This window comes from Streptomyces sp. ActVer (genome assembly GCF_027270795.1).
Lineage (GTDB): Bacteria > Actinomycetota > Actinomycetes > Streptomycetales > Streptomycetaceae > Streptomyces > Streptomyces umbrinus_A.
On the sequence record NZ_JAPWHT010000001.1, the window covers coordinates 1 to 55,569 of the forward strand.

The following is a 55,569-nucleotide window of genomic DNA, read 5'->3' on the forward strand; positions in this document are numbered from 1 at the left end:
GCGGGGCTGTGCCACTTCCTGGAGACCATGTGCGAACTCCAGTCACAGGACCGGGGGTTCAACGACCTGGCCTCCATACGACTGCCGGAGAGCGCCTGCCTGGCGGGCACCCAGACCCGCATCCGCGAACTCGGCGTACACATCGTCGAGCGTGCCCAGGAGCAGGGCAGCCTGCGCCCCGACCTCACCCCCCAGGACCTCGCCTTCGTCATCTGGTCGCACAGCCGCGTCACCGAGGCCACCCACGCCATCGCCCCAAACGCCTGGCGCCGCCACCTCTACCTCCTGCTCGACGGCTTCCGAACCGACCGCGCCCACCCACTGCCGGCACCGCCGCTCACCGGGGAGCAGCTGTACCGCGCCATGATCGGCCTCGGCGGAAACGGGGCCTGCGGCGCCTGACCGTCGGCACGCGTCGTTGCCTCAAGGCGCCGCGGGGAGCCCCTTCCCGGCGACCAGGCCGAGCCGGTACGCGTTCCGTCCCCGCGACGCAGAATTCGCGGAGGCGCTTGGTGACCTCCGCGCGCACCGGCGACACGGCGTGCGTCTCGAAGGCCACCTCGTCGGCGAAGCATTCGCACATCCAGACCACGTCCGGGTCCTCGCTGCCGACATGCATCAGGTAGAGCAGCCACGACGCCACGCTCTCGTGGCGCACCCACCCGCTACGACAAGACCGCCGAGTCCTACCAGGCAGCCGTCACCCTCGCATCGCTCCTGATGCGGGCGTGACATTTGAAGACGACTCCTAGCCGAAACGGCACTCACCAAGCCCCTCCAGACAACCTGCACATCGACGAAGCAGCGGCCCTTCCCTGGCCAGCGGTTGTGTTGTCCGCCGGCTCATAGCGGTACTACGGCCGCCTCCGACGCCCACCCGGCTCGCGCCCACTTCCCGGGGATCACCCGGTTATAGGACGCGCGGCTTCCGGCAGCACCTGTCCGCAGGCCGCCCGGCCGGGGAGGGCCTCCCCAGTTCCCGCTGTCACCGTCGCAACGTTCCATGCTCCATACGCCGGGGAGTCCTTCACGGCTGCATCTCCAGGATATTCGCCGCTTCCATGGCCTTCGCCCTGATTTCGGGGGCTCGGCATTCCCTGTCCCCACCCCAAGGGGGCGGGCCTCTAACGACGCCGCAGACTTCGCGTGATGCTACGGACCGCTGCTTTGCTCCCCCTTACAGGGCTTTCGACACTGGGCTTCGACGCCGGGCGTTTCCCCGACGCCGCCAGTCTGCTACCGGGCCTCCTGGCAGCTACCCGGACCGGACTCCCACCGGCAGGCGACAACGAGCTTACGACTCAAGATCAACTACATCACGAAGACCTCCGAGCCTGCTGGGCGCGCGAAAGATCGAGGCTAGTCACCAGCCGCCGCCTGCCGCTTCGCAGCGGCCAGCCTTGCCCCCCAGCGGTTCATCCCATCTCCGGGGGTATCGATATCGAAGCATCATCGAGCGTTCGCGTGTAGTGAAGTAGGCCGCCGGCGAGGTGCCTCCAAGGAGGTCCTTTTCCGACGGCCCCTTCCCGAACGGTACGTGCGGTTGGGTAGGCCGCCAGCGAGGTGCCTGTGACCAGGCCCTTTTCCAACGGCCCCCCACCGAACCCACCGTGCTAGATTTCCCAATTGTCGCCCAGTACCAGACCGAGTTCCGCGGGATTGCTGGCTACTATCAACTCGCTTTCAACGTTCACCGTTTAGGACGGCTGAAGTACGTGATGCAGCGCTCCCTGGTCAAGACGCTCGCGCGGAAGTATCGCGTCCGCGTCTCCAGGATTCATCAGCGCTACCGGACCGTACTGAAGACCGACCAGGGCCCCCGTCGGGGACTCCAGGTCACCGTCGAACGCGGCGAAGGGCGAAAGCCGTTGGTGGCGCAGTGGGGCGGAGTTTCACTTCGGCACAAGATCAGGATCGGCAGTCTCGACGACCATCCGACGCAGGTGTGGAACAGCGCGCGCAATGAAGTGGTCAAGCGCCTGCTCGCCGACACCTGTGAGATGTGTGGGTCGCATGACGGTGTCGAAGTGCACCACATTCGGCACCTGAAAGACCTGAACGTCCGGGGGCGGGTCGCCAAGCCCGCCTGGGCTCAGATGATGGCCGCGCGCCGTCGAAAGCCCCTGGTCGTCTGTCGCGTCTGCCACGAGGGCATTCACTACGGTGCGAGCCACTCGCGGCAGAACTCATGAGAAGAAAAGGCACTGGAGAGCCCACTGCTGGGAAATCTAGCACGGTGGGTTCGGTGGGGGGCCGTTGGAAAAGGGCCTGGTCACAGGCACCTCGCTGGCGGCCTACCCAACGGCACGGCGGGTTCGGCGAGAGGTCCGGGGATATTTATTAGAAACGGACCGGGAGCAATCCCGGCGCCGCGCCCCGGGCCTGCTCAGCGAACGGTTGCGGCACCTTTAGCGCAGGGTAACTGCCAGTCCTGCGAGTAGCTGGTCCACGGCACTGACGGCTTGATCTCGGGCGGAGACCGGGTTGTCGGCGCTGGCGATGAAGAGCGCTGCTTCGTCAATGGCGGCGAGAAGTATGTGGGCGAGGACATCGAGGGGCTGGTCGGGCAGGGTTCCTTCGGTGACCGCGAGTTCGAGCAGGGCGTGGATCGCGCCGAGTCCGTAGCGTTCCTCGATCGCTCGCCATTCGCGCCAGCCGAGGACGGCGGGTCCGTCGATGAGCAGGATGCGCTGCACTTCGGGTTGCAGGGAGGCGTCGAGGAATCCCAGCAAGCCGTGGCGGAGGCGGGCAAGGGCGTCGTCGCTGCTACTGCTAGTGGTGTCTGCGGCGGCGAGCAGGTCTTCTTCGACCTGCTCGAAGACGGCGAGGAACAGCGCCTTCTTGCCGGCGAAGTGGTGGTAGAGCGCCCCTCGGGTACCGACGCCGGCCGCCGCGACGAGTTCCTCGGTGCTGGTGTCGAAGTAGCCCTTCTCGACGAACAGCCGCCGAGCTGCCGTGACCAGGGCGGAGCGGGTGGTCTCCGCACGTTCAGCTACCCGTGCCGCTCTCACGGTGCTGCGGGTTGCCGATGTCCGTTGACCGCTGTCCACCACCTCAGTATAGTCCACCTACAGGGTGAATGAGAGACATACAGTCTGTATGTGACCGAGAGTGCTGAAGGAGTGACGCCATGAGTGACCCGTCTCGTATCGTCCGTGAGTTCTGCGACCTGATGGCCAAGCGGGACCCGGAGCTATTGCGGCCGTTCCTCGCCGAGGACGCTGTCTACCAGAACACCGGCATGCCCGCGTCGACTGGGGCCGCGGCCGTGCTGGAGAACCTCGCCGGCCAATTCGCGGCGTTCCCCGACTCCTACGAGTACAAGACGATCAACTTGGCGGTCGACGGCGACGTCGTCCTGACCGAGCGCCTCGACATGATCCGAACCCCCGACGGTGTGCGGGGCGTGCCGGTCATGGGCGCCTTCGTTGTCCGCGACGGCATGATCACCCGGTGGACGGACTACTGGGACACCGGGCTGCCCGCGAAGATGATGACTGGTGAGGACACCAGCGTGCTGGTCCCGGCGGCCTACTGACCACTCGTCGGCCGTGGGGTGCGGGCACTGCCGTTCTTCGGGCGCCATTGTCGATCATGTGGTGAGGAGGGCGCGTTTGCGGAGGAGGTCGAAGTTCGCGCGGCCGTACATCTGCCTTTTGATCATTTTGATGCGGTTGACGTGACCTTCGACGGGACCGGACCTGCGGGGCAAGGTCCGGCCGGTGGTGACGGCGTCCACATCGCGTTCGAGGCCGGTCGCGTAGGTGCGTAGCGCGGGGAGGTCGTCGGCGCGGACCGCGGTGATCCAGTCGGTGACCGTGGCATCGGTCGGGCGGGTGAGCAGGTACGCGAACGCGCCGACGTGACGGCTGAGCGCGTCGAGTTCCAGGCAGCACGCACGAACGTCATTGAGCTGGCGCTGTTCGTCGTCGTGGAGCCGGTCGGGACGAGTCAGGATCCAGCGGCTGATCGTCCGGGTCGAGCGGGGTCGGGGTGGCGGGGGCGTGTCACGCGAAGGGCTCTGGCTCACTTTCAGGATGCTGTTGGTGATCTTCGGTTAGTCAGGGTTCGACAGAGTCGCTTGAATCGGCTGGCGGGACGGGGCCGGCGTGGTGGTGAGGTGCCTGGCGGGAAGTGTCCGCTCAGCCGGATGATGTTCGTTCCGGCGGCGGTCAGGACGTGTTGGACGTGCGTCTTGGCCATGCCTCGGTAGCGGCAGTGCCGTAGTCCGTGGGCGTGGACGGTTTCGGAGACGGTGGCTTCGCAGCCGGCCCGGACCGCATAGTGCTGCCGCCACTGGAGGGTGTCTTGTTCGTGTCGGACCCGTGTCTGGATCTCCTGCAGGGGCTGGGGCAGCAAGATGATGTGCCGAGCGCGGTCGTCGGTGGTGCCCAAACCGGCCTGCCGGGCTTCGCAGGCCCGGCAGGCCGGCTTGGGAACAGCACACGGACAGCCGTTCATGCCCGTCACCCCGGGTCACCTTCAGGGATGGCTGGTCACTCCACGGGGGCAGGTGAGGGTGCGGGCGTCCCAGTCGGGGGTGAAGTCTGCCTTGGTGAGGCCGGGGTGCTCACGAGCCCTCGGGTCGGCCCGAACCGGGCCGGTCAGTGCCACCCCGTGGGTGCGGGCGGCCCGGTCGATGGATTCAGGAGTGATGTACCGTGAACCCCTGCCGGACCAGGTCCCGGTGGATCTGTTCGAGGGCGTCGATGTCCTGCTCGGGCGCCGGCCTGGTGGTGACCTGCACAATCACGTGCGGACCATCGCCACAGGTTTCGCTCTGGTGATCGCGATAGCCGATCCACTCCTTCTTTCCCGACGCGGTCAGCTTCTGGCTGTAGTGAGCCTCGACGTCATAGGGAGAGATAATCTCCATGCTGGCCCACGGGACACTGGCCTTCTCCGGGTTGGGCCTTCCCGTGGCCTCGGGCCGCGAAGCGGCTCTGTGTGGCATGTCGCGCCTGTTCAACCGGTCCTTGGTGGACTTCGGTCCCCGCCACCGCTGCCGCCCTGCACTGTCGAACGAGTACTGCTGCACCCACACTCGCCGCAGAATTTCCACCTGCGGCAACGCCCTCAGCCGCGGCGGGACTTCAGCGCTGAAAACAGCCGACAGAAGCCGCATCCCGTCCGCGCCGACCTGCAGCACGTACTCCTCCAGCGCCGCGTTGCCCTTGGGCAGCCGATGGTAGATGGCCGGACGTCCGTACCGGTCCGCCCAATCCGCGGTAACCAATGACGCCAGCCAGACCTCATCCGCCAGAGTCAGCTGCTCCAGAGCGGCATGCAAGGTCTTGGTGACCAACTCCGCCCGGCTCAGCTTCCTAATGGCCGCGAGTACATGAGTGGTATCCGTGCGCACCGCACCACGCCGCTTGACCAGGCCCGCAGCCGCCAGGTGGTCGACCATCACGGCCAGCAGCCGATCCGCCCGGTCAGCCTGGGCCATACGGTCCCGGAACTCGCTGGGCACGCAGTGGTCGAAGCCCGGATCGTCCAGCTCGAGGCCCAGACAGTACCTCCAGTCCATCCGGCAGCGGACCGTCTCGGCGGCCTGCCGGTCCGTGAGGTTCTCCGCGTACTGCAACACCGACACCATCGCCAGCCGAGCCGGCGACAACCCCCTCCGCCCGTCAACCGGATACCAGTCGGCGAAGTGCTCATCGGTGAACAGCTCGTCCAACCGGTCACGCACCCGCATGGCCACTGTGCCCCGTGGATTGCTCGCCCGCGCCATCCGAACCGTCAACGGCGGAATCGTCCGCCCCGGACCTGAACCCATCGACATCGCGGCCACCCCTCCGACCGCTCGAACCACCCCGCCCAGAAGGGCCGGTCGGCGGCGATCCTGTCGATCGGCAGAGGTGTCCCGTCCAGGATCAGGTACGCCTTCATCGACGCGGCCCGTACTGCTTCGGCGAGTGTGGGGGCGAGGGCAGCCAGGAGATCGACGGCCTCTGTGATGTACCGGTAGACGGTGGTCGTGCCGATCCCGAAACCGGCCGCGAGCTGGGCGTAGGGCTGGACGTTGCGGAGATGGGTGAGGGTGAGCAGGGCCTGTCGGCCCGCGCTCAGGCGCCGCCATCGGGTGCCAAGAGCATGACGGTGTGTTCTCAGGCGGGCCGAGAGTAAGCGGAGGGCAGAACTGGACACGTCGACGCCGGACGGGTAAACAAGCATGCGAAGCCTCTGGTGGAGACGGTTCTCTTGGTCGAAAGCCCATCTATCAGGGGCTTCACAGACCAACTGCCCAACCCGCGCAAGAGGTTGGAAAAGGCTCATTGTGTCGCAGCGTCTTGGACGAGTGACCAATATGTGACTGAAGGGTAAGGCGGTCTCGTCGAGGCGGGACTGAAACAGTCCGATGCCGACCCGCCCATGTCGCGCAGCCGTGCTCCCAGCCCATGAGGTCGGTGACCGCGATCAACGCCTTCGGCGGGCGGTTTCCCGCACCCACTCCCCGCCCGTCGAGGGAGGCGTCGACGCGGGTGACGCCGTTCTCGACGGCGACGCCGGTGTTGGTCACGTCCAGGGCGAGGTTGCGGTGGGCCCGGATGCCGAGCTCGGTGGCCGAGTCGGTAGGCGCGGAAGCGGTCGCGCACCCCGTCCATCGTCAGCCGGCCTCCGGAGTCGGTGACCTGCACGCAGTTGCGCCGCAGGACTCCGTCAGCTTGACCGGGCGGGCAAGTTCGGCCGACAGAAGAGGACCAGCTCTGCGGCACCGGTCCAAGGCCGGTATATGTTCGAAGGCGGAGTGGCAGAAGCTCCGGGTCGGCCGTACCCTCCCGTTCCCCGGAAGGAGTCCCCGTGAAGTCACCGTCCGGCGACGCGACGGTCACGGTCGAGCCGGCCAGGACCGGAAGGCCGCGCGTGACCTCGCGGGCCGAGCTGGAGCGGATCGGGTTCGAGCTGTTCGCCCGTCAGGGCTTCGACGACACCACGGTGGACGACATCGCCGCGGCCGCGGGCATCGGCCGCCGTACCTTCTTCCGCTACTTCTCCTCCAAGAACGACCTGGTCTGGGGTGACTTCGAGGAACACCTGCTCAGGCTGCGCGAGCTGCTGGCGGCGACCTCGACGGACGCGCCGCTGGTCGACGCGCTCCGCGAGGCGGTCGTCGAGTTCAACAGCTTCGATCCCGTGGAGGTGCCCTGGCACCGGCAGCGCATGGAGCTCATCCTGCGGGTACCCACGCTGCAGGCGGATTCGACTCTCCGCTATGCCTCGTGGCGGGCCGTCGTCACGGAGTTCGTCGCGACACGCACGGGCCTGCCCCCGACAGACATGGTGCCCCGGCTGGCCGGCTACGCCCTCCTCGCGGCGGCCATGGCGGCGTACGAGCACTGGCTGAGCGAGCCCGGAACCGAACTGTTGTGTCTGCTCGGCCGGACCATCGAGCAGGTGGGCGCGGGCCTCGGCACGGTGCGGACGGCCCCTCCCCCGCCCGGCGACGCCGCCTCCTGATCTCGCCCCCGTCAGTGCGGGCCGTGCCGCATCGCACGGGCCACGAACTCCCCGATGAGGACCGCGGTGGCCGCCGGGCCACGCAGCGGAGCCGTGGGCAGGATCGAGGTGTCCGCCACCCGGAGCCCGCTCAGCCCGTACAGCCTGCCGTAGCCGTCGACGGCCGCTCGGGCGTCGTCCGCCGGGCCCATGGGGACCGTTCCGCACGTGTGCTGAGCCGTGCCGAGCCCGGCCCGGATCCAGCGGTCGAGCCGGCGGTCGTCGTCGAGGGTCGTGGCGTCCGGGTCCGCCAGGCCCGACGCCACCTCGCCGAAGGCCGCGGTGGCGAGGAGGGCCGCGGTGACGCGGACGGCTTCACGCATACGGCGTCGGTCGCCGGCCGTGCGCAGATAGCCGTAGTCGATGTCCAGTGGGTCCGCCGCGTCCGCCGACCTCGTTCGCAGGCGGCCGCTCGTGCGGGGCGTCTGTACGGAGACCAGGAACGCCAGCGGGGCACCTGCCACGCTCGTGCGTCCGGTGGTCAGGCCGGCCATCGGGACGAGTGACTGCAGGATCTCCAGGTCGCCCGGGTGCGCGCCGTCGGACGAGGACACGTGCAGGGCGCCTCCGAGCCAGGATCCCACGGGTTCGGCCATGTCACCGTGGGGCGCCCACTCCAGCACCACCTGGGGGTGATCGCTGAACCGCGCTCCGACCGCGGGGGCGTCCAGCACGACGGGGATGCCCGCCCGCGTCAACACCGCACCCGGGCCGATTCCCGACCGGTGCAGCAGGTGCGCGGAGGCGAAGGCTCCCGCGCAGAGCACGACCTCGCCGGCCTCCAGTACCTCGAACCCACCGTCGTGTTCGACGACGACTCCGCTCGCCCGGCCCTCGCGGACGACGACCCGGTGAACCGGACAGTCGCCCGTCACCGTGAGGTTGGGCCGGCCGAGGGCGCCCAGGAGATGGCTGATGCCGGTGTTGACCCGCAGACCGTCCACCGTGTTCGTCGGAACCGGGCCGAAGCCCGGAACGTCCTGCGCATTCTTGTCGGGCTCGTGCGGCAGGCCCAGTTCGCGGGCGGCGTCACCGAACGCCGCGGCGGCCGGATGCCTCAGGTCCGTGCGCCGGATCCGTACCGGCCCCCGGTCTCCGTGCACGGCGTCGGCGCCGTGGTCCAGGTCGGTCTCCAGGCCGCGAAGCAACGGCAGCATGCGGTCGTACGACCAGTCCGCCCCGCCCGCGGCCGACCAGCGGGCGAAGTCCTCGCGCCGGGCCCGTACGAAGTAGCCTCCGTTCACGGTGGTGGAACCGCCGAGCACCCGCCCCCGCGGTACCGAGTATGGCCGGTCCGGGGTGAGGCGGACCGGGTGGTGCGAGACCGCGGCGCACTGCGCCTGCGCACCGGGGACGAGCCGGGCGTCCAGCAACTGCGGTGGGAAGTCAGACAGTTGACGCGGCACCGGTCCGGCCTCCAGCAGCAGGACCAAGCGGCCGGGGTCCTCGCTCAGCCGCGCCGCCAGCGCGGCACCGCTGGCACCGGCCCCCACCACGACGACATCGGGGCGCCGACCAGGGCCGTTCCTCGGCATGGCGCACGACCCTTCCGTTTTGACACCGAGTGCCATTAGCCTCACGGTACAGGAACCCGCGGCACCGGGACCGTCCGGTCGACCGGATCGCCGCGGCCGTCGAGGAGGTTCGCATGAGCCCGCTCCACTCCCTGCCCCCGCAGCCCGCCCCCGTCGCCGACGCCGAGTCCGGCGCCGGGGACGTTTTGGCCCCCGAGTCGCTGATCGAGGAGGACGACCTCATCGAGGAGGTCTCGATCGACGGCATGTGCGGCGTCTACTAGGCGAGCGGGGACCAACGTGCCCACCGTGAACACCGACATGGACATCGACCGGCCCTGGGACCTGCATCCGCAGGTCTCGGTGCGGCCGGAACCCTTCGGCGCGTTGCTGTACCACTTCGGCACCCGCCGGCTGTCGTTCGTCAAGGACCTCCGCCTGCTCGCCGTCCTGCGGGCTCTGCCTCACGTGCCCACCGCCCGGGCCGCCTGCGCGCAAGCCGGTGTCGGCGCCGCCGAACTCCCCCGCTTCACCACGGCCCTGACCGCCCTGGCCCGGTCGTCCATGGTCGTCGAAAGGACCGCCCCATGACCTCACCGGCACTGACCGCCCACGGCACACGGCGACTGGTCGACCTGTTCGAGTACGGCCTCGACGCGCCGATCTGCCTGACCTGGGAACTCACCTACGCCTGCAACCTGTCCTGCGCGCACTGCCTGTCCAGCTCCGGACGGCGCGACCCGCGCGAGCTGAGCACGAGCGAGGCGAAGGCCGTCATCGACGAGCTGGAGGCCATGCAGGTCTTCTACGTCAACATCGGCGGCGGCGAACCCACCGTCCGCCCCGACTTCTGGGACCTCCTGGACTACGCCACCAGCCACCACGTCGGCGTGAAGTTCTCCACCAACGGCGTCCGCATCACCCCCGAGGCGGCCCGCCGGCTGGCCCGCAACGACTACGTCGACGTACAGATCTCCCTCGACGGGGCGACCCCGGAGGTCAACGACGCGGTGCGCGGGGCCGGTTCGTACGCCACCGCGCTTCGGGCCATGGAGAACCTCGCCGCGGCCGGGATGAAGAACTTCAAGCTCTCCGTCGTGTGCACCCGGCACAACATCCCCCAGCTAAACGCCTTCAAGGCACTCGCCGACCGCTACGGCGCCCAGCTGCGGCTCACCCGGCTGCGCCCGTCCGGCCGCGGCGCCGATGTCTGGGACGACCTGCGCCCGTCCCGGGAGCAGCAGCGCCTGCTGTACGACTGGCTGCTGGCACACGGCGAGTCGGTGCTGACCGGTGACTCGTTCTTCCACCTGTCCGCCTACGGTCAGGCGCTGCCCGGCCTCAACCTGTGCGGCGCCGGCCGGGTGGTGTGCCTGGTCGACCCGGTCGGGGACGTGTACGCGTGCCCCTTCGCGATCCACGACGAGTTCCTCGCCGGGAACGTGCGCGATCCCGGCGGCTTCACCGGGGTGTGGCGGGAGTCCGCGCTGTTCCGCGACCTGCGTTCGCCTCAGACCGGCGGAGCCTGCGCCTCCTGCGGGTTCTACGACACGTGCAAGGGCGGCTGCATGGCCGCCAAGTTCTTCACCGGGCTGCCGCTGGACGGCCCCGACCCCGAATGCGTCCAGGGCTACGGCGAGGATCTGCTGGCCGAACGCCCGGCGGACCGGGCCCTCCTGCCGCGCCCCTCCCAGGACCACTCCCGGCGACGGCCGGTCGACCTGCCGCTGCCGGCCCTCCGCGCGGACCTGGAACGCCCTCCCGTCAGCGATTGCGCCCAGGACCCCTTGGCCGGGCTGCGGCTCGCCCAGGCTCCATCATCCCAGCACGAGAAGAGTTGACGAATGCCCCAGAACCCCTGGTTCGAGACGGTCGCCGAGGCCCAGCGCCGGGCGAAAAAACGTCTGCCCAGCAGCGTCTACGGAGCACTCGTCGCCGGCTCCGAGAGCGGCCGTACGATCGACGACAACGCCGCGGCCTTCGTCGATCTCGGCTTCGCCCCTCACGTCGTGGGCCATCACGCCGAACGCAACCTGACCACGACCGTCCTCGGCGTCGAGACGGCGTTCCCCGTGCTGATCTCTCCCACCGGTGTGCAGGCCGTCCACCCGGAAGGAGAGGTCGCCGTGGCACGGGCCGCGGCGAACCGGGGCGTCATCATGGGGCTGAGCTCCTTCGCGAGCAAACCGGTGGAGGAGGTCGTCGCGGCCAACACCGACACCTTCTTCCAGCTGTACTGGAGCGGCACCCGGGACAGCATGGTGCAGCGTATGGACAGGGCCAGGTCCGCCGGCGCCAAAGCGCTCATCGCCACCCTCGACTGGTCCTTCTCCCACGGCCGCGACTGGGGAAGCCCGCAGATCCCCGACAAGCTCGACGTGAGGACCATGGCGAAGTTCGCTCCCGACGTACTGCCCCACCCCCGGTGGCTGTGGACGTACCTGCGCTCCGGCCGGCTTCCCGACCTCACGGTCCCCAACCTCCGCCCCCCGCGCGGCGAAGCACCCACCTTCTTCGGCGCCTACGGCGAGTGGATGCAGACCACCCCGCCCACCTGGGAGGACGTCGCCTGGCTCCGCAAGGAATGGGGCGGGCCCTTCCTGCTCAAGGGCGTGACCCGGGTGGACGACGCCAAACGGGCCGTCGACGCCGGGGTGGCGGCGATCTCGGTGTCCAACCACGGCGGCAACAACCTGGACACCACCCCCGCCACCGTCCGGGTGCTCCCCTCCGTCGTGGACGCCGTCGGCAATGACATCGAAGTCCTGCTCGACGGCGGCGTCCGGCGCGGCAGCGACGTGGCCAAGGCGCTGGCGCTCGGCGCCCGGGCCGTCCTGATCGGGCGCGCGTACCTGTGGGGCCTGGCGGCGAACGGCCAGGCCGGTGTCGAGAACGTGCTGGACATCCTGCGCGGCGGCCTCGACTCCGCGGTGCTGGGTCTGGGCCGCTCGTCCGTCCACGAGCTGTCCCCCGACGACCTTGCGATTCCTCCCGGGTTCGCCCTGACCCTCGGCGGCACGAGTGCCCCCGCCCCGGTCGCCGGATGACGACGGCACGGCACAACCGGCTCGCGCACCGGGCCTGGACCACCGTTTCCGCCAAGAGCCTGGTCCTGGTTCCGATCGGCTCGACCGAGCAGCACGGGCCGCATCTGCCACTGAACACCGACAGCGTCATCGCCGAGTCCGTAGCCGGCCGTGTCGCCGAGGAACTCTCCGCCCGTCTCACCCCACCGCCCCTGGTGGCGCCCACGCTCGCCTACGGCGCCAGCGGCGAGCACGCCAGCTTCCCCGGCACCGTCTCCATCGGACATGAGGCCCTGCACGCCGTGATCGTCGAAACCGTGCGCTCACTGTCGCTTTGGGCCGGGCGCGTCGTCTTCGTCAACGGCCACGGCGGCAACACCGCCACCCTGGACGCGGCCCTCGGCGCCATGCACGCCGAGGGGCACGCCGTCGCCTGGGCCGGGTGCGGTATCACGGGAGGCGACGCCCACGCCGGCCGGACCGAGACCTCGCTCATGCTGTATCTCGCCCCTGAGGAGGTACGGATCCGCGAAGCCGTCGCCGGCGACACCCGCCCGCTGGATGTCCTGATGCCTCTGCTGACGGCCCATGGCGTCAAAGCCGTCTCGCCGTCGGGCGTGCTCGGCGACCCGGCCGGCGCATCGGCCGACGAGGGCCGCCGGCATGTGCGGACCATGGTGTCCCGGCTCGTCGGCCAGATCACCGCCGCAACGACGGACGAGCGTGGCCGCCTCCTGGACCTTGCGGCCCGCGACCGACCTGGCACGAAGGCGGCGGGGAGATGACGCTGCCTCTCGGATTCGTCGTGGCGCTCGATCGTGACACCCGCGTCCTGGACGGCGGCCGCACCCTCCTCGGTGGTTCCCCTCTGCGGCTGCTGCGCCTGACCCGGCGGGCACGTCCACTGCTGACCGGTCGTACGGTCCACGTCCGGGACCGGGCGGGCGCCCTCCTGGCGGACCGGCTCCTGGAGGCGGGTCTCGCGCACCCGGTCGTCCGCGCCCTGCCCCTGCCCGACGACCCCCGGTACACGGTCGTCGTCCCCGTCCGCGACCGCCCGCGCGAGCTCGACCGCCTGCTGGCGAGCATCGGGCCGGACACCCCAGTGATCGTGGTCGACGACGCGTCGACTCACCGCGCTCCGGTCGAGGCGGCCGCCGCACGGCATGGCGCGCGCTTCGTCCCCCTGAGGGTCAACGTCGGTCCCGCCGGAGCCCGTAACGCGGGCCTTCGCCTGGTCGGCACACCGTATGTGGTCTTCGTCGACTCCGACGTCGTCCTGCCCAAGGACACGGTCCCGACACTGCTGCGGCACTTCTGCGACCCGCGGGTCGCCCTGGCCGTCCCCCGCGTCACCGCTCTCGAAACGCCCGGCTCCTCGACCTGGATCGGACGGTACGAGCGCACACGCTCCTCACTCGACCTGGGCAGCCGCCCCGCCCTGGTACGCCCCGGGACACCCGTCTCCTGGGCCTCCACGGCCTGCGCCGTCGCACGCGTCGACGCCCTGGACGAAGGGTTCGACGAGCGGCTGAGAATCGGCGAGGACGTCGACATCTGCTGGCGCGCCATCAAGAGCGGCCGGCGGGTGCGCTACGACCCCTCGGTCCACGCCGCCCACGAGCACCGCGGCCGCCTCGGGGACTGGTTTCGACGCAAGGCCGCCTACGGGACGGGAGCGCACCCGCTCGCCGAACGACACCCGGAGTTCATCGCGCCCGCGGTCCTCGCCCCCTGGAGCGGCGCCGTCGTCCTCGCCCTTGTCGCCCAGCGCCGTTGGTCGCTCCCGGTGGCCGGCGCCGTCGGCGCGACGACCGTCCTGCGGGTCTGCCGGAAACTGGACGGCACGGAGCACCCGGTACGGCTGGCCTGCTCACTGACGGCCATGGGCGCGCTCGGCGCGCTCACTCAGACGTCCGCGCTGCTGACCCGGCACTGGTGGCCCCTCACGGTGGCCGGCTGCGCGATCTCCCGCCGGGCACGCCGGGCCACCGCGCTGGCCGCGGTGACCGACGTCGCTCTGGAATACCTGCACCAGGGCGCCGCTCTGGATCCACTGAGGTACGGCGTCGCACGCCGCCTCGACGACCTCGCCTACGGCGCCGGTGTGTGGTGGTCCGCCATCAAGGGACGCTCCACTGCGGCTCTGCGGCCTCGGCTGCGGCAGCCGCGGTGACCGCCACCGTTCCCGCCCGGCGAAACATCGACCACCCCATTGTGACCGACGACTGGAGTCGTTACCGTAAGCATCACGGGACTTGCAACAGTAAAAGCGTTGCACGGATGCGGGAGCGCAAAGGAGCGACATGGCGCAGACGGAGCAGACCAAGAGCGATGCGGATGAGCGGGATGCGCTGATCGCACAGCGATGCCCCCACAGTGACCTGGTGATGCAGGGCGGCAGGCGCGAACCGCTCGCCGGTTACGCGGAACTGGACTCCCTGCGGGACGCCGGACCGGCACACACGCTCGGCACCGGCCAGATCATCTACACCACCTACGACCTGGTGCAGGAGGTCGCCCAGCGCGCCGACGTGTTCCACAGCAAGTTCTACGATCCGGTGACCGGCAAGGAGGCGGCATTCACCCTCGTGCCGCATCAGATCGACGGCCCGGTCCACGTGAAGTGGCGAAGGCTGCTCGCCTCGTCCTTCTCACCCGGCACCGTCGCCGGCCTGGAAGGCTCCCTCCGCGCGCGCGTCAACGAAATCATCGACGGGTTCATCGACCGCGGTCACTGCGATTTCGCCAAGGAATTCGCGCTCAGGTTCCCGACCAGCATCTTCCTTGAGCACATCATCGGCCTGCCGGTCGAAGAACTGGACAAGTTCATCGCGTGGGAGACCGACATCCTGCACCCGGAGTCGACGGATCGGGCCGAAGCGTACCGGACCTCGGTCCGGGCCCAGACCGAGGTCACCGCATACCTGTCGCAGATCCTGGAGGAGCGCAGGAAGACGCCGGCCGAGGAGCGCGGCTCCGACCTCATCTCGCGCGCCATGGACTGGCAGATCGACGGTGAGCCGATCCCGCACCAGGAGCTGCTCTCCTTCTATCTCCTGCTGTTCCAGGCCGGTCTGGACACCGTCACCGCCTCGCTCGGCTACGGCTTCCACCATCTGGCGAGCCATCCGGCCGACCGGGAGCGGATCGCGGCCGACCCGTCGGTGATTCCCAACGCGATCGAGGAGTTCCTCCGCGTCTACTCGGTCGTGAACATCGTGCGGACGGCGATGACCGACACCGAAGTGGACGGCTGCCCGGTGAAGAAGGGCCAGCGGTTCATCCTCAGCCTGCCGTCCGGGAACCGCGACGAGCAGCACTTCCCGGACGCCACGACGGTCGACTTCGACCGCACCGACATCTCGCATCTGGCGTTCGGTGCGGGGCCCCACCGGTGCCTCGGGTCTCACCTCGCGCGACAGGAGCTGGTGATCGCCTACGAGGAGTGGCACAAGCGCATTCCGGTGTACGAGATCGATCCGGACATCTCGTTCGACGAATCGCGCAGCATGCTGCTGGGGCTGAACAGCCTCCCCCTGCGGTGGGACCCTGCCGCCGTCCGCAGGTAGCGGCCGGCGAGCCGAACCGCGAGGGTCCCGGTTCCCGTCCAGGCAGGGCCCGGTTGCGTCACGAGCACACTGGGGCCCGGCGGCAGGCTCGTCGCCGCCGGGCGTCGCACCACGCTGGTGACCGCGCCCGGCGAGCGGCTCTGAACCTGCCCGGCCGACACGGCGCCCAAGGCTCCGGCCCAGCCCTTGGCGACATGCATCCCACGAGGACGCGAAGGGCCTGATGCGCCTGGGAGACTGTCGGCCGAGCCCTGCGGGAACCGGCCTCGACACGGCCGAACCGGCCCGGTGTCGCAGCGATCCCCGGAAGCCGTCAGGATCCGGCTTTTTTGCGAGCAGGGGCCTTACGGGCGGTCGTCGTGCTCCGCGCGGCCGTCGATCCGCGTGACGTCCTGCGAGGCCCCTGGCTCTGCTCGCTGTGGAGTACCTCGAACCCGCACATCAGGCGCGCAACGCCGAACTCGAAGTCCTCGTCGCTCGTCCCGGAGATCGGATGGCGGTCGATCAAGCCGTCCAGGACGGGAAAGTGGAACCAGTCCGTGATGCGACGCTGGCGGGCGGGGTCGGTCATCGGCGCGTTGGCCAGCCGAAGGATGCGCTCGTGGATGATCGAACCGCGGGTGTACACACCGATGGCGTTGCACACCATCATCGCGTTGTCGGGCGTGAAACCGTCCGCGACCAGCTTCGCCACCACGGACTCGAGCAGTTCCATGATGCGGCGGGTCGCCTCACGACTGTATGTGGAGGTGCGGATCAACAGCAGATCGGAGAGGACCGCATCCTCGCGGTGGATCTCGCGCTGCACGCGGAAGTGCGAGGACAGCATGTTCTGCCAGGTGTCATCCGCCCGGACCTCCGGCATCAGCCGCAGGTACTTGTCGACGGCGATGTCCGTCATCGCATTGAGCAGCTCTTCCTTCTTCCGGAAGTACCAGTAGATGCTGGTGACGCCGACACCCAGATGCTCGGCGAGGATCGGCATGCTCAGCTGGTCGAGCGAGGTGCCCCGCGCGACCTCGAAGGCACCCCCGAGGATCTCCTCGGCGTTGATCGAGTTACGCTGACGACGCTTACGCGTCCCGGCGGAATCGGCCTTGGTCACGCTGCTTCTCCTCCTTGTCACCACCCCACCGGCCCGGCCCGAGCGTAGGCCGAGCCCGCGCTCCGAACTGACTGACACGGTACCAGCCAATGCCTCCCGGCATGGCATACGGTAAGGGATTACCGTAACGCTGCCGCGACGGCTGGTCGACCGCCCCGGACCACGTCGCCGCCTGCTGGTTCTCAGCGCGGTTCTGGTGAACCGGGTCGGAACGGGCACCTCACCCGCGATCCGTTCCGCCACGCGGCGGACGCTCGACGAGTCGTCGGCGATTCCTGTGAGCAGCCGTCACCGCACCGCCTCGGCACCGGCCTTCCGCCCGGGGAACGAACAGCATCAGCCTGACCCGCGCCCGACCGACGATCTCGAGCAGCACCACGATGGTGTCGGCCCCGCGTCACGGCCCCTCCGACAGCTGCACCGCGCCGTTGTCCCTCCGATCAGCCGGTGGTAGCTTACCGAAATCATTCCCGGAACCTTTACCGGATAGAATACCGGTAGAGCACGCGCCTGGCCGCCGCAGTCCCGCAACCGACTGTATGCCGGCGCCACACCACCGGCGGAAGACGGTCGGGCCGCCGGGCCGGACACCCTTCAGCGAAACACCCACCAAAAGGCGGTCGAGATGGATCTGCTCCGACGTCGTGAAGGCTCTGCCGAGGTCATCACACTCAACCGCCCCGACCAGCGCAACGCCCTCAGCCCCGGCCTGATCGCCGAACTCTCGCGGGCGCTGCGTGACTGCCTGGACGACGACGCGGTACGCGCGGTGGTGCTGACCGGTGCCGGCGACCGGGCGTTCTGCGCCGGCATGGACCTCAAAGCGTTCGCCTCCGGTTCCGATTCCTCCGGGCCGGAGTCCGACAACACGCATTTCACGATGTTCAGCCGAGGCGAGTACCCCAAGCCCGTCATCGGTGCCGCCAACGCCACCGCCGTCGCCGGAGGGTTCGAGCTCCTGCTCAACTGCGACATCGTCGTCGCCTCCGACAAGGCCAGGTTCGGCATCCCGGAGGTCAAGCGCGGCCTGTTCGCCGCCGGCGGCGGAACCACGCTGCCCGGCCGCATCCCCCTCGCGATCGCTCTCGAACTCGGGCTGACCGGAGATCTGATCGACGCCGAGCGCGCGTGTGCGCTGGGGCTGGTCAACTGTGTCGTTCCAGCCGGAGACGTGGTCGGCGCCGCGTTGGAGTTCGCCCGCCGTATCGGCGAGAACGGCCCGCTCGGCGTCCTCGCGACGAAGAAGCTCATGCGCGTGACGCTCACCGAAGGCGTCGCCGCGGCGCGCGCGGCGCAGGAAGCCGAAAACTCCAAGGTGTTCAAGAGCGAGGACGCGCTCGAAGGGGCTCGCGCCTTCGCGGAGAAGCGCGCACCGCAGTGGAAGGGCCGGTGAGTCACCCCCGGCGGGGGTGACCCACCGCAGGACCGGACGGGTCACGGAGGCCCAGGACCCGTTGGGTCTGCGCGGTCACACGGTGCCGAGGAATCGCCCTACCTGGTCGATGAACGCGTCGTTGTCGTCGCCGGCCACCATATGGCCGGTGCCGGCGACGTCGACCGCGCGCGAGCCGGACACGAGCGACAGGAGCCCGCGCACCCCCTCCTCACTGAGCACGTCCGACTGGGCACCGCGGACCAGGAGGGTGGGAACGCCGATGGCGCGGGCCGCCTCGCGCAGCCGCTCCGGGTCGGGCTGCCGCCTGGGCCCGTCGGCGTCCCGCCGCACCAGCGCCGGGTCCCAGTGCCAGTACCAGCGGCCGTCTTCGGCCAGGCGCACGTTCTTGCGCAACCCGTCCGGACTTCTCGGACGCCGACGCTGCGGGTTGTACTCGGACACCGCGGCGGCGACGTCCTCCAGGGTGGCGAAGCCGTCGACGTGGCGGCGCATGAACCCGGAGACCCGTTCGGCGCCGTCCCGTGCCATGCGAGGGGCGACATCGACGAGCACGAGCGCGCGGGCGTCCACCAGCCCTTCCCCGACGGCCAGCAGCGAGGTCAGGCCGCCCATCGACGCGCCGATCAGCGCGGGAGGACGCGGATCGCCCTCACCGACCCGGGCTGCCACGGCGACGAGATCGGCCACGAGGACGTCCATCGAGTAGTCCCCGTCCGGCGCCCACCCACTGTCGCCGTGACCGCGGGTGTCGAGCGAGAAGGTGCGCCAGCCGCTCCTGGCAAGCGTCAGGGCCGCGCCCTTCCACGAATGGCGGGTCTGGCCCCCGCCGTGCAGGAACAGCGCGGTGCCCTTCGGCGCGTCCACCGGATATTCCTCGGCGGCCAGTTCCACGCCGGCGGCGGGGATCCGCCTGATGAGTGGCTCGGTCCAGGTCATGCGGTTGCACCCTCCCATCTCTCGGGTCACTTCCTCCGCCCGCACGTCGCCGGTCAGCGCACGCGGCACCTCTCGGCGCAGCGTGCAGTGAGGAGTTGCGCGGTCGCGCAGCCGACAAGCCTGCTTGCACGGGGATCTTCCTGACGCCGGCACCGGTCCCGCCTCCCGCGGAGGCTCCGCCGGCACCTGCCGTACGTGTGCGACTTCAGTACGCGGCGGGAACCAGGGGCGAGACGTCCTCGCCCTGGATCATCTCCCCGGCAGACTCGTGTCCCAGTAGTCGGCCCGGCGCGCGATCCGACCGTCGCACCCCTCGCACCTATTGACCCCTGTACTATATACCTTACGGTATGGGTGATGCGGCATCCCTTCCAGACGGCCCCGGCCGCTCTGCGGGACGGACGGCATCAGCAGTGCCCAAGCAATGCCCGTCGCCGAGGAGGACGATATGAGTTTGCAGGTCGGCAACCGGCTGCGCGGACAGAACTCGACGTGCGAAGTCATCGTCGTCAAGGGTTCCGCCAGCCCCGCGGTATTGATGTGCGCCGGCGCGGAGATGCGCACGACGGCCCCCGATCCCCCCGCCCCACAGGTGAGCGACGGCCCACCGATCCAGCTCGGCAAGCGGTACACGGACGACGCCAGCGGCATCGAGGTGCTGTGCACCAAGGCCGGAATCGGCCCTTTGACCTTCGGCGACAGCCAACTCACGCAGAAGGCAGCCAAGGCGCTGCCGGCGTCCGACTGAACGGACCGCACCCGCGATGAACCTCACGATGCTCCTCGACATGGTGGTCGAGGGGATGCCCGACCGGATCCTCATCGGTGACCGCACGGACGGCCTCACCGCCCGCGAACTCGCCCGACGGGCGCGCTCGGGCGCGGATCTCGTCCGGGCCGCCGATGCCGGCACCGTCGTCTACCTCGGCGGCAACGGTCCCGCGTTTCCGGTCGCCCTGTTCGCCGCGGCCTCCGCCGGCGTGCCGTTCCTGCCGGTCAACTACCGGCTGAGCGACGAGCAGCTGGACGACGTCCTCGGCCGCCAGGCCAGGCCGCTCGTGATAACCGACTCACCCGAGCGGGTCCGGGGCATGGCGGCCGTGACGCTGGAGGAGTTCGCCGGACCGACGGCCGTTGCCGCCGATCACGAAACCGAGCCCGCCGACCCGGACCCCGACTCGATCGCCGTGCTGCTGATGACGAGCGGGACGACCGCCGCCCCGAAGAGCGCGGTACTGCGGCACCGGCACCTGACGTCCTACATCTTCGGCTCCGTCGAGTTCGCGTCGGCCGAGCAGAGCGACGCGACCATCGTCAGCGTGCCGCCCTACCACATCGCCGCCGTCGCGAACCTGCTCTCCAACCTGTACGCCGGTCGCCGGATCGTGTATCTCGACCACTTCAGCGCCGCCGACTGGCTGCATCGCGTCCGGACCCAGGCCGTCACGCACGCGATGGTGGTGCCGACGATGCTCGTGCGCATCGTCAGCGAACTCGTCCACTCCGGCGTGCGGGGCCCTTCGACGCTGCGGTCGATGTCGTACGGCGGCGCGAAGATCGCCGTACCCGTGCTCGTGGAGGCGCTGCGGCTCTTTCCCGGCACCGGTTTCGTCAACGCCTACGGCCTCACCGAGACCGCCTCCTCCATCGCGGTGCTGGGACCGGACGACCACCGTACGGCCGCCGCGAGCGACGATCCCGCCGTGCGCGCGAGACTGGGGTCGGTGGGCCGTGCGCTGCCCAGCGTGGAGATCGAGGTCCATGCCCCGGACGGGCTGCCGTGCCCTCCCGGCGTGGTGGGAGACATCGTCGTACGCGGCCCGCAGGTCGCCGGTGAATACCTGGAGGCCGGCAGTCGGCTGGACAGCGCCGGCTGGTTCCCCACCCGTGACCGCGGCCATATCGACGAGGACGGCTTCATCTTCGTCGAGGGCCGGTCCGACGACACCATCATCCGCGGCGGCGAGAACATCGCCCCATCGGAGATCGAGAGCGTGCTCACCGAGCACGAATGGGTGGCGGACGTGGCCGTGGCCGGCATCCCGGACGACGAATGGGGGCAGCGCATCGGCGCGTTCGTCGTCGTCCAGCCCGGCGTGCGGCCGGACGCCGACGTCCTGCGCGAGTTCGTCCGCGGCCGACTGCGCAGCTCGAAGACCCCCGACGACATCGTCTTCCTGCCGGAACTCCCGACCACGCCGACGGGCAAGGTACTGCGCCGCAAGCTGGTCGCGGACATCGACAAGGACACCGGGGCCTCCGAGTCCACCAGGACACCCGTGCTCTAGCAGCACCCGAAGACAAGGAGTGCGCGTGGAGTTCAAGACACTCGCGATAGTCGGCCTCGGCACCATGGGGGCCGGTATCGCGCAGACGGCCGTTTCCCTCGGCTTCGACGTGGTCGGCGTCGAGCGGGACGAGCAGGCCGTAGTGGCAGGTCGGGCACGGGTCGCCGCCGGGCTGGCGAAGTTCGTCGAGAAGGGGAAGTTCACCGGGGAACAGGCAGCCCAGGCACTGGCCCGCCTGCGCACCTCCACGGACCGGGCGGACATCGCCGGAGCCGACATCGTGATCGACGCGGCGTTCGAGGACGTCGACCTCAAGCGTGAGCTCTTCCGCGACTTCGAGCGCCACGCCTCTGCCACCGCGGTCCTCGCCTCGAACACCTCGACGATCCCGCTCGTGATCATGGCGGCCGAGACGTGCGCCCCCGAGCGGGTCGTCGGCCTGCACTTCTTCAACCCGGTCCCCCTCATGGACCTGGTGGAGGTCATCCGCACCCCGGCGACGAGCGAGGAGACCGTCCGGGCCGCCGTCGATCTGTCGAAGGCCCTCGGAAAGTCCCCGGTCATCATCAAGGACGTGCCCGGCTTCATCGGCAACCTGCTCGTCGTGCCGTTCCTCCTGGACGCCATCCGCGCCTTCGAGCGCGGCGTGGCCTCGATGGAGGACATCGACTCGGTCCTCAGGCTCGGCTTCAACCACCCGATGGGACCCTTCAGGCTCAGCGACCTGATCGGCCTGGACATCGTCCAGGACATGGCCGAGCGCATGTACGAGGAGTACCGCGATCCCAAATACTGGCCCCCGCCGCTGCTCAAGCAGTACGTACGGATGGGTTGGCTGGGCCGGAAGACCAAGCGCGGTTTCTACACGTACGACTGACGGCTGACGAGGGCCGTCCGGCCGGTCTTCCCCGGCCCGCGGGGTGGCTCGGTGAGCACGGGTTCCTGCCCGGCCGGCCTGGTCAGGCACGGATCGGTGCCGGCAGCACGGGCGGCCCACTCGACGAGCGCGGACGGTGGGGTCTCGTCACGCACGAGGTAGTCGGTGAGAGGGCCTGTGCCCAAGCCGGTGCGTTCGGCCCCGTTGAGCAGCCCGGCAAGGTGGAAGGCCGTCCCCTCCGCCGACGTCACCCCGTGGCGGTGCACCAGGTGCAGCGCGGCCTGCGCCTACAGGCGCCCCATGAAGACCCTGGGTCTTCCGCGAACCATCGCCCGCAGCAGTCCGGCGGGAGCCGCCGCGCAGCCGGGCGGCAACGTGTTCTGCTCGCGGACGGCCGGCTGAACGAATTCTGGCTGTTCGTGCGAAGCACGCCCGCACCGGTGAACCGGGAACCGCGCGCGGAGTTCGTTTCTGCGCTGGGGCCGCGAGCTCTACCACGCCGACTTCAGACCCAGCGTCGCTTGGGAGCTGAACTACACAAGTGCCGACTGGGGCCGGATTCTCGGCAAACGGCAACGGCTCCTCTATGCGGCCGTCCGGCATGCCGTCGACCATCCCGACCTCGATGTCGAAGACCGCCCGCGCCTGCTGCGCCTGCTGCGGCGGTGTGCGGGATTCGACGAGTACACCATCGCCCGACACGCCCGTGTTCGACTCAACGTGACGGCTGCGGACCGTCCGTGACCCGTTCCCATGTTCGGGGGCGTGGTGGGTGTCGCGGCGTTGGCGAAGGCGGCCGGGCTGACGCATGTGAACCTCGACGGAACTGTCATCCGCACCGACCACGCCGCCGCTCCGGGCCCCAACGGCGCAGACCTCTGGGGGTCCGGAAAACGCAGCACCATGGTGGAAACGCACAGGTCATCTCCACCCTGGACGGCCGGCCGAGCTGGACATGCCGACCCTGGTCGACCTCGGCTACGAAAACACCGGCGGCAGTTTCCCTCACCCCGTCAAGAAACCCGCCAGAGCGCGCTGACCGCAGAGCAACAGGCGTACAACACGGTCATCTGCGGCATCCACGGCGTCTGTGAGCGTGCCAACTCCCTGCTCAAGACGACCTTCAAGGCCCTGCGCATGGTCAGCCTCGACCCCAGCCGCATCACACAGATCGCCGCCGCAGCTCTCGTCCTGCTCCAACTCGAGCACAACCTCACCACCTGATCGCACAACGTCATGATCTGTTACTGGGAAAGGCTCAATGAGGTCTTCTCGGCAACGTGACGGTTGCGGTGTGTGACGGGGTGCGGGTGTCCGCTCGCGGCCTAGTTCTGCGGTGCCAGGGTGCGTACGACGTCGAACTAGTTGCCCTCGGGATCGGCCATGACCACCCAGTTTCGGTCTGACCCCTGGCCCACATCCGTCTTGGTGGCGCCGAGGCCGAGCAATCTGGTCACCTCATCCTCGGTGCTGCCGTCGATCGGGCTGACGTCGAGGTGAAGCCGGTTCTTCACGGTCTTGCCCTCAGGTACCTGGATGAACAGCAGGGTGGGCGGCATCTGGCGGGCCCGAACATCCTCGATGGTCGGCATCCAGGAGCCGATCTCGACCTTGCCCTCGCTCCGGTCGATCACCTTGAAGTCCAGGACCTCGCACCAGAAGGCCGCGAGCCTCTCCGGATCGTGGCAGTCAACGGCCAACTCGGTGAACCTACTTGTCATGACTCTCCCCAGGTAGTGCGGATGGGGCTCAGAGTATTGGCCACGCCGCCCGTCCGACAGATCCGCGATCTTCCTGGCTGACCAGGGCCATCAGACGGGCCTGACCCGGCATCAGATACGCGAGAAGCCCCTGGTAGGAACAGGTCTGCGAAGATCACGTTCCGGAACCCAGAGGCTTCACGCGTTGACCAGTATCACCTACACCGCAACACTCGACGTCGGCAGGGAGACCGCCGAGACTCTCGCCCAGCTCTTGCGCAAGCACCGGGAACGGCTCGGCACCCGCAGGGGGACCCGCGCTCTGGGCGTCTAGCAGGGTGTCCTGGTGCTGCGGTGGTTCGTCGATGGGACCCGGCTGGCCCAACTCGCCCGGGACAACGGGGTCTCGGTGCCCACCGCGTACCGCTACGTGCACGAAGGGCTGACCGTGCTCGCCGACCACGCCCCGGATCTGTGCACCGCGCTGGAACGGGCGGCGGCCGCCGGCTACACCCATCTCAACCTGGACGGCACCGTCACCCGTACTGACCGCGCCGCCGCCCCCGGCCCCAAAGGCGCCGACCTCTGGTGGTCCGGGAAGCACAAGCACCACGGCGGCAACGTCCAGGTTGTCTCCGCCCCCGACGGCTGGCCGATCTGGGTCTCCCCGGTCCGCCCCGGCCGCGAGCATGACACCACCTGCGCCCGCACCCACGGCCTGGTCGACGCCCTCAACCGGCTCGCCTCCACCCTGGACATTCCCACCCTGACAGACCTCGGCTACGAGAACGCCGGCGACGGCTTCCGCCACCCGGTCAAGAGGCCCAACGGCAGCGAACTCGACGACGAGCAGCAGGCATTCAACTCGGTCATCCGAGGCGTCCATGCGGTCGCCGAGCGGGCCAACGCCCTGCTCAAGGTCACCTTCAAGGCCCTGCGCCGGGCCAGCCTCGACCCCAGCGGCATCACCCGGATCGCCCGAGCCGCCCTCGTCCTGCTCCAGCTGGAACACGGCCGCACCGCCTGACGAAGATCACGAACCGTCACGAGACGTTACCGAGAAGGGTTCAATGAGCCGACGGGAACCAAGGTGCACCGACAACCCACTGGCGCCGACACCAACACCGTTCCACAACAACTCATCAGCAAGAAGAGATTCGCAAAGTGAGCGGATGTTGCGTTGAAGGCTCGTCAGCTCTGATCGCCCCGATCCTCGGCCTTCGAGTCTGCTTCGCGGATGAAGAACGCTCTAAGCTTGTGCTCTTGGCGGCGGTGGCGGGCCCGCGAACCGGACGACTTCGCTATCCAGGGTGCATTGGAATCGGTAAGTCGCGCCTGAAGGAATCATGACGCCGCCCCCCGGTCCGAGGTCGGCGACTAGCCTGGACTTTTCGGCGTAGAACTGCACAGAGCCCGCCAGTACCAGCCAGATTGAGTCGCCGGGGTGAGAGTGCAACCCGTTCTCGCCGCCTCCCGCCCGGTAGCGCGCCCGGTACAGACCCACTTCCGGCGTTCGGACAAGGGCCTCGACCCTCCTAGCCTCGGGTGCGCGCCCACCTGTGAACACCTGAAAGTCGAGATCGGTGCTGACGTCGCCGCCCAGAGCGATATCCCAGGCCTTCCGATCGGGAATGTGCCCATAGTGCTTTTCAGTGTCATCGCTCGGTTCCGGAGCAGGGGTATCTCCGGCTGTGGTGTCCATCATTACTCATAGACCCTCTCGTGGTTTGGGGCCCGGGCGGCAGCGGGCGGGGACTTCTGCAGCGGAGGCGACCTGGCCGAGTCCGACACCGGGCCCGACCCGGTCCGCTCGCATGCGATGAGTACCGCCGGAAGCACCGCCGCACTCCTGGCCCGGTTGTCCGGACGTTCATCGGCGCGGGGATCGCAGTGCCGTCCTTCGCCTCCCTGGTCCCGGCCGATCCCGACATCCGCGTCCGGCTGCCCGAGATCGCGATGGGGCTGATCCCCGGCGCGGGCGGCACGGTCCGGCTCGTGGCCGGGCCGGGCGGTGCCGCACCGCGTTCCTGGACCGTGCCCGACGCGCCCTGGAGTGGGGCCCGGTGGACGAGATCAGGCTCCACACGGGTAGCGCGCTCATCCGGCCGGCAGGGCCCGCCGGTCGATCCACTCCAGCGGCAGGCCGAGCGTGCTCGCGGGATCCGTCCACGCCTGAGGCCCCGCACGCTCGACGACCGTCACGCCCTCGTCCTCCAACTGTCCCAGTGCGGTGTCGAGTTCGTCCACCACGAGGCACACGCCGTGCAGCCGCTCGCCGTGCCGCTCCAGGGCCTCGGCGTACCGACTGCGGCCGCTGAGGGGTGACACGAGGCGTACCGTCACGCCGCCGACGCGTAGATCGACGGAGTCCTCGTGTTGCCCGACCGGGTGTCCCGGAGCCGGTGCCATCTCCATGAGCGAGGCGAGCAGCTCCGCGCTCTTTCGGGCGTCGCGCACGGTCACCGTCAGCCAGGCGACACCCCGTACGTCGACGAGTCCCGGCCGGCCGTCGACCGTCGGCTCGCCGCCGCGTGAGTCGTCGACGAACTCGCTGTCCGTCCACTCGACCAACAGCCCCGATGTGTCCGCCGGATGCATGAAGAAATGCCGCCCCGGCACATCGGCCCCGGTGATCCGTACGTTCCTGCGCCGCAGCAGCGTCTCCGCCGCCCACAGGTCGTCGATCGTCCAGGCGACCGAGTGCAGCCCGGGACCGTAGCGCGCTACGTAGCGCCCCAGCGGCCCCGAGGCGGCCGTCGCCGTGAACAGCGCGACGGGGTCCTGGCCGAGCCGCAGGAGCTGGATGTCGACACCCGACTCCTGCCAGTGGTTGCCGTCCTGGGTGCCTATCGGGAGGCCGTGCACCTGACGCGTCCGTACCTGGAGCGGCCGGGCCCCGAGCACGCGGCGCAGCCACGCGTCCATGTGCTGGCGGGGCTCGCATGCGATGCCCAGTCGATGGAAGTGCCCGGGGCGTACCACCGGAGTTCCCACGATCGGTGCAGCGTTCATCGGCCTCTCCTTGAAGCGCTGGGATCGGTTGCTGACATAGGGCGTTGATGTGACGCACGGCGGCTGTCATCATCAATCAATTACCATACCGTATTGCTTACGGTATGTTGTCCTGCAAGGATGCGGACAGCCAGCGCGAGCTCGAATGAAGCGTGGTGACAGGACAGCGATGGAGGCGACGCCACCCAGGCTGCTCCGGGGAAGCCTCATCAGGCTTTCTTGCGGTGCTGTGCTTCTTCTTCGCTCGCGGAATGGACCGACCGCACGGCACGGATCTCGCCGTCGGGATTGTCGGAGGCGTCATGGCCATGGCATCAATCGCCATCCGCCCGTTCGTGCCCCGGCGCACCCTGTTCGTCGACGACCTGCGCGCGTCGGGCACGCAGCGACTCTTCCTGTTTCTACGCGGTGGTCGTCCTCCTGGTGTGCATCGGCGGCGGCAACGTCCCGGACCGTATGGGACCGGCCAGGACCGGATGGACGGCGACGGTGCTGATCTGCCTCGGCGTCACCGGTTCCGCCGCCACTGCGGCGGTCTGGGGCATCTGCGTGAGCCTCGTGCCGCTGGGCATCGGTATCGCGTTCCAGTGCCCGGGGCTGCCGGCCCTGACGCTCAACCGTGTCTCCGACGACGAACGTCCGCGCGCCCCTTCACGTTCACGATGGTCTTCGACATCGCGACCGGATCCGGCGGGCAGTTCGTCGGAGGCATCGCCGCCGCTGTCGGCGGCTACCGGTCCGCTTTCGCGGCGGCTGCCATGTGCTCTCTGGTGACCCTGCTGATCCTGCGGTTCCTCGTGCTCGTCAGTCCGGTGGAGGAGACCCTGCCGGACCCGGAGGTCGTCGTCCTCAGAGAGGAGTTGTCGGAGAAATGAGCCGCACCATGGACCTGTCGGTGACCCTGGACTACACACAGGACGTCGTAGCCCTGCTGCCCGAGATCCGCGCGCTGGAGTCAGCGGGCGTCGACGGCCTGTGGATCCAGGAGGGTTACAGTTTCGACGCCGTGTCCGCGATCGGGTTCCTCGCCGCGCACACTGGGGGTATCCGGCTCGGTACGGCGATTCTCAACGTGTTCAGCCGCAGCCCCGCCCTGCTCGCGATGACGGCCGCGGGCTGCGACCAGCTCAGCGGGGGGCGGTTCTCGCTCGGCCTCGGCTCGTCCGGACCGCAGGTCGTCGAGGGCTTCCACGGGGTCGGCTACGACCGGCCGGTCACCCGGATCCGCGAGACCATCGACGTCTGCCGCATGGTGTGGCGGCGCGAGCCTCTGCGCTATGAGGGCCGCACCGTCACCGTCCTGCTGACCGAGCGCGGCAGACCGCTGAAGATCGTCAACCAGCCGGTCGGTCCCGCGGTCCCGGTGTACTGGGCGGCGCTCGGCGACCGGTCGGTCACCGCGGCCGCCGAGACGGCCGACGGCTGGCTGCCCTTCTTCATTCGTGCCCGCGCGCGCCGACCGGGCCTTCGGCGACGCGCTGAGGGACGGTGCCAAACGCAGGGATCCCGTACTCGGTGCACTGGACGTGGTGGCACACGTCGACGTGGCCGTCGGCGAGGGCCTCGACGCCGACCGGCTCCTGGCCCCCGCCCGCTCCCGGATCGCGCTGTACGCGGGCGGAATGGGCTCACGGCAGTCGAACTACTACAACGCACTGGCCCGCCGCATGGGCTGGGAGCGCGAGGCCGCCGAGATCCAGGACCACTTCCTGGCCGGGCGACGCGCCGAGGCCGCTGCCGCCGTGCCCGCTGAGTGGCTGTCCCTCGGCAACCTCGTCGGCCCCGAGTCCTGGATCGCCGAGCGGCTGGCGGCCTTCGCCGAGTCGGGAGTCAGCACGCTCGACATCACGGTGATCGGCGGCGCCGGACCGGCCGAAACGGTCGAGATCCTGCGCCGTCTGATGTGAACGGCCGCAGCCGTACTGGAAGTTCCATACAGAAGGTGATGAATCCATGGTGCAGCTGACCGCGGGCAGTACGCCGCCCGCCCTGCTCGGGGTCGCCGCGCGGCTGCCCGCACGTCGGCCGTCGTCGGCGCGGCGCACGTCCGACCTCCAGGTGACCCCACATCCGACCTGGGACCACGACCTCCTCGTGCGGGCTGCCGCGCGCGACGCCGTCGTGGATGGACACGGCCGCCTCACGGAAACGGCGTCCGCGCGCCTGAGCGCCGTACTCGACAACGGGTCCGTGCTCTCCCGGCTGACGGCGCCGCTTCCGCGATCCGTCTTCGAAGCCGTGACCGGCCACCCCGCCGTCAGCGGTTTCCGCGCCAGGCTCCGGGCGCTCGCGGACGCGGGGCTGCCGCCCGAATCGCTCGACGCAGCCCTCCTCGACGACCTGCCGACGGTGCGACTGGTCTCGGGCTACGGCAGGATCGCGGAGCTGGGCGAACCACCCCGTCCGCGGCCCACGCCCCTGGTCGGCGTCTGCACGGGCTGGGCCGCGGACGGCACCGCGCACCGCCTGTCACAGGCCGGCGGCCACCTCCTGAGCCGGACGCCCGAGGCCCCCGACTTCCCCGCGATGCTCGACCACCCCGCCGACTTCCATCTCGAACACCCCTCACGGTCCAGCTCCATGCACAGGCGCCGCATCCTCGAAGTCACCGCGCAAGGACAGGAGTTGGCTATCTACGAGTACTTCAGGGACAGCCACGTGGATCGTGACGGGCGCGAGGGCTCCCTGCACGAGTACGAGCTGCACGCCGTGGCCGACCGGGACTCGCTCGTGCTCTCGGCGATCACCGTGACCCCGCGGGCCCTGCCGTTCCCGGAGTGCCCGCTCGCGTCGGGCAACGTCCATGCCCTGCTGGGCACGTCCCTGCGTGCCGCGGACAGCGAGGTCAAGGCACGCCTGCCCGGCACCCTCGGCTGCACCCACCTGTCGGACGTCCTGCGCTTCCTCAGGTTCGTGGAACCGCTCGGCGCCCGTATCGCGGGAGGAGGAGACTGATGGAGCAACTGCTTCAAGAACTCAGGTCGTTCCTGGACGCGGAGGTGCCGCGGTTCCGCGAGAAGTGGGGCGACGATGCCGGCTCCTGGGAGGCACGCTGCGCCTGGCAGCGCACCACGGCGGGCGGCAAGTGGCCCGCCCCCGCGTGGAGCGAGGAGCACGGCGGCCGCGGCGCCTGCGTCGCCACGCTCGCGTCGGACGACGTGCACGGCGCTCGGACGACCGTCTCGGACGACGCCGCCGGAGGGCGGCTGAGCGGGGCGAACACGCATGTGCTGGACGCGCACATCGCTGATGTCCTGCTCGTGACGGCCGTGCGGGGCGAGAGGGTCCAGCTGTTCGCCGTGGACCCCCGCGCGGAGGGCGTCGAGCTGCGTCCGCTCACCGTGCTGGACCATACGCGCAGGCAGTTCCGGGGCGAACTGACCGATGTGAAAGGTCAGTTGCTGGACGAGGACTTCGGAGCCGGGCTCTCGCTCACGCTGTACGTTGCCGCGGTCCGGTTTCCGGGAGGCCTCGGCCACGGTCCTGAGCGAGGCGGAGCTGACCGCCGACGACGTCGACCATTCATGGTCTACGACGCCTACGCGCGCATCCACCTCTACGGGGTGGAGGACCTCGGATGCGTCGGACGGGGCGAGGCCGTCGTCTTCATCGAGAGCGGGGCCACCCGCCCCGGCGGCTCCCTGCCGATGAACACCAACGGCGGCGGACTGCTGTACACGCACGCCGGCATGTACGGCATGTTCGCCATCCAGGGCAGTGCGTCAGTTGCGCGGGGATGCCGCCGTACCCGTCGAGGGCTTGCGTACCAGTCTCGTCCAGGGCATCCGGGGCCTGTTCAGCGCCGCCGGCACCCTCGTCCCGTCCCAGTTCTGAACCATCGCACCCACTACCGGATTGGCGGTACACCATGCTCGACGAATTCTCCGAGGCCGGACTGGAGTTCAAGGTCGCGGACGGCATCGCCTGGATCACGCTGAACCGCCCGCACCTGCGCAATGCCGTGCACAAATCGCTGCGTAGCGCGCTCATCGCCGCGATCGCGGAGGTGCGCGACGACCCCTCCATCCGCGCGGCGGTGGTCACCGGCACGGGCCGGGCCTTCTGCTCGGGCGCCGACCTCAGCGAGGCGGACCACATCGAGATCAGGCCCGAGAGGCGGCGTGGCGCCCAGGCCAACATCGCCCGCGAGGACGGCCGTCGGTACGGCTGGTGGCGGCTGATCCGCGACGTCTGGGAGAACGAGAAGCCCTTCGTCGCCGCCGTGAACGGCGCGGCCTACGGCTTCGGCTGCAACTTCGCGCTCGCCTGCGACCTGGTCATAGCCGCCGAGTCGGCGAGCTTCTGCGAGGTGTTCGTGACGCGCGGGCTGCCCGTCGAGGCCGGTGGCGCGTATCTGCTCGCGCGTTCACTGAGCCCGGTCCGCGCGAAGGAGATCGCCCTGCTCGGCGAGCCGGTGAGCGGGCGGCAGGCGGAGCAGTGGGGCCTCGCCAACCGGTGCGTCCCGGACGACCAACTGCTCAGCGCCGCGGCGGACTTCGCCCACCGACTGGCCGCAGGACCGACGATCGGCCTGGGACACGTCAAGGGCCAGATCAACGACGCCTATGACTCGTCGTTCGACCAGGTCTGGAAGAACGAGGTGACCCTCCTGGGCCTGGGCATCGGGGAGGACGCCCAGGAGGCCGGGCGGGCCTTCGAGGAGCGCAGGGCACCCGTGTTCCGGGGCCGCTGAAAATACAGTAAACAGTACGGTAATTAGTACCGTATAGAAAGGGCCGGTGCCGCGCTCCGCGACTACGCAACAGAGGAAGCGTCGCGATGGCAGGACTCGCAGTGGGAACGCATCTGCACCGCCGGGTCGGCGCGGTCGAGATCGCGAGGCTCTCAGCAGCCCCGACGTCGAGGTCCGGGCCCGGCTGACATCAGCCGGACGCCCGTTGCCGTCGGTCAGCGTCGAGATCCGAGACGCGGACGGCTGGCCCTGCCCGCCCTGCACCGTCGGAACGATTCACGTCAGGGGTCCCCGGTCGCGGGGGAGTGCCGCGGGAGCGGCCCGGTCACCGACGCCGACGGCTGGTTCGCCACCCGCGACGAGGACATCTCGACACGGACGGCTATCTGTTCGCCCGGGGCCGTGCCGACGACACCATCATCCGGGGTGGCGAGAACATCGCCCCGGCCGAGATCGAAGCCGCGCTCCAGCGTCACCCGGACGTCCATGACGCTGCCGTCCTCGGCATACCCGACGACGAATGGGGTTAGCGGATCAGCTGCAGCTCGGCGGTGATCACGCGGTGCCCGGCGCCCAGAGCGCCGGCGATCAGTGCCGGGCCGATGACGTCGGTGGCGTACCCGCTGCGTGGCGCGCAGACGGCTGGGAGCAGCACGTGCGTGACCTGGCAGCCGCGGCAGCGCACGCGGGTGGGCCGGACCACCAGCCCCGCACCGTCGGCCTGGTGGATGGTGCGGGGCCGGGCGAAGCCCCACGGGGCTTACGGTCATCCGCACGCACAGGCCAGCCGGCCCGCGGCCACATCCGCGCGGGCCTGTGCCACGTCCAGCACTATGATCACGGCACGGTCCTGGGCTCATCCAGGCAGCATCCCCGGCCGCGCCGCCACCGGGCAGGGGGAGTTGGTGTTGCAGTCTGCCGCCTGCACAGATCACCAGGGCCGGAACTCTCAATCTGGGGCAGCGGCGACACCGTGAACACCAAGTGGACCATCCACGGTGCGGTGGCCAGCGGCGTGGTGTCGGCGTTCACGCTGTCGTCGCACACCAACGACTGTCACTCGCCGCAGCCGATCTCCCTGGTCCCCACCGGGAATGACGCCAAGACCGGCCCTCAGCTCCATCCAGAATGGCGCTCAACAGTCTGACCCGCCACCAGCACGACCCCGACGTGCGGGATGCCCCCCTACGGTTTGCCGGCGTCCTCCGTGTCCGCGAACAAGGCGTCCGCGGCCACGGCGAGCTCTTCGACATCGGCCGACACGGGGCTCACCAGCACAGGAGGCGAGTGCCTTGTCGGCTTGCGGGATTGACTCACAGTGGTACGGTAGTGCCGTAATGCTTACGGTAATACTTACTGAAAAACTTACTGCAAACGCTCGGGGCGGGTAGCCACACAAGGTCTTGGTCGTGGAGCGGACTGCCGAGCTACCCGCCTCCGCGGGGCGAATCCCGTGGGCAGTCGCACTCGCCGGCACTCGGGGGCTCCCACGTCGCGTCACAAGTCGGTGTTACTGAGAGGAAGAACTAATGGCCACACCCACATCGGGCCGGCTCGATGTTCATCATCACGTGATTCCCCCCGCTTTCGAACGTTTCGCGGGCCCGTCTACGCAGTGGTCGGCCGCGTCCACGCTGTCGTGGATGGACGATCACCGTGTCGCCGCAGCGGTGATGTCAGTGTCGGCGCCAGGTCTCCCGTCCGCTGCCGACGAAGGCGGTCCCCGACTGACCCGGGAAATCAACGAGTTCACCGCAGAACTGGTCAAGAACCGCCCGGACCGGTTCGGACATTTCGCCAGCCTGCCCATGGCTGATCACGATCCCGCCAGCGTGCTCGATGAGGTCGGCTACGCCTTCGACACCCTGCAGGCAGACGGGGTGGTGCTGATGTCCAACGCCGTCGGCATATACCTCGGCGACCGGCTGTGGGAACCGGTTTGGGAAGAACTCGATCGTCGCCAGGCCGTGGTCTTCATCCACCCCACGGCCACCGGACTCCGACCCCTCCACGGCCTTAGCCCAGCGGTGGTCGATTTCCCGTTCGACACTGCTCGTACCGCCGTCGACCTTGTGGTTTCCGGAGTGATGCACCGCCATCGGCACGTCAAGGTCATCCTGTCCCATGCGGGCGGATTCCTGCCCTACGCGGCACAGCGCTTCGCCGGAATCATCCCGGTTCTCAGCTCGCCGAAGTCCACTCCGACGACCCCCGACGCCATCCTGGCCGGCCTCAAACGCTTTTACTTCGACACCGCCTTGTCGACCGGCCACGACGCCCTGAAATTGCTGGCCTCGTTCGCTGAACCCGGCCACGTGCTCTACGGCAGCGACTGGCCCTACGCCGGCACTGCAGGAACCGCATACTTCAATCATCTCCTGGACACCGCCGACCTCACCCAATCCGACCGCGAGGCGATCGAACACCGCAACGCCGAACTCCTCTTCCCTCGATTCGCCACCTGACCGGAGCAGCCCAGCCCGCGGGGCTGCTCCGGTAATGGCCGGGAGCCTGGCACGCGGCGGACAACTGACTCAGGTCGGCCGTGAACGGCGGGACCGGTGTTTGAGCACGGCCGAGACATACGGCGGCATCATGGTGCCCCCAGTTGTCACAGCGCGCTCGGCCCAGTCCTGGCTAACCTTCGCCGTGATTGCGTTCGGAACGGGGCACGAGTGGCCCGTCCCCGGGCGCGAGCCCTCATTCGCGAGGCCCGGGCGAGTGCCTGGCTTCATCGGTGAACCCGAGGATCGCCCGGTCCAGCAGGTCAGCGATAAGGGTCTCCAGATATTCGGGCGACGGGTCGGTGTAATGGAGCACCAATGTGTCGGGAAATTGATCGAAGACACCGCCGACAAAGATTCGGCTGGCGCTCAGGTGCATGGGATGGCCTCGCCGTGATCGGCTGAGTGCCAGAAAGAGCGCTCGCCGAATGGACGTGGCCACATGCGCGCGCATGCCTTCCATGGCAGTGGTTGCCGGCCTCCGCTCCCGCCAGGCGCGAATCACCCCACGATATTCGCTGCTCGCCTTCAGTGTGGTGCGCACCCACTCCTTGAAGTCGTTCGTATAGTCATTCTCGTTGACACGTTCGAGGCGAAGCGCACCAGCGATCAGGTCGCGGGCACACATCTCGGCCAAGGCTTCCAGTAGCTCAACCTTGGTGTCGAAGTACTTGTAGAAGGTCCCTCGCGCGAACCCGGCCGTACGAACGATGTCGTCGATGTTGGTCTTCTGGTATCCAAACTCGGCGAAGCATTCCCCACCTGCGCGCATCAGGATGTTCACCGTTTGGACGGCTCGAGCGGTCAGGCCGGCGACCCGGTCTGAGTATGGGGTGGGCATCGGCCCCAGATCACGGGAGGCAAGTTTGCCGGTGATACGGTGGTTCTTCCATGCCCGTGGCACGGTACGATCCCCGCGTGTCACGTCCACTGGAGTCTCCGGAAAAAGCATGAGCTGCAGTGATACGGAGAAGTAGTAACGCAGCTCCTCACTCGGCAGCCGGGTACCGCTGCCGGATTCCTTGCTCGCATGGTCCGCATAGTTGAGATAAATGATCAGACTCGTCAACATGTTGGCGGCATCACGGGGATCGACTCCCTTGACGCCGCTACTCGAAAGCCAATCCGCTATCCGCGTGTTGTACGTTTCATTGAATTTTGCTACCAGGGGCCGTACCGGCGCTCCCGGAGTGTCGATATTCGACCATTCGCGGAACAAAATCTCGTACCGCTCGTATACCTCAGCCCATCGGTCGAGCCACCATCGAAGGTTGCTGAAGCCTCGCTCCGTGGCGCTGAGCGGTTCTAGGTGGCGAGCAAGGTCCAGCAGTGACGCCCCGCATTCTTCCAGAAGTTCGATGAAGATTCTTTCTTTGCTCTCGAAGTATTGGTAGAGCGTAGCGCGAGACATCCCGGCTTGGTCGGCGATATCCTGGATCGTCGTATTGTGGAATCCCTTTTCACCAAAGAGCGCCAGTGCGGTCTGCAGGACGTTTCCGACCGTGGTTGCACCGCGGTCCCCGATAGTGATGCTGTTCGGACCGTAACTAGGACGCCGTTCCATTGTCTGATTCCTTTCCGCTGAGCGACTGTCGAGCGGACCGAGAGCCTTCGCCCTGAAGTGTATAGGGTGTCAGACCGTGGAAGTGGTAAGCGGCAAGCCAGGGCACCGCTAGGCCGGACAGACTCGACGCCACTCATGCTCGAACAGGAACGGAGTCCATCTACACAAACAGGTGTCGCTTTCATCCGGCTGGCAGTTCCGTCATGGCGTCCTCGTCAGTCGGCTCCCAGGATCATGGTGCCGCTCGAGCAGAACCATCCTCCTGTACCGCTTACGCAGGCCAATCGGGCATCCGCTACCTGGCGAGCACCGGCTTGCCCCCTGAGTTGGCGCACCGCTTCAACCATCAGGAAGAGCCCACGCTGACCCGGATGCATTGCGGAGAGGCCACCTCCATCGGTGTTCGTCGGCAGCGCCCCGCCGACGCGCAGCCGGCCGTCCTGGACGAAGTCCCCGCCCTCGCCCTTCTTGCAGAAGCCCAGGTCTTCGAGATTCACCAGGAGCATGGAGGTGAAGGCGTCGTAGATCTCGCACACATCGATTTCCTGCGGCGTGACGCCGGCTCGTTCGAATGCAAGAGTGCCCGAGATCTTCGCGGGTCCGACCGTCACGTCCTCCCATTGGCTCGTCGACATATGGGAGATGGCCTCCCCCGTCCCGAGTATCCACACCGGCAGACCAGGTAGATCCTGCATGCGGTCCTCAGCCACCAGGACCAACGCGGCGCCTCCGTCGGAACGGATGCAGCACTGCAGTTTTGTGAACGGGTCCGCGATGACTCTGCCGGCGAGCACCTCCTCCACCGTCAAGGGAACGCGGAACGTCGCGTCCGGATTGAGCGAGGCGTTGTAACGGGCCGAGACCGCGATCTCGGCCAGCTGCTCCGCAGTGGTGCCGTACTCGTACATATGTCGTCGCGCGGCCATGGCGTACTTACTGATGACGGTGTGGCCATACGGCGCTTCCCACTGCAACGGGCCTCGCGACCCCCAGTCCAAGGTGGCCGTGCGCAGACCGTTCTTGATGTCCGAACGGGAGGAGGAGCCGTAGGCGAGCAGGACCACGTCGGCCCTGCCCAGGGAAATCGCGTCCGCAGCGTGCGCGGCCATCACCTCCCAGGCCGCACCACCCACCGCGGTCGAGTCGATCCACGTCGGCCGGATACCGAGATGCTCCGCAACATCGACCGGAGGAAGGGCGCCCAGACCCGTCGATGCGAACCCGTCGATCTCGTTCGGAGCCAGTCCGGCCTCCTCGACAGCTCGTCGTGCGGCCTCGCTGATGAGCGCGTACGGGTTGGTCAGCTGGTCGTCTCCCACGCCCGAAAGACCTACTCCCGCGATCGCTACCCGTCGAGTCACGCGTCCTCCATTTCCAGCACTCGGGACAAGTGCAGGTCTCTGCTGCCCAGCTGGAGCGCCAGGACAGTTGCTCGTTTCGCGGCAAGGTGGAGGTCGTGCTCCCAGGTGTAGCCGTTTCCTCCATGCAGCTGGATCGCCATTCGCGCGTTGTCACTCGCCGCCCGTGCAGCTATCACGCGGGCGACGGAGGCCTGATAGGCGACGCCCCCGTGTCCGGCTCGGAACTCGGCGGCGGCATACAGGAGCTGGGACCTGCTCACCTCGCCGTGCATCGCCGTATCGGCGCACGCGTGCTTCGGCCTGGTAGGCACCGGTCGGCAAGACGAAGCACATTGCGCCGTTCCGGACGGTTCAGCATCAGACGACGACCTGACGCCTTGGCCGACGGCGTAGGTCGTGTGCAGCAGGTTCGTTGGCACGCTCATGGTCTGCGGCCCGCCGCGTGAAGACCGGTCGACGGTGCCCAGGCACAGTTGACTCCCCGGCCACTTCCCTTCGATTTGATATACATACTGTCAGATCCGCGTTTGCGTCACAACCATACGGCTGGCGACTCATCTCGCCATCGAGACGCCCAGCTCCCCCACGGCCGCCGCCCTGGGCGCCCATTCGTCGCACGCCACAAGTAGAAGACAAATCTGACAACAGTGTCTACGATATTCCAAGTGGGCGAGCGATGCCCCGTCTGTTCACACCGGGCGGACCGCCTATCTGGTTCGGCGGCAACGGCCGCAGCACGGAGACGTGCGTCGGAACTCGGCGAGGGCTGGATGCCCTTGCCGCAAAGCCCGGAACCGGCCGCAGTCACCAGCTCGCCGACTCTCGACCCCCTCTCGGTCCTCGCGGAGCAAGTGGCAGAGATCAACGTGGTCTGTGCCGCCGCTGGTTAGCGCCCGGCCGAGGTGATGACTCGACTCGCCGAGTACGGCGGCGCAGGGTTCACACGTGGTTGCTGATCGAGCCGGTGAGCCGCTCGGTCGCCGGCTTCGAACGTGACCTGACCACCATCGCCTCCCAAGGAGCCGGACGTCCCGGGAGGCCACCACATCGGTTCCAAGATCTGACATCCTATCTACTGCACTGGAGTTACTTCCCCACGACACTGCCGGATGACATTCGAAAGGCCGACGCAGACATGAGGGCAGGGCGTTCAGCAGGAACTCAGACGCAGGGAACATCCGAAGCTCTGCCGGCGACGGACGGACAATGGTCGCCGACGCTGTGGGAGTCACTCGTCCACCGTGCGGATCTTGATCCAGGCTCAACACTCGTGTCGGATGAGCACGGCAGGACCCTCAGCGCCGGGGCTTTCGCCGACGAGGCCGAACGCGTCGCAGCCTGGCTGTACGCACGAGGTGTTCGCGAGGGCAGCGTCGTCTCGTGGCAACTACCGACCACGATCAACGCACTCCTGGTCTCGGTAGCACTCTCGCGCCTCGGTGCCGTCCAAAACCCGCTGGTCACAACGCTGCGCGAACCGGACGTCGAGTTCATGGTTCGGCAGGCGGGTTCTGCCCTCCTTCTGGTGCCAGAGAGCCAGCCACGGTACGACCATGCGTCGATGGCACGTCGGCTCGAGGGCAGGGTGCCGGGTCTCCAAGCGCTGGTACTCGAATCAGCGCTTCCCCATGGCTCCTCCGCCCCGCTTCCCCGCGCCCGCGGGGCGGCTCCTGACGACGTGCGCTGGCTCTACTACACGTCAGGCACCACGGCGGTCCCGAAGGGAGCCCGCCACCGCGACAGCGACCTCGTCGCCGCCGCGCGAACGTTCTGCGCAGCCGTGTCGCCTGGTCCGAACGACGTCATCTCCTCCATCGCACCGGTCGCCCACATCGGGGGATTGGTGTTCTTCCTCGGCGCGGTACGGTCGGGGGCTCACCTGGTGGTCACCGAGAGCTTCGCGCCCCTCGAGACCGCTCGGCATCTTACGGCCGCCGGTACCACTCTGTGCTGTTCCGGTCTTCCATTCGTCCAGGGCTTCCTGGAGGTCCAGCGGCAGAATTCAGAGACCCGCTTCTTCCCCGACCTGAGGGCTTTCCTGATCGGAGGCGCCCCCCGCGCCAAGGCCCTGCACGAGCAGGTGATGGAGACGTTCGGAGCCAAGATCGTCTCTGGCTATGGCATGACCGAGATGCCCTTGATCAGCATGGCAACCCTCGACGACAGCCTCGCGCACCTTACGGTCGCTGACGGCCGACCCAGTGGCGTCTGTCTCAAGATCACCACGCCAGACGGCGCCCCCGTGCCACCAGGAGAGTCGGGCGAGGTCCGCGTTCGCGGAAACTCGCTGATGGCTGGCTACGTCGACGCGAACCTCGATTCGGAGGCCTTCGACGAGGATGGCTACTTCCGCACCGGCGACCTGGCACGCATCGACGACGAAGGCTTCCTCATCGTCACCGGACGTCTCAAGGACATCATCATCAGGAACATGGAGAACATCTCGGCGCGCGAACTCGAGCTGGCCCTCACCGAGCACCCTGCCGTCCGGGAGGTCGCCGTCATCGGCCTCCCGGACGACAAGACCGGCGAACGCGTCTGCGCGGTCATCGTACCGACCGGCGAGCCGCCCTCCCTCCAGTCGCTGTGCGACTTCCTGGACGGGCGCGGCGTGAACCGGCGGAAGTTCCCGGTCCAGCTCGAGACGGCCGCCGAACTACCGGTGAACTCCCTTGGAAAGCTGATGAAGAAGGAGATCAAAGACGCAGTGCTCCACCGCACCGAGGCAATCCCGCAAGCAGGAACTGTCTGATGCGATACGAGACCATGCTGTTCGAAGTTGCCGCGAGCGTCGCCACGATCACGCCAGGGCGGTTGCAAGTTCCGGGGTCGTGCGGCTGATCGGGTTGTGACCGGTTGGGGCGCATAGCAGAGCAGGCACGGGCTTCGTGATCATTGTGGTGTCTAAGCCCGATGATCATGAGGTGGCCCGTGCCTGCTGCTGCATCCTCTCCCATCCCTGCCGTGCTGGTGAAACTGGGGCCGCTGGACACCGGCCGGATTGCCGACCTGCGCCCGTACTTCGATTCCGTGCCCGACCCGCGCGCCCGCCGGGGCCGGTGGTACTCATTCACAGCGATCCTGCTGGTGTGTGCGTGCGCGGCCGTCTCGGGAGCGAGGAGCATCGATGAACTCGCCGAGTGGGGCCAGCGTGCTTCGAACGCAGTCCTGACAGTGATCGGGATCCGCCGCCACCTGCTCAGATGGCGGCGCGCTCCGGCGTCGGCCACGATCGGCCGTGTGCTGGGGGCTGTTGACGGTGACGCCCTGGACCGGGCGGTCGGCGCCTGCCTGGCCGACCGGCACCGGGCCGCCACCCAACCCGCCCAGGCGGCGTCGCCCTCCGCGTCCGGGCGCTCGCGCGCGATCGCCGTCGACGCAAAGCACTCAAGGGATCAGCCCGTCTCACCGCGACGCGCCGGCATCTGCTCTCCGCGGTCACCCACGGCACCCTCGTGCCCCTCGCCCAGGTGGAGGTCGGCGCGAAGACGAACGAAACCACGCACTTCCGGCCGCTGCTGGCACCGCTGGACCTGACCGGCACCGTCGTCACCTTCGACGCCCTGCACTCGGTCAAGGCGAACATCTCCTGGCTGGTGGAAACCAAGAAGGCCCGCTACATCACCGTGATCAAGACCAACCAGCCCACCGCCTACACCCAACTCGCCGCTCTGCCCTGGCAGTCCATCGCAGTCCAGCACACCGCCTCCGGGACCGGACACGGACGCCGCGAGTCCCGCTCGGTCAAGACCTGCGGTATCGCCGACGAACTCGGCGGAATCGCCTTTCCCCACGCCCGCCTGGCCATCCGCGACCACCGCCGCCGCAAGCCCACCGGCAAGCGCGAGACCCGTGAGAGTGTCTACGCCGTCACCAGCGAACTCCTCGCACCACATCAGGGACGTCACCTTCGCCGAGGAGGCCTCCACCGTCCACGCCGGGACCGCACCACGGGCCCTGGCGACCCTCCGCAACCTCTCCATCGGCGTGCTGAAAACCCTCGGCGCCGACAACATCGCCAAGACCACCCGGGCGATACGCGACGAGCCCCACCAAGCACTCCCCATCCTGGGCATCACCAACGATCCGGACAGCTACGGAGCTTGATCAAGCCCTGCGATCACGCTCAACCGGCTCGAACGGCTTAACCGGCAGATGACCTTGGACATGACCGCTGCCTGGGCGGAGGTCCGAGGAGACAAAGACATCCACGCGGTCGTGCCGGGCGGCTGGCGGCCGAGCGTTCTGCACCGGTCTCGACCCCGATGAAGGACCGAGGTGGTTGGAGGAGCCGATCTTCAACCAGATGGACCCGGGTCAGTGGCTCGGGCCACGCGCCCAACGTCTGGAAGCGTGTTGTTGTCGCCTTTCAGGGCATGGCCGCAGGCGGCCGGATGTACTTCATCAATGAGTCCGACATCGTCATCGCCTCGGAGGGGCGACCTTCTTCGACCCGCATGCCGGCGTCGGCATCGTCTCGGCACCGGAGCCGATCGGCAGGCTGCATCGCGCCCGCCGGGCGACGTGCTGCGCTGCGCCCCCGTCGGCAACGACGAACGGATCAGGGCCAGAACGGCCATGGGTCTGGGACTGGTCAGCGAGGTGGCCGCCCGTGAGGGACCTCTGGTCCATGCCGAGACGCTGGCAGGGACAATCGCCACACGCCGGTCGGACGCGGTGCAGGGAACCATCAAGGCGATCTGGGAAGCGCTCGACGTGCCTGCCGGCGTGGCCAAGCAGCACGGCATGACGTATGTCCAGCTTGGCAATGGGACCGAGCCGCCTGGTACGGCTGCAGGCCGGGCACCGTCACAGACGCTGCGCTTGGGCGAGCGAGGCGGGGGACGCGGCGCCGCCCGGTCCGGATGGCGCCGCGTCCGCCGTAGGTCAGCTTGTGGACGCCGCGGACTCCGGCACGAACAGGTCCGCGGAGCCTTCGAGAGCTGTCTCGCCCGACTGACGACGAAGCCGAAGCTCAACGGTAACGGCGCTACCTCCCTCGACCGCGGCGACCGCGACGACCTCCCCCGAGCATTCCAGGAGATCACCAGGCCAGACCAACTCTCGGAACCGGACCCCGAATCGCCGAATCCAGGCCGGCTCGAACCAATCAGAGAGGAAGGAGCCCAGGAGCGCGGCGGAGTTCATGCCCTGCGAGAACACGGTCGGGTAGCCGGCCTGCTGGGCGAAATCCTTGTCGTAGTGCATCGGATTGAGGTCTCCTGATGCTGCCGAGTAGCGCACGATCGTCTCTGACGTGATGGGGCCGTAGGTACGTGGCTCGGCACGCTGACCGACTTCCGGTGTGGCGACGTTCATGCGTGCTCCCCCTTCGGCGCTGTACCGATGTAGGTCGCGCTCATCTCCGCGACAAGCCTTCCCGACTGGTCGTGGAACTCGGTCGTCACGGTGACGAACTCCATCGTGCCGCCGCGGCGGCCCTGCTTCTGGTAACGCTCGGTGAGCTGCTCCCGGGCGGTGAGGGTGTGGCCGACCCGGGGAGGTTCCCCGTGGAAACGGAACTCCTGCCCGCCGTGCAGGAGCCGGGCCCTCGGGATGCCATGGTCGATCCGGTTCTCCTTCGTGGACCAACGGTGCGACGTCACCAGGAAGGTCGGCGGAACGACCGGGGCAGCTCCCGCGAAAGCGGGGTTTCCCGACTCCATGGCCTGGACGAACGCTCGCACCGCCCCGAGCTCTATAGGGAACTCAAATGACGGTGGCGTCAGATGTGGGGCCTCAGTCACGCGGTTTCTCCCTCATTGGTTGCCTAGTAAGTGACGATGATGCCAGAATAGCTGACATGAACGACGACCAGGCAGTGGACACCCAGGCCGATGTGGTTGACGAAGAGGCAGCGCACGCTTCGATCCGTTCGGAGCTGTCGGATGGGATCCTGACCATCACCCTCGACCGGGCCGCCAAGGGCAACGCGTTGCGACCGTCGGACCGGCAGCAGGTCATCGCGCTACTCCAGAGCGCACACGAGACCGCCGCCGTGCGGTGCGTCGTCCTGCGTGCCGCGGGGCGGCACTTCTGCACCGGTGCGGACGTCACCGGCCTCCGCCGAACAGACGCCGAGACGGTTGTCGGGGAGGTCAGCAGGCGAATCATGGGCGGCGCCCAGCAGCTGATCGCTGCCGTCTTGGACTGCGACAAGCCAGTGATCGCTGTCGTCCAGGGTGCGGCGGCGGGGATGGGAGCTCACCTGGCCCTCGCGGCGGATTTCGTGATCGCCACGGAGGAAGCGGTCTTCATCGAGTCGTTCGTTCTGCGCGGCATCACGGTCGACGCGGCCGGCGCCTACCTGCTCACTCGTCACCTCGGCATGCGCAAGGCCAAGGAACTGGCCCTGCTCGGCGACCGTCTTCCGGCCGAGGACGCGTTGCGGCTCGGACTAGTCAATTGGGTCGTGTCCGGTGACGATTTGGCATCCACGGTCTCCGCACTGGCCACCAGGTTGGCCGCGGCCCCCACCACCGCACTCGCGCTGACCAAACGCCTCTTCAACGTCGCCCTCGATCAGGATCGAGCGTCCTCCTTCGCCTTCGAGGGTCTGATGCAGGAGGCACAGAGCCACTCCATCGACTCCACGGAGGGCGTGGCCGCATTTCTGGAGAATCGCGCGCCCGTTTTCCGTGGCGTGTGAGAAAGGATCTCTCGTGACTCGTGCCGACCGCCGGGACCTGCCCACCGTAGAGCCGGACACACAGCCATACTGGGACGCGATCCGCGATCGTGGCGTCCTACTCATCGCCCACTGCACGGACTGCGACCGGGTGCACCACTACCCGCGTCCCTTCTGCCCGTTTTGCTGGAGCTGCGCCGTCGAGCCCCGTCCTGCCAGTGGCCGCGCCTCGCTTTACACGTTCTCCACGGTCTATGTCAACGACTTGCCGCCGTTCGCCGATCGCGTCCCGTACGTAGCCGCCCTCGTCGAGCTCGAGGAGGGGCCCCGGTTGATGACCACCATCGTGGACTGCGTTCCAGAGGACCTCCACATCGGGATGGCTCTGACCGTCCGGGCCGAGCCGCTCGACGAAACATTGTCGGCTCCGGTCTTCGTACCTGCCTGAGTCCGCGCTGTCCTCACCGCATCACCGGCACGCTGGCGACCACACCGGCCGTGTCACCACAAGGTGACAAGACAAGAAGGAGAATCACCACCTCATGCCTGGACTGTTGGATGGCAAGGTCGCCATCGTCACGGGAGCCGCGCACGGTATCGGCCGGGGTCATGCCCTGGAACTGGCCAAGCAAGGAGCGGCCGTCGTCGTCAACGACCTCGGGACGACGATCTCCGGCGACGGATCCGGCCGCGACGCCGACGTTGTCGTCGACATCATCCGGTCACGCGGTGGACGAGCCATCGCGGACTACGGCGATGTCGGCGACGAGGACCAGGTCGAGGCATTGGTCGATCGGGCTTGGACGGAGTACGGGCGCGTGGACATCCTCGTGAACAACGCCGGCATCGTGCGGGATCGAGCCATCTGGAACATGCCGGTCGCCGATTTCGACCTGGTGATGCGCGTGCACGTCCGCGGAACGTGGCTGGCGTGCCGTTCGGTCGCCCGCCGATGGCGCACGAACGCCAAAGCCTCCACGGGTACGACGTACGGCCGCATCATCAACACGGTCTCCGGTGCCGGGCTCCTGGGTCACTTCGGCCAGTCGAACTACGCGACCGCCAAGTCGGCGATCGCAGGCCTGACGCTGACCCTCAGTCTGGAACTGGCAAGCATCGGAGTGACCGTCAATGCGATCGGGCCCGGTGGCCTTACCCGTCTCTCCGCGTCCGGCAAGGATGACGTCGTCCCCGAGCCGGACGAACGTCCCGAGGACTCCTTCGATCCCCTGGACGCCTCCCTTTGCTCCCCTGTCGTCGCGTGGCTCGCGAGCGAACAGGCCAGCCAGATCTCCGGACAGGTCATCCGAGCAATCGGCGACAAGATCTATCTCATGGGCGGATGGACCGAGGACGCGGTCGCCTGCAGCAACGAGCGGCGCTGGGATGCCACCAGACTCGGTGAGGTATTCGGCACCGAGATCTTCGGGACACGAGCGCGTGGACTCCGGCTGGGCGGCTGACCGCGCGGTGGGAGAAGGTCCGTGACCGGAGGTGGCGCAGCCTGCTGACCACCGGTCGGTAAGACACGGCTCGTTCTCCCCCGACGGAGGTCCGGTCGACGAATTCGCTCAACCGTGGGCTTCCATGGAACAGGGCGGACAAACTGCCTACGCAGCATCAACTTCACCGATTGGAAGGCCGCTTGCTGCGACCTCGCACCCGATCCCGGCTGCGGTCAGGTGCCGGTACAGGTACGAAGCCGGTCGGCCGGTCTCGTAGGCCACCACCACCGCGCCTGGCAGGTCGCTGACCCAGTAACTCAGCTGCGAGAACGCCACGCCGGAGCGGATGTGGTCGCCGCCGGCCGCATGATGCAGGCGTCGCTGGAGCAGGTCGCCAACTGTGCCTGGTGCAGGAGGTCTTCGCTGGCGCAAGCTCGCGATCTGGGTCGCCGCCGCGGAACAGGCCCTGAGCATGGACGACGTGTGGGAAGGGCTGTGCCTGTTCCTGGAAACCATGTGCGAACTCCAGGCCCGCGACCGGGGCCTCAACGACTTCGCCTCGATCCGGCTGCCTGAGAACGTCTGCCTGGCCAGCCAGCAGACCCGGATCCATGACCCGGCGTGCGCATCGTCGAACGCGCGCGAGAGCAGGGCCGCCTACGACCCGACCTGGTACCCGTGGACCTCGCCTTCGTCATCTGGTCCCACAGCCGGATCATCGAGGCGCCCGACGGGATCGCCCGCACGCATGGCGCCGCCACCTGTACCTGATGCTCGACGGCTTCCGCGCCGAGCGCGCCCACCGACGCCGCACCCGAGACGTGGCGTCGGCTCGTCGCCTGCCTCATCCATCGCCTGGTAGGTGAATTGGTCGAAGAGCGCGTCGTAGGCCATCGTGTCGACCACCATTGTGTAGCAGTACTTGAAGCGGGTCCCGGACTTCGACAGCAGGTGCGGGGCCTGGCTCATCGACTGCATGCCGCCGACAGCGACGACATCATGCTCCCGGACACGGATCATCTGGTCGGCGGTGGCGATCGCCTTCACCCTGGCCACGCAACCTTGATGAGTGTCACCGCCGGCATCATCATCGCGTTACCGCCCTTGACGGCGACCGTCGAGCGGTGTTCTGCCCGCATCCGGCCTGGATGACGTGCCGACGACGCCGTAGTCGACCTGGTCCCCGCCTATCCTGGCCTTCTCCCGCCGGTTCGCGATTCCACCCAGATCGGTGGCGGGCTCTAGCCGGACAGACCGCGGAGCAGCCGGCCCGTCGCGTGCGGGCATCCGCGACGATGACCGCTGTGGGTGCTTCGACTCTTACTACTTGCTCCTCCTGTCGATCAGCGGCCCACGCCGGCGGCAGATGCCGGGGCGGTCTCGGTGGTCACGGAGGCCTTCGCCAACTCGCGCAGCGCGCTCCGATTGATCTTGTGCATCGCGTTCGCCGGCAGCTCCTGGATAACATGCAGAACGTCCGGCGCCTTGTAGTCGGCCAGGTTTCGTCGTACGAACTCCCGCAACTCATCCAAGGTGACCGTCTCACCGGGTACCGGCACCACGAAGGCAACACCAATCTCACCGATAGTCGGCGCCGGAGCAGCGACGATGCTGACATCGGCGACTTTCGGGTGGGTGACCAACAGGCTCTCCACCTCGGCGGGATAGACGTTGTAGCCGCCGCGGATGTACATGTCGCTGGAGCGGCCGGTGAGCACGAGGTTGCCGTCGGCATCGAGATAGCCGAGATCGCCCGTCAGCAGCCAGCCCTCGGAGTCGAATGCCTTCGCCGTCCGTGCCGGGTCGTTCCAGTAGCCGCGCATCACGCAGGCCCCACGGATGCGGACCATGCCGACTTCCCCCTCGTCGGCCAGCACGGAAACCTCCATGCCGACTTGGGGGCGGCCCACGGTGCGGAATTGCACCTCCGGCGGGTCCTCAGGTCGGGTGCCGGCGATGCTCGGGCTCTCCGTCATCGCATAGCGGACCACGAGCGGGCAGCCGAGGACCTCCTTGACCCGCTCCACCAACTCGGGTCGTGCGGGAGCGGTCGCGCTGAGCCCCACGCGGACGGAGCCGAGGTCGAGCTCGTCGATGCCGGGAAACTGAACAAGCTTCTCCCACTGGGTCGGTACGGCGCCGATCACCGTGACTCTCTCCTCGACGATCTGCCGCAGCATGGAGTCCACCGACCATGGCATCACGCCAATGATCACGGTCGTCAGGTGGTGGATCTGGTCCCACAGGCGCGCCATGTAGCCGGCGTGCGGGAATGGTGTGGGAACCAGTCTGCGGTCACCGGGTGTGCTCATCGGTCCGGCAGCGTCGGAGACGGCCTTGAGGTTGCGGTGGTCAAGGTAGGGGCCCTTGGGGTTCCCGGTCGTACCACTGGTCCACATGATCACGACCGGGTCGGCGGGGTTGCACTGGCCACGCGGCGGGTCGACCGCCACGCGAGCGTAGATCCCCGCCAGCTCGGAGCGAAGGAGGGACCGCGGCTCGCCGGGCAGCGGCGGGGTGGCCAGCGTGCCATCACGCACCACCAGCCGTGGCAAGCATGTCTGGGCGATCGCCTCCATCTCCTGGGGCCCGAGCCGAGTGTTGAGTGCGGTGGTGACAGCACCGAGCTTCGCGATCGCCGCGAACACGACGGCGAAGTCACACGAGTTGGGCATCACGAGCGCCACGACGTCGCCCCGGCCGACACCGCGTCGGCGGAGCTCCTCCGCCACCAGGTCGGAGCGGAGATGCCACTCTGCAAAGCTCATCCGATCGTCGGGACCGACGTACGCGTCGCGCTCCCCCTGTTGGGCGGCCGCCGCCGCCAACAGATGGTCGACGGTGTCGAACTCGCCGCTCACCACGAGGGTTTCATGCTGCATGAACTTCCTCTCCGAACGAAGTTATCGAGCCGCGCTCCTCCCCTCGGCACTGTAGGACGGGCGCCCGGGCGCGAGAAGCCTCGCCAGCAGTTCGGCATCCCCCCTACATGTACGAAGAATGCCGGTCGGTGCTCAACCCACATACCGAGACCCCGGTTGCTCAGACCACCGGCTCAGCCGGTCGTCTCCGACCTGCAGATCCTTGTACACGCTGTCAGATATGGCCATACTGGCTATGGCGCACGCCACTCACCGTCGAGTTCGCGGAGGCTTCAGTGCACAACGACCGGCGTACCAATCCGCGCCCTGCGCCCCCGCTAGGCCCGACCGTGCCCACTAGATCGTCCGCGCCAAATGGCGGCCACCGCGGAACGGCCCTCGTGGTCGCGGACACAGAGCTCGGCGCCGCGGCCACATCCAGCGCCTTGGCTGCCATCGGCTGGAAGTGCGTGTGCACCACCGACCTGGACCGGGCATCGTGGCTGGTCTTGGTGCGCAACTTCGGACTCCTCTTCGTCGCCGGCACCTCGGATCCGTGGGCGATCGGCACCGTGTCGCTTCTGAGGCCGCTCTCCCGGGCTCCCATGGTCGCGCTGTCGTCGCCTGGCACGCAGTCCGAGCCCACTTTGCTCAACGCCGGAGCAGACCTGGTGTTGGAGCAGGGCTACTCCGGCGATCTGTTGCGAGCCGGCACCGACGCGCTCCTGCGCCGAGCCATCCCGAACCAGGCCGAGCTGCGGTTCCTGGAGAGCCCGGGCCTCCGGGTCGACCTGCTGGCTCGCAGAGTCACGGTTGACGGCCAGCAGGTCAGCCTTACCCCCACCGAGTTCGACCTGCTTCGCGTGCTGATGGGCCAGCCCTTCGTCGCGATCCGGCACCACGAGATCCTCAAGGAGGTCTGGGACTGGAAGCACACAGACGACCGCAACGCCCTGCGCCTGCAGATCAACCGACTGCGCAAGAAGCTGGAGGCCTCCGGTGAGCGTCGCTACATCCGCGCGGCGCGCGGCATCGGGTACAGCTTCGACCAGCCCGTCACGGAACTGGCCGCCCATCAGAAGAAGGGCACCGGTGTGGAGGACAGCAACTACGTGGCGACCTGGGAAGATCGTCTGAGCACGCTCATCCAGTCGCTCTTCGCCACCCACAGCCGGCTTGAGGCATGCCGGGCCCTCGTTGACCTCGCGGCCGACGACAGCCTGTGTGACGGTGCGGCCGTGTTCGCCCGGCGCCCGGGCTCGAACTTGCTGGATCTGGTCGCGCAGGCCGGGATGCCGGAGGAGTGGCAGACCTCGGTAGCGGCAGGCGTGCCGCTAGACGGCGGATACCTCTCGGCCGACACCTTCAACACCCGGGCGATCCGGCGAGTCGTCGACATCACAAAGTTCAAGCGCCGTTATCCGGCGACGGTAAAGCTGACGCGCTTGGCCGAAACCGAAGTACCCTCGATCCTCTCGATTCCCCTGGCCGATGCCCATGGCACCTGGGGCCAGGTCGGCTTCGTCAGACGCTCCGACAGCCCCTTCACGCCTTTGCAGTGCATAGTGCTGGAGGCAGCCGGAGCCGTTCTCAGCGGCCTGTTTCCACGCCACCTGGGCGAGCCGGACGGCACGCTCGCCGCCATCTGACGCTGTCACCGGGATCATTGGACCCAGTGATCCACGGGTCACGCCAGGAAGAAGTCGGCAGTCCCGGTGATCACGACTCGCCGGTGTGCTGCCTCGCTGCAGTTCTACGGTGGCCAGGCCGCCCTCGGCCCCTCCTCGACGGCAACGACGGTTCCCGAGCAGTTGAGGGTGTCGCCGTAGAAGACCTGAGAGCGGAACCGAACGCCGAAGCGGTGCACGGTCGCGGCACCGAGTAGGCCGGTTGCGTAAGTCGCCGGCAAGGCGCCTGGAGCATCCCGTGGGCGATCACCGTCGGATACCCGGCGCTGCGGGCGAAGTCCTTGTGGTGTAGAGATCCAGACCTGAGCGGACGAGGGCGTCCACAGCAGCGCGACGATGCCTTGGACATGATCGACGCCTTCGTCCACTGGGGCGTACTGATCCTCAGGCATGGCCGGTGACCGTCAGCAGCAGGTCGCGGGGGTCGGGCAACTCGTCGCCGCGCCAGGTCACCATGCCGTCGGGGCGCACCAGCACCCACGGTCGATCGTAGGCTGCGGCGACGGCCGGCTCACTGACTCGGACGACCGTGAGCGGAACGCCGAGACCCGCTGCGGCTGCCTCCGCGCGACCGATGTCGGCCGACGCGGGCTCGTCGCCGAGAACGAGCAACGTGAAGGCGTCACGGTCGAGCAGGTCGATGGTGGCGGTGCCATCGGCGAACCGCACGAACGGGGCACGGTGCCCCGGGCGAGCGGTCTGCACGTAGACGCTGGCATCGTCCGGAGTCGGAGGCGTCCCGTCACCGACGACGATCGGCGACTCGTCGTACCGATAGCCCATCGCCACCCCGAAGGAGTGCCACTCGGGCTGCAGGCGGGCGTTCATCTGGTCCCCCAGCGCCCGGCGCTGCTTCTCCCCCTCGGGCGAGTCCTCGAAGAGCCGGTCCCACTTGGCTTCCTCGACCCACGCGCCGTAGTTGCGACTGGAGAAGTTGCCGTTGCGGATCGCCACCGGCCGACGCTCGGCGTTGTAGGCGTCGATCAGCGATCTGCCACCCCAGCCCTCGATGAGCGCCTGGAGCATCCACGCCAGGTCGCTGACGTCGCCGAGACCGGTATTGAGGCCGTGTCCGCCGGTGGGCGAAGTGGTATGGGCGGCGTCACCGGCAAGGAACAGCCGTCCTTGCGCGAAGCGCTCGGCCGTGTAGTGGCTGCGGCGCCACGGCATCACGCGGTGCAGAATCCAGTCGCCCTCGTCGGTGCCAAGGGCACGGCGCATGGCTGCGTCGTAGTCGTTGCTGTCGGGCTGCTGGCGCTCGGTGAAGCCGACGAGCGTCATCCGCCATAGCTTCCGGCCGTCGACCGATGTGATGTTGGCCCAGGTCTTCCCGTCCTCGCCGACAAACATGAAGCGCTCGGCCCGGCCGTGAGGGTGCAGGTCCTCGAGCGCCTCGAACTCGATCATCGCGCTCACCGAGTAGTCGAGATCGTTGCCCTCGAAGGCGATGCCCGCTGCGCGGCGGACGGTGCTGCCGGCGCCGTCGCATCCGACGATGTACTTCGAGCGGACCGTTAGGTGCTCGCCGTCGGGGCCCTCGACGACCGACGTGACGCCCTCGGCGTCCTCGGACATCGAGCGCCAGACAGCGCCGTAGAGGACCTGCGTCATGCCGAGTTCGAGGACCTTGCCGGCCATCAGCGGGTCGAAAACGTACTGCGGGCAGCGCGCGGGGATCTCCCTCGTCTCGGGAAACGGTATGCGATCCTTCGCCGAGGGCAGCGGGTCGCGGCCGAGCACGAAGCCGTTGAGCGAGGTGACGTAGAGCGTGTCCCGAGGGTAGTCGAGCGGGAACCCGGCGTTGATGATGTCGTCGGCGACGCCCATCTTCCGGAAGTACTCGACGGTCCGCTCGTTGAAGGTCCCTGCCTTGGCGAGTAGCTCGAGTCCGGTCCCGGCGTCGGCCTCGACGAGGACGCACGGGACGCCCCGGAGCCCGAGGTCGTAGGCGAGGGTGAGGCCGACGGGCCCCCCGCCGACGATTATCACGGCGGTGTCGATGCGCTTGCTCATGACGGCTCCTCGCTAGATGATCGCGTCGGTCCGCAGCGCCTCGACCTCGTCGTCGCTGAGGCCCAGCAGGTCGCGGTAGACGGCGGTGTTGTGTTCGCCGAGCTCCGGACCGAGGGCCCGGACGCATCGGGAATTCGCCGAGCACTTCGTGTTTGAGCCGGACGATCGACTCACGTGCCTTGAAGTGCGGGTCCTCCAGCATGTCCTTGGCGCGGTAGATGAGTCCGGCGGGGACACCAGCCTCGTGGAGCGCGTCGAGGAGGTGACCGGATTCCTGCGGACTGCTCCAAGCGGAGATGATCCGGTCCAGCTCCTCGGAGTTGGCACCGCGCGCGTCATGGGTGGCGAACCTCGGGTCCGCGGCAAGCTCGGGCTGGCCCATCACCTCGGTAAGCCGCTGAAAGACCGTGTCGCGGTTGCCGGCCAGCACCGACCCTTCGAGCGCCGGGTACACGTTGCTCGGCGCGACGCCCGGGAGGATCGAGCCAGTCCGCTCGCGCTGGTAGCCGCCGACCTCCCAGTCGGGAACGAGCGCCTCCATCATCGCAAACACGGACTCGTAGAGGGATGCGTCGACGACCTGCCCGCGGCCGGTGTTCTGCCGGTGGTGGAGCGCGACGAGCGTGCCAAGGGCCGCGAAGGTGCCAGCGAGTTCGTCCCCGATCGAGACGCTCACTCGGGCCGGTGGCGTCACCGGGTCGCCGGTCACGTACCGGAATCCGCCCATTGCCTCGCCAACGACGCCGAAGCCGGCGCGGGGTGCGTAGGGGCCCGTTTGGCCGTATCCCGTCACGCGGGTGACGACGAGGCCACGGTTGACCTTCCAGAGCTCCTCGGGGCTCAGGCCCCACCGCTCCAGGGTGCCGGGCCGGAAGTTCTCGACGAGCACATCCGCCTGCGCGACGAGTTTGCGCACGATCTCCTGGCCTTGGGCGCTGCGCAGGTTGAGCGTGATGGACTTCTTGTTGCGCCCGATGATCGGCCAGTGCAGCGACAAGCCCTGAGGCTTGACCCGACCCCAGCCGCGCATCGCGTCGCCCTCGCCAGGTGCCTCGACTTTGATCACCTCGGCACCGAAGTCGCCAAGGAGCGCGGACCTGGGCCGGTACGCCGACTCCGATCGATTCGGCCAGGGAGATCTCCACCGCGCCGCCGTCGTACGCCTCTCCCGCGAGGCGGGCGACCAGCTCGGGGTCGGCCTCGCCCTCGAAAGGGCAGCCGAACGCGGCTGCGATCGCGACGGAAAGCGGAACGGCGCCGTTGGCCTCGGCGACGATCTGGCGCCAGCGCCCGACCATCTGCCCGATGGTGGCGCCCTGGTTGCGCTGGCTGAGGGTCTCGCTCGCGACAAGAACGACGTTCACCTCGTCCATTCCGGTCTCGATGGCGCGCGTGAGTCCACGGGGGTTGAGGACCAGGCCGCTGTAACTAACACCGGGCACCCGCTCAGTTCGCGCCATGGCCTCCTCGGCGGCCGCCATCTGCGGAACTGCCTTGGAGCTGACGAAGCTCACCGACTCGACCCGGCGAAGACCCGCCGCGGTGCTGCGGCGAATCAACTCGGCCTTGTCCTCCGGTGACAGCGGCGCCTTCTCGTTCTGGAGCCCATCGCGAGGTCCGACCTCGACGATCTCGACGCGCATCCCCCGCCCCTCTCGCTGTGTCACCGACGGTTCGCGTGCGGCCATGTCTCGAACCTGTAATCGTCAAGCCGTGACGTCGATGACGACGCGACCCTGGACCTGGCCCTGCAGGATCTGCGGCGCCAGTGACGGAAGCGCCGACATCGGCTCAACCCGGGACAACGATGCGAGCACATCGGGCTTGAGGTCGCGCGCCAAACGGCTCCAAGCAGCCTTACGCTTCGCCTGGGGGGCCATCACGGAGTCGACGCCGAGCAGCGCAACCCCGCGCAAGATGTGGGGCAGCACGGTCGCGCCGACTAGGTCACTGCCACCGGCCAGCCCGCAGGCGGCAGCGGCGCCGCCGTAAACGGTCTGCGACAGCGCGTTGACGAGGGTGACACCGCCGACGGTGTCGACTACCCCGGACCAGCACTCCTTCTGCAGCGGGCGCCCGGGCTCGAGGAGCTTGTTGCGGTCCACGATCGTCCCGGCTCCCAGCTCCGTGAGGAACTCGTGCGCGGAGGGGCGCCCGGTCGAGGCCGCCACGGGCACTCCGACCGCGGTAAGGAGTGCGACCGCGACCGACCCTACGCCTCCGGCCGCGCCGGTGACGAGCACATCGCCACCGGCCAGTGCGCCCCAGGCATCCAGTGCGTCGACGCACAGGGCTGAGGTGTAGCCGGCTGTGCCGATCGCCATCGCATCAAGGGTGCTGAACGGCTCGGGGATCTCGACGAGCCACTCGCTCTTGACCCGCTGATAGCGGGTGTAGCCACCGGACTCGGTCTCCGACATGCCCCAGCCGTTGACGACGACCTTGGCGCCGACCCTCCACTGGGCATTTGTGGTCTCCACGATGGTGCCGGCCAGGTCGGCGCCGGCGATCAGGGGCGTGCGCCGCGCAATCTTCTGGGCGCCGGAGACGTTGAGGCCGTCCTTGAAGTTGAGCGAGGAGTACTCGACCTCGATCAGGGTGTCGTATTCGGGCAGGTCGGCGAGGCTGAGCCGGCGGAAGTCGCACACCCGCTTCCCGTCGGTCTCGTCGACGACCAGTGCGGTGAAGGGTTCGTTCATTGCGGCGCCTTTCAGCGAAGTCGGGTGGGGGAGGGAGGACTGAGGTCGAGCAGGCCGCGCTTGGCGACGAACTCGAGGGTCAGCTCGGTTGTCTGCTTGAGCAGTTCGGGGGTGCCCGCGTAGTAGTGGTCGGCTCCCTTGACGACCTTGTACTCCTTGTCGGTGCTGGCGACCGCCTCGAAGACCTCATGGACATGGGCCGCCGGGGCGCAGTCGTCGGCGCTGTTCTCGATGGTGAGGAACGGCACCGTGACGTCCTCGGCACACACCTCGGCCCTGGCGCGGGTGTCGTCGATGGACCACTGCGACAGCCACGAGCGCAGCGTGCAGAACCGCGCGACGCCGACCGGTCCGGTGTTGACCGTCTCGGGGTCACCGGAGTAACACCACTCCGGCCGACGGTCGTTGGGCTCCAGGGTCGGGTCGAGCCAGCGCGGGTCGGCCTCGGTCCGGTGGACGACGAAGGCACCCTCGATCTCCTTGCCACCGCGGTTCTCGAGCATCTCGAGGCGCTCACGCACGGTCGCCGTGATACGGCGCATCCGGGACAGCTGGGCGGCACGGTACTCCGCGACGAAGTCTGCGCTGTAGGGCCGACTGGCCAGGTTCTCGGGCCGGTAGAGGTCCAGATGCGGGTCGCGGTCCTCGGGGTTGAGCTCATCGCGCACCGAGGCGTCGAGGGACTCCAGCAGCACCCGCGCCCGGGAGGCGTGCGCGGCCTGGAAGACCACAGCATCGGCGGGTATGAGCCCGGCACCGACGACATCGACCGGGTCGCCGTACGGCGTATCCACGATCGTGGGATTCTCGGCCTGCGACTGGTAGAGCATCGACAAGGAGCCACCACCGCTCCACCCGACGAGCACCACCTTCTCGTAGCCGAGCTGTTCCTTGGCGTAGCGGATCCAGGCGCCGAAGTCGAGCAGCGTCTTCTCGAAGATCAGGGCCGCGTCGTTCTTGAAATATCGGGTGCGTCCGCACAGCACGTGCACACCGGACTCGGCCAGGCTCCGCGGCACGGGCAGCGCGTCCATCGGGGTGACCGGATGCATGAAGAAGAAGACGGTCTTCGAGGTGCCGGTGCGCGGCTTGAGCAACACGCCCTCGACATGGACCATGCCCTGGCTGCCGGCGTAGCCGTACACCTCGTTGAAGGAGCGATGCTCGGGGTAGTCGAGAGCGAT

General features: G+C 68.3%; 55 protein-coding genes and 8 pseudogenes (1 of these 63 only partly in view). 34 read left to right on the top strand and 29 right to left on the bottom strand.

The genetic code is table 11. The annotated features are described in order from the left end of the window. A pseudogene (locus O3Q52_RS00005) lies at positions 1 to 402 on the top strand (TetR/AcrR family transcriptional regulator); the annotation flags it as partial. A 1,208-nt stretch (positions 403 to 1,610) separates the two neighbouring features. Beyond that, on the top strand, positions 1,611 to 2,192 hold the full coding sequence (locus O3Q52_RS00010) for a group II intron reverse transcriptase/maturase (protein ID WP_266586882.1): 582 nt from the start codon (positions 1,611 to 1,613) through the stop codon (positions 2,190 to 2,192). A 216-nt stretch (positions 2,193 to 2,408) separates the two neighbouring features. Here O3Q52_RS00010 and O3Q52_RS00015 read toward each other — a convergent pair whose 3' ends face one another. Beyond that, positions 2,409 to 3,011, bottom strand: coding sequence for a TetR/AcrR family transcriptional regulator (locus tag O3Q52_RS00015; RefSeq protein ID WP_266586880.1), 603 nt, complete (start codon positions 3,009 to 3,011; stop codon positions 2,409 to 2,411). A 119-nt stretch (positions 3,012 to 3,130) separates the two neighbouring features. On the opposite strand from O3Q52_RS00015, the gene O3Q52_RS00020 reads away from it, so the two are divergent. Beyond that, a complete protein-coding gene (locus tag O3Q52_RS00020) occupies positions 3,131 to 3,538 on the top strand; it encodes a limonene-1,2-epoxide hydrolase family protein (protein ID WP_266586874.1) in 408 nt (135 codons plus the stop codon). A 54-nt stretch (positions 3,539 to 3,592) separates the two neighbouring features. Here O3Q52_RS00020 and O3Q52_RS00025 read toward each other — a convergent pair whose 3' ends face one another. The 5 genes and pseudogenes from O3Q52_RS00025 to O3Q52_RS00040 all read right to left on the bottom strand — a co-directional run. Then, positions 3,593 to 4,030, bottom strand: coding sequence for a transposase (locus O3Q52_RS00025; protein ID WP_266586872.1), 438 nt, complete (start codon positions 4,028 to 4,030; stop codon positions 3,593 to 3,595). A 2-nt stretch (positions 4,031 to 4,032) separates the two neighbouring features. After that, positions 4,033 to 4,461, bottom strand: a complete 429-nt coding sequence (locus O3Q52_RS54340; RefSeq protein ID WP_369124158.1) for a transposase — start codon at positions 4,459 to 4,461, stop codon at positions 4,033 to 4,035. 184 nt (positions 4,462 to 4,645) lie between these two features. Continuing rightward, positions 4,646 to 5,683 (bottom strand): transposase, encoded by a 1,038-nt coding sequence (locus tag O3Q52_RS00030; RefSeq protein ID WP_266586870.1) that lies wholly within the window; start codon positions 5,681 to 5,683, stop codon positions 4,646 to 4,648. A 134-nt stretch (positions 5,684 to 5,817) separates the two neighbouring features. Further along, positions 5,818 to 6,180, bottom strand: a pseudogene (locus tag O3Q52_RS00035) (transposase family protein); the annotation flags it as partial. 205 nt (positions 6,181 to 6,385) lie between these two features. Then, a pseudogene (locus tag O3Q52_RS00040) lies at positions 6,386 to 6,694 on the bottom strand (4-hydroxy-2-oxovalerate aldolase); the annotation flags it as partial. Between the two features lie 113 nt (positions 6,695 to 6,807). On the opposite strand from O3Q52_RS00040, the gene mftR reads away from it, so the two are divergent. Continuing rightward, positions 6,808 to 7,464: a mycofactocin system transcriptional regulator gene (mftR, locus tag O3Q52_RS00045; protein WP_269646717.1), complete on the top strand. Its 657-nt coding sequence runs from the start codon at positions 6,808 to 6,810 to the stop codon at positions 7,462 to 7,464. Between the two features lie 11 nt (positions 7,465 to 7,475). Here the strand turns inward: mftR and mftG are convergent, their stop codons facing one another. Then, entirely contained in the window at positions 7,476 to 9,038 is a 1,563-nt protein-coding gene (mftG, locus tag O3Q52_RS00050) for a mycofactocin system GMC family oxidoreductase MftG (protein WP_269646718.1), read from the bottom strand. Positions 9,039 to 9,151: 113 nt separating this feature from the next. Between mftG and mftA the strand changes: the two genes are divergently transcribed. The 7 genes from mftA to O3Q52_RS00085 all read left to right on the top strand — a co-directional run bounded on the left by mftA (position 9,152) and on the right by O3Q52_RS00085 (position 15,615). Beyond that, a complete protein-coding gene (gene mftA, locus O3Q52_RS00055) occupies positions 9,152 to 9,301 on the top strand; it encodes a mycofactocin precursor MftA (protein ID WP_269646719.1) in 150 nt (49 codons plus the stop codon). Between the two features lie 25 nt (positions 9,302 to 9,326). After that, positions 9,327 to 9,608, top strand: a complete 282-nt coding sequence (gene mftB, locus O3Q52_RS00060) for a mycofactocin biosynthesis chaperone MftB (protein WP_269646720.1) — start codon at positions 9,327 to 9,329, stop codon at positions 9,606 to 9,608. Further along, positions 9,605 to 10,858: a mycofactocin radical SAM maturase gene (mftC, locus tag O3Q52_RS00065; RefSeq protein ID WP_269646721.1), complete on the top strand. Its 1,254-nt coding sequence runs from the start codon at positions 9,605 to 9,607 to the stop codon at positions 10,856 to 10,858. Before mftB ends, mftC begins: the two co-directional genes overlap by 4 nt. 3 nt (positions 10,859 to 10,861) lie before the next feature. Beyond that, the gene (gene mftD, locus O3Q52_RS00070) at positions 10,862 to 12,064 is read left to right on the top strand and encodes a pre-mycofactocin synthase MftD (RefSeq protein WP_269646723.1); all 1,203 of its coding nucleotides are present in this window, start codon (positions 10,862 to 10,864) and stop codon (positions 12,062 to 12,064) included. Beyond that, positions 12,061 to 12,828: a mycofactocin biosynthesis peptidyl-dipeptidase MftE gene (gene mftE, locus O3Q52_RS00075; protein ID WP_269646724.1), complete on the top strand. Its 768-nt coding sequence runs from the start codon at positions 12,061 to 12,063 to the stop codon at positions 12,826 to 12,828. Before mftD ends, mftE begins: the two co-directional genes overlap by 4 nt. Further along, complete coding sequence (mftF, locus tag O3Q52_RS00080; protein WP_269646725.1) at positions 12,825 to 14,219, top strand: mycofactocin biosynthesis glycosyltransferase MftF; 1,395 nt, start codon at positions 12,825 to 12,827, stop codon at positions 14,217 to 14,219. The genes mftE and mftF overlap by 4 nt, the downstream gene beginning before the upstream one ends. A 130-nt stretch (positions 14,220 to 14,349) precedes the next feature. Beyond that, on the top strand, positions 14,350 to 15,615 hold the full coding sequence (locus O3Q52_RS00085; protein WP_269646726.1) for a cytochrome P450: 1,266 nt from the start codon (positions 14,350 to 14,352) through the stop codon (positions 15,613 to 15,615). Between the two features lie 313 nt (positions 15,616 to 15,928). On the opposite strand, the gene O3Q52_RS00090 is transcribed toward O3Q52_RS00085, so the two are convergent. Next, entirely contained in the window at positions 15,929 to 16,720 is a 792-nt protein-coding gene (locus O3Q52_RS00090; RefSeq protein ID WP_269646727.1) for a TetR/AcrR family transcriptional regulator, read from the bottom strand. Between the two features lie 625 nt (positions 16,721 to 17,345). On the opposite strand from O3Q52_RS00090, the gene O3Q52_RS00095 reads away from it, so the two are divergent. Continuing rightward, positions 17,346 to 18,113 carry an enoyl-CoA hydratase-related protein gene (locus O3Q52_RS00095; RefSeq protein ID WP_266586850.1) on the top strand — a complete coding sequence of 256 codons (768 nt, stop codon included), beginning with the start codon at positions 17,346 to 17,348 and terminating at the stop codon, positions 18,111 to 18,113. A gap of 75 nt (positions 18,114 to 18,188) precedes the next feature. Here O3Q52_RS00095 and O3Q52_RS00100 read toward each other — a convergent pair whose 3' ends face one another. Beyond that, positions 18,189 to 19,052, bottom strand: a complete 864-nt coding sequence (locus O3Q52_RS00100; protein WP_269646728.1) for an alpha/beta fold hydrolase — start codon at positions 19,050 to 19,052, stop codon at positions 18,189 to 18,191. 448 nt (positions 19,053 to 19,500) lie between these two features. On the opposite strand from O3Q52_RS00100, the gene O3Q52_RS00105 reads away from it, so the two are divergent. Genes O3Q52_RS00105 through O3Q52_RS00115 form a run of 3 tightly spaced genes read left to right on the top strand, consistent with a single transcriptional unit; the run spans position 19,501 to position 22,217 of the window. Continuing rightward, positions 19,501 to 19,800: a hypothetical protein gene (locus O3Q52_RS00105; protein WP_269646729.1), complete on the top strand. Its 300-nt coding sequence runs from the start codon at positions 19,501 to 19,503 to the stop codon at positions 19,798 to 19,800. A 16-nt stretch (positions 19,801 to 19,816) separates the two neighbouring features. After that, the gene (locus tag O3Q52_RS00110; RefSeq protein ID WP_266586845.1) at positions 19,817 to 21,340 is read left to right on the top strand and encodes a class I adenylate-forming enzyme family protein; all 1,524 of its coding nucleotides are present in this window, start codon (positions 19,817 to 19,819) and stop codon (positions 21,338 to 21,340) included. Positions 21,341 to 21,365: 25 nt separating this feature from the next. Beyond that, positions 21,366 to 22,217 carry a 3-hydroxyacyl-CoA dehydrogenase family protein gene (locus tag O3Q52_RS00115; protein WP_269646730.1) on the top strand — a complete coding sequence of 284 codons (852 nt, stop codon included), beginning with the start codon at positions 21,366 to 21,368 and terminating at the stop codon, positions 22,215 to 22,217. On the opposite strand, the gene O3Q52_RS00120 is transcribed toward O3Q52_RS00115, so the two are convergent. After that, positions 22,202 to 22,468: a hypothetical protein gene (locus O3Q52_RS00120; protein WP_266586841.1), complete on the bottom strand. Its 267-nt coding sequence runs from the start codon at positions 22,466 to 22,468 to the stop codon at positions 22,202 to 22,204. The genes O3Q52_RS00115 and O3Q52_RS00120 overlap by 16 nt on opposite strands. Before the next feature lie 514 nt (positions 22,469 to 22,982). Here O3Q52_RS00120 and O3Q52_RS00125 point away from each other — a divergent pair. Beyond that, on the top strand, positions 22,983 to 23,441 hold the full coding sequence (locus O3Q52_RS00125; RefSeq protein ID WP_266586839.1) for a transposase family protein: 459 nt from the start codon (positions 22,983 to 22,985) through the stop codon (positions 23,439 to 23,441). Positions 23,442 to 23,578: 137 nt separating this feature from the next. Here O3Q52_RS00125 and O3Q52_RS00130 read toward each other — a convergent pair whose 3' ends face one another. Then, the gene (locus O3Q52_RS00130) at positions 23,579 to 23,938 is read right to left on the bottom strand and encodes a VOC family protein (RefSeq protein ID WP_266586837.1); all 360 of its coding nucleotides are present in this window, start codon (positions 23,936 to 23,938) and stop codon (positions 23,579 to 23,581) included. A 193-nt stretch (positions 23,939 to 24,131) separates the two neighbouring features. Here O3Q52_RS00130 and O3Q52_RS00135 point away from each other — a divergent pair. Continuing rightward, positions 24,132 to 24,944: pseudogene (locus tag O3Q52_RS00135) on the top strand (transposase family protein). Positions 24,945 to 26,014: 1,070 nt separating this feature from the next. Here O3Q52_RS00135 and O3Q52_RS00140 read toward each other — a convergent pair. Together O3Q52_RS00140 and O3Q52_RS00145 are read right to left on the bottom strand one after the other, a co-directional pair. Further along, on the bottom strand, positions 26,015 to 26,929 hold the full coding sequence (locus O3Q52_RS00140) for a VOC family protein (RefSeq protein ID WP_269646731.1): 915 nt from the start codon (positions 26,927 to 26,929) through the stop codon (positions 26,015 to 26,017). A 401-nt stretch (positions 26,930 to 27,330) separates the two neighbouring features. Further along, positions 27,331 to 27,474, bottom strand: a complete 144-nt coding sequence (locus O3Q52_RS00145) for a hypothetical protein (protein ID WP_269646732.1) — start codon at positions 27,472 to 27,474, stop codon at positions 27,331 to 27,333. Between the two features lie 117 nt (positions 27,475 to 27,591). Here O3Q52_RS00145 and O3Q52_RS00150 point away from each other — a divergent pair, with 117 nt between their 5' ends. From O3Q52_RS00150 to O3Q52_RS00175, 6 genes and pseudogenes are all read left to right on the top strand, one after another. Further along, positions 27,592 to 27,804, top strand: a complete 213-nt coding sequence (locus O3Q52_RS00150; protein WP_269646733.1) for a hypothetical protein — start codon at positions 27,592 to 27,594, stop codon at positions 27,802 to 27,804. Positions 27,805 to 27,812: 8 nt separating this feature from the next. Then, positions 27,813 to 28,307: pseudogene (locus O3Q52_RS00155) on the top strand (LLM class flavin-dependent oxidoreductase); the annotation flags it as partial. Positions 28,308 to 28,371: 64 nt separating this feature from the next. Further along, positions 28,372 to 28,836 carry an LLM class flavin-dependent oxidoreductase gene (locus O3Q52_RS00160; RefSeq protein WP_269646734.1) on the top strand — a complete coding sequence of 155 codons (465 nt, stop codon included), beginning with the start codon at positions 28,372 to 28,374 and terminating at the stop codon, positions 28,834 to 28,836. A 46-nt stretch (positions 28,837 to 28,882) separates the two neighbouring features. After that, a complete protein-coding gene (locus O3Q52_RS00165) occupies positions 28,883 to 29,884 on the top strand; it encodes a DUF2889 domain-containing protein (protein WP_269646735.1) in 1,002 nt (333 codons plus the stop codon). Beyond that, a complete protein-coding gene (locus O3Q52_RS00170; RefSeq protein WP_269646736.1) occupies positions 29,884 to 30,867 on the top strand; it encodes a hypothetical protein in 984 nt (327 codons plus the stop codon). Before O3Q52_RS00165 ends, O3Q52_RS00170 begins: the two co-directional genes overlap by 1 nt. Beyond that, the gene (locus tag O3Q52_RS00175) at positions 30,798 to 31,622 is read left to right on the top strand and encodes an enoyl-CoA hydratase/isomerase family protein (RefSeq protein ID WP_269646737.1); all 825 of its coding nucleotides are present in this window, start codon (positions 30,798 to 30,800) and stop codon (positions 31,620 to 31,622) included. Before O3Q52_RS00170 ends, O3Q52_RS00175 begins: the two co-directional genes overlap by 70 nt. A gap of 281 nt (positions 31,623 to 31,903) precedes the next feature. Here the strand turns inward: O3Q52_RS00175 and O3Q52_RS00180 are convergent, their stop codons facing one another. Further along, on the bottom strand, positions 31,904 to 32,110 hold the full coding sequence (locus tag O3Q52_RS00180) for a hypothetical protein (protein WP_269646765.1): 207 nt from the start codon (positions 32,108 to 32,110) through the stop codon (positions 31,904 to 31,906). Here O3Q52_RS00180 and O3Q52_RS00185 point away from each other — a divergent pair. Continuing rightward, positions 32,075 to 32,152, top strand: coding sequence for a hypothetical protein (locus tag O3Q52_RS00185; RefSeq protein WP_266531854.1), 78 nt, complete (start codon positions 32,075 to 32,077; stop codon positions 32,150 to 32,152). The two genes, O3Q52_RS00180 and O3Q52_RS00185, sit on opposite strands and share 36 nt — an antisense overlap. Here O3Q52_RS00185 and O3Q52_RS00190 read toward each other — a convergent pair. Then, the gene (locus O3Q52_RS00190) at positions 32,149 to 32,352 is read right to left on the bottom strand and encodes a hypothetical protein (protein WP_266588554.1); all 204 of its coding nucleotides are present in this window, start codon (positions 32,350 to 32,352) and stop codon (positions 32,149 to 32,151) included. The two genes, O3Q52_RS00185 and O3Q52_RS00190, sit on opposite strands and share 4 nt — an antisense overlap. A 243-nt stretch (positions 32,353 to 32,595) precedes the next feature. On the opposite strand from O3Q52_RS00190, the gene O3Q52_RS00195 reads away from it, so the two are divergent. Further along, positions 32,596 to 32,769: a hypothetical protein gene (locus O3Q52_RS00195; RefSeq protein WP_269646738.1), complete on the top strand. Its 174-nt coding sequence runs from the start codon at positions 32,596 to 32,598 to the stop codon at positions 32,767 to 32,769. Positions 32,770 to 32,807: 38 nt separating this feature from the next. Here the strand turns inward: O3Q52_RS00195 and O3Q52_RS00200 are convergent, their stop codons facing one another. After that, entirely contained in the window at positions 32,808 to 32,939 is a 132-nt protein-coding gene (locus tag O3Q52_RS00200) for a hypothetical protein (RefSeq protein ID WP_266586823.1), read from the bottom strand. Positions 32,940 to 33,151: 212 nt separating this feature from the next. Here O3Q52_RS00200 and O3Q52_RS00205 point away from each other — a divergent pair, with 212 nt between their 5' ends. Beyond that, positions 33,152 to 34,087 (top strand): amidohydrolase family protein, encoded by a 936-nt coding sequence (locus O3Q52_RS00205; protein WP_266586821.1) that lies wholly within the window; start codon positions 33,152 to 33,154, stop codon positions 34,085 to 34,087. Between the two features lie 235 nt (positions 34,088 to 34,322). On the opposite strand, the gene O3Q52_RS00210 is transcribed toward O3Q52_RS00205, so the two are convergent. From O3Q52_RS00210 to O3Q52_RS00220, 3 genes are all read right to left on the bottom strand, one after another. Further along, positions 34,323 to 35,690 carry a TetR/AcrR family transcriptional regulator gene (locus O3Q52_RS00210; RefSeq protein WP_269646739.1) on the bottom strand — a complete coding sequence of 456 codons (1,368 nt, stop codon included), beginning with the start codon at positions 35,688 to 35,690 and terminating at the stop codon, positions 34,323 to 34,325. Between the two features lie 215 nt (positions 35,691 to 35,905). Then, on the bottom strand, positions 35,906 to 37,051 hold the full coding sequence (locus O3Q52_RS00215) for an acetyl-CoA acetyltransferase (RefSeq protein WP_266586817.1): 1,146 nt from the start codon (positions 37,049 to 37,051) through the stop codon (positions 35,906 to 35,908). Continuing rightward, positions 37,048 to 37,311 carry an acyl-CoA dehydrogenase family protein gene (locus O3Q52_RS00220; protein WP_266586815.1) on the bottom strand — a complete coding sequence of 88 codons (264 nt, stop codon included), beginning with the start codon at positions 37,309 to 37,311 and terminating at the stop codon, positions 37,048 to 37,050. Before O3Q52_RS00220 ends, O3Q52_RS00215 begins: the two co-directional genes overlap by 4 nt. Positions 37,312 to 38,000: 689 nt before the next feature. On the opposite strand from O3Q52_RS00220, the gene O3Q52_RS00225 reads away from it, so the two are divergent. From O3Q52_RS00225 to O3Q52_RS00240, 4 genes and pseudogenes are all read left to right on the top strand, one after another. Then, positions 38,001 to 39,803 carry a class I adenylate-forming enzyme family protein gene (locus O3Q52_RS00225; protein WP_269646740.1) on the top strand — a complete coding sequence of 601 codons (1,803 nt, stop codon included), beginning with the start codon at positions 38,001 to 38,003 and terminating at the stop codon, positions 39,801 to 39,803. 167 nt (positions 39,804 to 39,970) lie between these two features. After that, positions 39,971 to 40,588 (top strand): transposase family protein, encoded by a 618-nt coding sequence (locus tag O3Q52_RS00230; RefSeq protein ID WP_266586813.1) that lies wholly within the window; start codon positions 39,971 to 39,973, stop codon positions 40,586 to 40,588. Next, positions 40,522 to 40,890: pseudogene (locus O3Q52_RS54070) on the top strand (ISAs1 family transposase); the annotation flags it as partial. The gene O3Q52_RS00230 and the pseudogene O3Q52_RS54070, both read left to right, overlap by 67 nt. A gap of 19 nt (positions 40,891 to 40,909) precedes the next feature. Then, positions 40,910 to 41,158, top strand: coding sequence for a hypothetical protein (locus O3Q52_RS00240; RefSeq protein WP_266586811.1), 249 nt, complete (start codon positions 40,910 to 40,912; stop codon positions 41,156 to 41,158). 780 nt (positions 41,159 to 41,938) lie between these two features. On the opposite strand, the gene O3Q52_RS00245 is transcribed toward O3Q52_RS00240, so the two are convergent. Both O3Q52_RS00245 and O3Q52_RS00250 read right to left on the bottom strand, forming a co-directional pair. Next, entirely contained in the window at positions 41,939 to 42,370 is a 432-nt protein-coding gene (locus tag O3Q52_RS00245) for a MaoC/PaaZ C-terminal domain-containing protein (RefSeq protein WP_266531832.1), read from the bottom strand. Continuing rightward, positions 42,367 to 42,798, bottom strand: coding sequence for a MaoC family dehydratase N-terminal domain-containing protein (locus tag O3Q52_RS00250; protein WP_266531833.1), 432 nt, complete (start codon positions 42,796 to 42,798; stop codon positions 42,367 to 42,369). The genes O3Q52_RS00245 and O3Q52_RS00250 overlap by 4 nt, the downstream gene beginning before the upstream one ends. A gap of 56 nt (positions 42,799 to 42,854) precedes the next feature. On the opposite strand from O3Q52_RS00250, the gene O3Q52_RS00255 reads away from it, so the two are divergent. The 3 genes from O3Q52_RS00255 (at position 42,855) to O3Q52_RS00265 (ending at position 45,142) form a co-directional block, all read left to right on the top strand. Then, a complete protein-coding gene (locus tag O3Q52_RS00255) occupies positions 42,855 to 43,700 on the top strand; it encodes an enoyl-CoA hydratase/isomerase family protein (protein ID WP_269646741.1) in 846 nt (281 codons plus the stop codon). Between the two features lie 13 nt (positions 43,701 to 43,713). Beyond that, positions 43,714 to 44,127 (top strand): Zn-ribbon domain-containing OB-fold protein, encoded by a 414-nt coding sequence (locus O3Q52_RS00260; protein ID WP_266586805.1) that lies wholly within the window; start codon positions 43,714 to 43,716, stop codon positions 44,125 to 44,127. A gap of 94 nt (positions 44,128 to 44,221) precedes the next feature. Continuing rightward, a complete protein-coding gene (locus O3Q52_RS00265; protein WP_269646742.1) occupies positions 44,222 to 45,142 on the top strand; it encodes an SDR family NAD(P)-dependent oxidoreductase in 921 nt (306 codons plus the stop codon). Between the two features lie 639 nt (positions 45,143 to 45,781). Here O3Q52_RS00265 and O3Q52_RS00270 read toward each other — a convergent pair. Both O3Q52_RS00270 and O3Q52_RS00275 read right to left on the bottom strand, forming a co-directional pair. Next, positions 45,782 to 46,180, bottom strand: coding sequence for a hypothetical protein (locus O3Q52_RS00270; protein ID WP_269646743.1), 399 nt, complete (start codon positions 46,178 to 46,180; stop codon positions 45,782 to 45,784). Between the two features lie 287 nt (positions 46,181 to 46,467). Then, entirely contained in the window at positions 46,468 to 48,006 is a 1,539-nt protein-coding gene (locus O3Q52_RS00275) for a class I adenylate-forming enzyme family protein (protein WP_269646744.1), read from the bottom strand. Between the two features lie 380 nt (positions 48,007 to 48,386). Between O3Q52_RS00275 and O3Q52_RS00280 the strand changes: the two genes are divergently transcribed. Beyond that, the gene (locus tag O3Q52_RS00280) at positions 48,387 to 49,634 is read left to right on the top strand and encodes a winged helix-turn-helix domain-containing protein (protein ID WP_266586797.1); all 1,248 of its coding nucleotides are present in this window, start codon (positions 48,387 to 48,389) and stop codon (positions 49,632 to 49,634) included. Between the two features lie 423 nt (positions 49,635 to 50,057). Here the strand turns inward: O3Q52_RS00280 and O3Q52_RS00285 are convergent, their stop codons facing one another. The 6 genes and pseudogenes from O3Q52_RS00285 to O3Q52_RS00305 all read right to left on the bottom strand — a co-directional run. Then, positions 50,058 to 51,686: an FAD-dependent monooxygenase gene (locus O3Q52_RS00285; RefSeq protein ID WP_266586795.1), complete on the bottom strand. Its 1,629-nt coding sequence runs from the start codon at positions 51,684 to 51,686 to the stop codon at positions 50,058 to 50,060. Positions 51,687 to 51,698: 12 nt separating this feature from the next. Then, positions 51,699 to 51,860 (bottom strand): hypothetical protein, encoded by a 162-nt coding sequence (locus O3Q52_RS00290; RefSeq protein WP_266586793.1) that lies wholly within the window; start codon positions 51,858 to 51,860, stop codon positions 51,699 to 51,701. Continuing rightward, a pseudogene (locus O3Q52_RS54345) lies at positions 51,811 to 52,752 on the bottom strand (CaiB/BaiF CoA transferase family protein); the annotation flags it as partial. The gene O3Q52_RS00290 and the pseudogene O3Q52_RS54345, both read right to left, overlap by 50 nt. An 85-nt stretch (positions 52,753 to 52,837) precedes the next feature. After that, positions 52,838 to 53,374: pseudogene (locus tag O3Q52_RS54350) on the bottom strand (hydroxymethylglutaryl-CoA lyase); the annotation flags it as partial. Positions 53,375 to 53,392: 18 nt separating this feature from the next. Beyond that, the gene (locus O3Q52_RS00300) at positions 53,393 to 54,385 is read right to left on the bottom strand and encodes an MDR family oxidoreductase (protein ID WP_266531846.1); all 993 of its coding nucleotides are present in this window, start codon (positions 54,383 to 54,385) and stop codon (positions 53,393 to 53,395) included. Positions 54,386 to 54,396: 11 nt separating this feature from the next. Next, on the bottom strand, positions 54,397 to 55,569 hold the 3' portion of the coding sequence (locus O3Q52_RS00305; RefSeq protein ID WP_266531848.1) for a hypothetical protein. Its footprint extends 42 nt past the window's final position; only the last 1,173 of its 1,215 coding nucleotides appear in the window; its start codon lies off the right edge, out of view; the stop codon is at positions 54,397 to 54,399.

Excerpts from the sequence above, each read along its gene's own strand:
- O3Q52_RS00020 (WP_266586874.1), top strand. The coding sequence starts at position 3,131 with ATGAGTGACCCGTCTCGTATCGTCCGTGAGTTCTGCGACCTGATGGCC.
- O3Q52_RS54340 (WP_369124158.1), bottom strand. The coding sequence starts at position 4,461 with ATGAACGGCTGTCCGTGTGCTGTTCCCAAGCCGGCCTGCCGGGCCTGC.
- mftG (WP_269646718.1), bottom strand. The coding sequence starts at position 9,038 with ATGCCGAGGAACGGCCCTGGTCGGCGCCCCGATGTCGTCGTGGTGGGG.
- mftA (WP_269646719.1), top strand. The coding sequence starts at position 9,152 with ATGAGCCCGCTCCACTCCCTGCCCCCGCAGCCCGCCCCCGTCGCCGAC.
- mftC (WP_269646721.1), top strand. The coding sequence starts at position 9,605 with ATGACCTCACCGGCACTGACCGCCCACGGCACACGGCGACTGGTCGAC.
- mftD (WP_269646723.1), top strand. The coding sequence starts at position 10,862 with ATGCCCCAGAACCCCTGGTTCGAGACGGTCGCCGAGGCCCAGCGCCGG.
- mftE (WP_269646724.1), top strand. The coding sequence starts at position 12,061 with ATGACGACGGCACGGCACAACCGGCTCGCGCACCGGGCCTGGACCACC.
- mftF (WP_269646725.1), top strand. The coding sequence starts at position 12,825 with ATGACGCTGCCTCTCGGATTCGTCGTGGCGCTCGATCGTGACACCCGC.
- O3Q52_RS00085 (WP_269646726.1), top strand. The coding sequence starts at position 14,350 with ATGGCGCAGACGGAGCAGACCAAGAGCGATGCGGATGAGCGGGATGCG.
- O3Q52_RS00095 (WP_266586850.1), top strand. The coding sequence starts at position 17,346 with ATGGATCTGCTCCGACGTCGTGAAGGCTCTGCCGAGGTCATCACACTC.
- O3Q52_RS00100 (WP_269646728.1), bottom strand. The coding sequence starts at position 19,052 with ATGACCTGGACCGAGCCACTCATCAGGCGGATCCCCGCCGCCGGCGTG.
- O3Q52_RS00105 (WP_269646729.1), top strand. The coding sequence starts at position 19,501 with ATGAGTTTGCAGGTCGGCAACCGGCTGCGCGGACAGAACTCGACGTGC.
- O3Q52_RS00110 (WP_266586845.1), top strand. The coding sequence starts at position 19,817 with ATGAACCTCACGATGCTCCTCGACATGGTGGTCGAGGGGATGCCCGAC.
- O3Q52_RS00130 (WP_266586837.1), bottom strand. The coding sequence starts at position 23,938 with ATGACAAGTAGGTTCACCGAGTTGGCCGTTGACTGCCACGATCCGGAG.
- O3Q52_RS00140 (WP_269646731.1), bottom strand. The coding sequence starts at position 26,929 with ATGAACGCTGCACCGATCGTGGGAACTCCGGTGGTACGCCCCGGGCAC.
- O3Q52_RS00145 (WP_269646732.1), bottom strand. The coding sequence starts at position 27,474 with ATGCCCCAGACCGCCGCAGTGGCGGCGGAACCGGTGACGCCGAGGCAG.
- O3Q52_RS00150 (WP_269646733.1), top strand. The coding sequence starts at position 27,592 with ATGGTCTTCGACATCGCGACCGGATCCGGCGGGCAGTTCGTCGGAGGC.
- O3Q52_RS00165 (WP_269646735.1), top strand. The coding sequence starts at position 28,883 with ATGGTGCAGCTGACCGCGGGCAGTACGCCGCCCGCCCTGCTCGGGGTC.
- O3Q52_RS00170 (WP_269646736.1), top strand. The coding sequence starts at position 29,884 with ATGGAGCAACTGCTTCAAGAACTCAGGTCGTTCCTGGACGCGGAGGTG.
- O3Q52_RS00175 (WP_269646737.1), top strand. The coding sequence starts at position 30,798 with ATGCTCGACGAATTCTCCGAGGCCGGACTGGAGTTCAAGGTCGCGGAC.
- O3Q52_RS00180 (WP_269646765.1), bottom strand. The coding sequence starts at position 32,110 with ATGGACGTCCGGGTGACGCTGGAGCGCGGCTTCGATCTCGGCCGGGGC.
- O3Q52_RS00205 (WP_266586821.1), top strand. The coding sequence starts at position 33,152 with ATGGCCACACCCACATCGGGCCGGCTCGATGTTCATCATCACGTGATT.
- O3Q52_RS00210 (WP_269646739.1), bottom strand. The coding sequence starts at position 35,690 with ATGGAACGGCGTCCTAGTTACGGTCCGAACAGCATCACTATCGGGGAC.
- O3Q52_RS00230 (WP_266586813.1), top strand. The coding sequence starts at position 39,971 with ATGAGGTGGCCCGTGCCTGCTGCTGCATCCTCTCCCATCCCTGCCGTG.
- O3Q52_RS00245 (WP_266531832.1), bottom strand. The coding sequence starts at position 42,370 with ATGAACGTCGCCACACCGGAAGTCGGTCAGCGTGCCGAGCCACGTACC.
- O3Q52_RS00255 (WP_269646741.1), top strand. The coding sequence starts at position 42,855 with ATGAACGACGACCAGGCAGTGGACACCCAGGCCGATGTGGTTGACGAA.
- O3Q52_RS00265 (WP_269646742.1), top strand. The coding sequence starts at position 44,222 with ATGCCTGGACTGTTGGATGGCAAGGTCGCCATCGTCACGGGAGCCGCG.
- O3Q52_RS00275 (WP_269646744.1), bottom strand. The coding sequence starts at position 48,006 with ATGCAGCATGAAACCCTCGTGGTGAGCGGCGAGTTCGACACCGTCGAC.
- O3Q52_RS00285 (WP_266586795.1), bottom strand. The coding sequence starts at position 51,686 with ATGAGCAAGCGCATCGACACCGCCGTGATAATCGTCGGCGGGGGGCCC.
- O3Q52_RS00300 (WP_266531846.1), bottom strand. The coding sequence starts at position 54,385 with ATGAACGAACCCTTCACCGCACTGGTCGTCGACGAGACCGACGGGAAG.